At 38.8% G+C, this 57,671-nt stretch carries 47 protein-coding genes and 1 pseudogene (2 of these 48 running past the window's edge); 23 read left to right on the top strand and 25 right to left on the bottom strand.

Annotation, left to right across the window (positions count from 1 at the left end):
• The 4 genes in view from ACS8E3_RS06335 to ACS8E3_RS06320 are tightly spaced (each overlapping or abutting the next) and all read left to right on the top strand, a layout consistent with a single transcriptional unit that may run on beyond the window.
• Nucleotides 1–937 carry the 3' portion of a tyrosine-type recombinase/integrase gene (locus ACS8E3_RS06335; RefSeq protein ID WP_439242354.1) on the top strand. Its footprint begins 299 nt before the window's first position, so 937 of the gene's 1,236 nt are visible here — the last part of the coding sequence; its start codon lies off the left edge, out of view; its stop codon occupies nt 935–937.
• Nucleotides 934–3,801: a site-specific integrase gene (locus ACS8E3_RS06330; protein WP_439242352.1), complete on the top strand. Its 2,868-nt coding sequence runs from the start codon at nt 934–936 to the stop codon at nt 3,799–3,801. The genes ACS8E3_RS06335 and ACS8E3_RS06330 overlap by 4 nt, the downstream gene beginning before the upstream one ends.
• Nucleotides 3,801–5,909, top strand: a complete 2,109-nt coding sequence (locus ACS8E3_RS06325; RefSeq protein WP_298810269.1) for a site-specific integrase — start codon at nt 3,801–3,803, stop codon at nt 5,907–5,909. Before ACS8E3_RS06330 ends, ACS8E3_RS06325 begins: the two co-directional genes overlap by 1 nt.
• A complete protein-coding gene (locus tag ACS8E3_RS06320) occupies nt 5,906–6,418 on the top strand; it encodes a hypothetical protein (RefSeq protein WP_439242350.1) in 513 nt (170 codons plus the stop codon). Before ACS8E3_RS06325 ends, ACS8E3_RS06320 begins: the two co-directional genes overlap by 4 nt.
• A gap of 157 nt (nt 6,419–6,575) precedes the next feature.
• Here the strand turns inward: ACS8E3_RS06320 and ACS8E3_RS06315 are convergent, their stop codons facing one another.
• Nucleotides 6,576–7,427 (bottom strand): thymidylate synthase, encoded by an 852-nt coding sequence (locus tag ACS8E3_RS06315; protein WP_298810263.1) that lies wholly within the window; start codon nt 7,425–7,427, stop codon nt 6,576–6,578.
• A 272-nt stretch (nt 7,428–7,699) separates the two neighbouring features.
• Here ACS8E3_RS06315 and ACS8E3_RS06310 point away from each other — a divergent pair, with 272 nt between their 5' ends.
• The 4 genes from ACS8E3_RS06310 to ACS8E3_RS06295 all read left to right on the top strand — a co-directional run bounded on the left by ACS8E3_RS06310 (nt 7,700) and on the right by ACS8E3_RS06295 (nt 10,281).
• Nucleotides 7,700–8,320: a recombinase family protein gene (locus ACS8E3_RS06310; protein WP_439242347.1), complete on the top strand. Its 621-nt coding sequence runs from the start codon at nt 7,700–7,702 to the stop codon at nt 8,318–8,320.
• 143 nt (nt 8,321–8,463) lie between these two features.
• On the top strand, nt 8,464–8,967 hold the full coding sequence (locus tag ACS8E3_RS06305; protein WP_439242345.1) for a hypothetical protein: 504 nt from the start codon (nt 8,464–8,466) through the stop codon (nt 8,965–8,967).
• Nucleotides 8,968–9,280: 313 nt separating this feature from the next.
• Nucleotides 9,281–9,880 carry a tetratricopeptide repeat protein gene (locus tag ACS8E3_RS06300; RefSeq protein ID WP_439242343.1) on the top strand — a complete coding sequence of 200 codons (600 nt, stop codon included), beginning with the start codon at nt 9,281–9,283 and terminating at the stop codon, nt 9,878–9,880.
• A gap of 47 nt (nt 9,881–9,927) precedes the next feature.
• Nucleotides 9,928–10,281, top strand: coding sequence for a hypothetical protein (locus ACS8E3_RS06295; RefSeq protein ID WP_439242341.1), 354 nt, complete (start codon nt 9,928–9,930; stop codon nt 10,279–10,281).
• Between the two features lie 209 nt (nt 10,282–10,490).
• On the opposite strand, the gene ACS8E3_RS06290 is transcribed toward ACS8E3_RS06295, so the two are convergent.
• Together ACS8E3_RS06290 and ACS8E3_RS06285 are read right to left on the bottom strand one after the other, a co-directional pair.
• On the bottom strand, nt 10,491–10,757 hold the full coding sequence (locus ACS8E3_RS06290; RefSeq protein WP_439242339.1) for a hypothetical protein: 267 nt from the start codon (nt 10,755–10,757) through the stop codon (nt 10,491–10,493).
• Between the two features lie 68 nt (nt 10,758–10,825).
• Nucleotides 10,826–11,419: a hypothetical protein gene (locus ACS8E3_RS06285; RefSeq protein ID WP_101211414.1), complete on the bottom strand. Its 594-nt coding sequence runs from the start codon at nt 11,417–11,419 to the stop codon at nt 10,826–10,828.
• 407 nt (nt 11,420–11,826) lie between these two features.
• On the opposite strand from ACS8E3_RS06285, the gene ACS8E3_RS06280 reads away from it, so the two are divergent.
• The 5 genes and pseudogenes from ACS8E3_RS06280 to ACS8E3_RS06260 all read left to right on the top strand — a co-directional run.
• A complete protein-coding gene (locus tag ACS8E3_RS06280; protein WP_101211415.1) occupies nt 11,827–12,249 on the top strand; it encodes a hypothetical protein in 423 nt (140 codons plus the stop codon).
• 32 nt (nt 12,250–12,281) lie between these two features.
• Entirely contained in the window at nt 12,282–13,265 is a 984-nt protein-coding gene (locus ACS8E3_RS06275) for a WG repeat-containing protein (protein ID WP_198551974.1), read from the top strand.
• A gap of 21 nt (nt 13,266–13,286) precedes the next feature.
• On the top strand, nt 13,287–14,654 hold the full coding sequence (locus ACS8E3_RS06270; RefSeq protein ID WP_101211417.1) for an AAA family ATPase: 1,368 nt from the start codon (nt 13,287–13,289) through the stop codon (nt 14,652–14,654).
• 1 nt (nt 14,655) lies between these two features.
• Nucleotides 14,656–15,786: a 5-methylcytosine-specific restriction endonuclease system specificity protein McrC gene (gene mcrC / locus ACS8E3_RS06265; RefSeq protein WP_101211418.1), complete on the top strand. Its 1,131-nt coding sequence runs from the start codon at nt 14,656–14,658 to the stop codon at nt 15,784–15,786.
• Nucleotides 15,787–15,857: 71 nt separating this feature from the next.
• Nucleotides 15,858–16,429 (top strand): annotated as a pseudogene (locus ACS8E3_RS06260) (IS256 family transposase); the annotation flags it as partial.
• 123 nt (nt 16,430–16,552) lie between these two features.
• On the opposite strand, the gene ACS8E3_RS06255 reads toward ACS8E3_RS06260, so the two are convergent.
• On the bottom strand, nt 16,553–17,839 hold the full coding sequence (locus tag ACS8E3_RS06255; RefSeq protein ID WP_101211421.1) for a hypothetical protein: 1,287 nt from the start codon (nt 17,837–17,839) through the stop codon (nt 16,553–16,555).
• Nucleotides 17,840–17,923: 84 nt separating this feature from the next.
• Between ACS8E3_RS06255 and ACS8E3_RS06250 the strand changes: the two genes are divergently transcribed.
• The 4 genes from ACS8E3_RS06250 to ACS8E3_RS06235 all read left to right on the top strand — a co-directional run bounded on the left by ACS8E3_RS06250 (nt 17,924) and on the right by ACS8E3_RS06235 (nt 21,259).
• Entirely contained in the window at nt 17,924–18,133 is a 210-nt protein-coding gene (locus ACS8E3_RS06250) for a helix-turn-helix domain-containing protein (RefSeq protein WP_101211422.1), read from the top strand.
• A 329-nt stretch (nt 18,134–18,462) separates the two neighbouring features.
• Entirely contained in the window at nt 18,463–18,936 is a 474-nt protein-coding gene (locus ACS8E3_RS06245; RefSeq protein ID WP_101211423.1) for a DUF6932 family protein, read from the top strand.
• Between the two features lie 3 nt (nt 18,937–18,939).
• Nucleotides 18,940–20,193: an ImmA/IrrE family metallo-endopeptidase gene (locus ACS8E3_RS06240; RefSeq protein WP_101211424.1), complete on the top strand. Its 1,254-nt coding sequence runs from the start codon at nt 18,940–18,942 to the stop codon at nt 20,191–20,193.
• On the top strand, nt 20,180–21,259 hold the full coding sequence (locus ACS8E3_RS06235; RefSeq protein ID WP_101211425.1) for a beta family protein: 1,080 nt from the start codon (nt 20,180–20,182) through the stop codon (nt 21,257–21,259). The genes ACS8E3_RS06240 and ACS8E3_RS06235 overlap by 14 nt, the downstream gene beginning before the upstream one ends.
• Here ACS8E3_RS06235 and ACS8E3_RS06230 read toward each other — a convergent pair.
• A complete protein-coding gene (locus ACS8E3_RS06230) occupies nt 21,198–21,800 on the bottom strand; it encodes a sce7726 family protein (RefSeq protein ID WP_157824044.1) in 603 nt (200 codons plus the stop codon). The two genes, ACS8E3_RS06235 and ACS8E3_RS06230, sit on opposite strands and share 62 nt — an antisense overlap.
• Before the next feature lie 436 nt (nt 21,801–22,236).
• On the opposite strand from ACS8E3_RS06230, the gene hsdR reads away from it, so the two are divergent.
• The 5 genes from hsdR (at nt 22,237) to ACS8E3_RS06205 (ending at nt 29,084) form a co-directional block, all read left to right on the top strand.
• Entirely contained in the window at nt 22,237–24,669 is a 2,433-nt protein-coding gene (gene hsdR / locus ACS8E3_RS06225) for an EcoAI/FtnUII family type I restriction enzme subunit R (RefSeq protein WP_198551976.1), read from the top strand.
• Nucleotides 24,670–24,776: 107 nt separating this feature from the next.
• Nucleotides 24,777–26,252, top strand: a complete 1,476-nt coding sequence (locus tag ACS8E3_RS06220) for an N-6 DNA methylase (RefSeq protein ID WP_439242334.1) — start codon at nt 24,777–24,779, stop codon at nt 26,250–26,252.
• Between the two features lie 26 nt (nt 26,253–26,278).
• Nucleotides 26,279–27,934: a restriction endonuclease subunit S gene (locus tag ACS8E3_RS06215; protein WP_439242332.1), complete on the top strand. Its 1,656-nt coding sequence runs from the start codon at nt 26,279–26,281 to the stop codon at nt 27,932–27,934.
• Between the two features lie 194 nt (nt 27,935–28,128).
• Nucleotides 28,129–28,437: a thymidylate synthase gene (thyA, locus tag ACS8E3_RS06210; protein WP_439242330.1), complete on the top strand. Its 309-nt coding sequence runs from the start codon at nt 28,129–28,131 to the stop codon at nt 28,435–28,437.
• 68 nt (nt 28,438–28,505) lie between these two features.
• Nucleotides 28,506–29,084, top strand: coding sequence for a dihydrofolate reductase (locus ACS8E3_RS06205; RefSeq protein WP_439242328.1), 579 nt, complete (start codon nt 28,506–28,508; stop codon nt 29,082–29,084).
• 99 nt (nt 29,085–29,183) lie between these two features.
• On the opposite strand, the gene uvrC is transcribed toward ACS8E3_RS06205, so the two are convergent.
• The 9 genes from uvrC to mazG form a co-directional block, all read right to left on the bottom strand.
• Nucleotides 29,184–31,115, bottom strand: coding sequence for an excinuclease ABC subunit UvrC (gene uvrC / locus ACS8E3_RS06200; protein ID WP_439242326.1), 1,932 nt, complete (start codon nt 31,113–31,115; stop codon nt 29,184–29,186).
• A gap of 222 nt (nt 31,116–31,337) precedes the next feature.
• The gene (gene yjgA / locus ACS8E3_RS06195) at nt 31,338–31,847 is read right to left on the bottom strand and encodes a ribosome biogenesis factor YjgA (protein ID WP_439242324.1); all 510 of its coding nucleotides are present in this window, start codon (nt 31,845–31,847) and stop codon (nt 31,338–31,340) included.
• 212 nt (nt 31,848–32,059) lie between these two features.
• Nucleotides 32,060–33,007 carry an RNase adapter RapZ gene (gene rapZ, locus ACS8E3_RS06190; protein WP_439242322.1) on the bottom strand — a complete coding sequence of 316 codons (948 nt, stop codon included), beginning with the start codon at nt 33,005–33,007 and terminating at the stop codon, nt 32,060–32,062.
• A 104-nt stretch (nt 33,008–33,111) separates the two neighbouring features.
• Nucleotides 33,112–34,014 carry a pantoate--beta-alanine ligase gene (panC, locus tag ACS8E3_RS06185; RefSeq protein ID WP_439242320.1) on the bottom strand — a complete coding sequence of 301 codons (903 nt, stop codon included), beginning with the start codon at nt 34,012–34,014 and terminating at the stop codon, nt 33,112–33,114.
• Nucleotides 34,015–34,117: 103 nt separating this feature from the next.
• The gene (panB, locus tag ACS8E3_RS06180; RefSeq protein WP_439242318.1) at nt 34,118–34,918 is read right to left on the bottom strand and encodes a 3-methyl-2-oxobutanoate hydroxymethyltransferase; all 801 of its coding nucleotides are present in this window, start codon (nt 34,916–34,918) and stop codon (nt 34,118–34,120) included.
• A gap of 76 nt (nt 34,919–34,994) precedes the next feature.
• Nucleotides 34,995–35,501: a 2-amino-4-hydroxy-6-hydroxymethyldihydropteridine diphosphokinase gene (gene folK / locus ACS8E3_RS06175; protein ID WP_439242316.1), complete on the bottom strand. Its 507-nt coding sequence runs from the start codon at nt 35,499–35,501 to the stop codon at nt 34,995–34,997.
• On the bottom strand, nt 35,494–37,707 hold the full coding sequence (pcnB, locus tag ACS8E3_RS06170) for a polynucleotide adenylyltransferase PcnB (protein ID WP_439242314.1): 2,214 nt from the start codon (nt 37,705–37,707) through the stop codon (nt 35,494–35,496). The genes folK and pcnB overlap by 8 nt, the downstream gene beginning before the upstream one ends.
• Nucleotides 37,708–37,893: 186 nt before the next feature.
• Nucleotides 37,894–38,190: a ComEA family DNA-binding protein gene (locus tag ACS8E3_RS06165; protein WP_439242312.1), complete on the bottom strand. Its 297-nt coding sequence runs from the start codon at nt 38,188–38,190 to the stop codon at nt 37,894–37,896.
• A gap of 91 nt (nt 38,191–38,281) precedes the next feature.
• Complete coding sequence (mazG, locus tag ACS8E3_RS06160; protein ID WP_439242416.1) at nt 38,282–39,178, bottom strand: nucleoside triphosphate pyrophosphohydrolase; 897 nt, start codon at nt 39,176–39,178, stop codon at nt 38,282–38,284.
• A gap of 128 nt (nt 39,179–39,306) precedes the next feature.
• Between mazG and ACS8E3_RS06155 the strand changes: the two genes are divergently transcribed.
• Nucleotides 39,307–40,788: a phosphohexomutase domain-containing protein gene (locus ACS8E3_RS06155; protein WP_439242310.1), complete on the top strand. Its 1,482-nt coding sequence runs from the start codon at nt 39,307–39,309 to the stop codon at nt 40,786–40,788.
• A gap of 4 nt (nt 40,789–40,792) precedes the next feature.
• On the opposite strand, the gene ACS8E3_RS06150 is transcribed toward ACS8E3_RS06155, so the two are convergent.
• From ACS8E3_RS06150 to ACS8E3_RS06100, 11 genes are all read right to left on the bottom strand, one after another.
• A complete protein-coding gene (locus tag ACS8E3_RS06150) occupies nt 40,793–42,169 on the bottom strand; it encodes a UDP-glucose/GDP-mannose dehydrogenase family protein (protein ID WP_439242308.1) in 1,377 nt (458 codons plus the stop codon).
• A gap of 64 nt (nt 42,170–42,233) precedes the next feature.
• On the bottom strand, nt 42,234–43,916 hold the full coding sequence (pgi, locus tag ACS8E3_RS06145) for a glucose-6-phosphate isomerase (protein ID WP_439242306.1): 1,683 nt from the start codon (nt 43,914–43,916) through the stop codon (nt 42,234–42,236).
• Nucleotides 43,917–43,919: 3 nt separating this feature from the next.
• A complete protein-coding gene (locus ACS8E3_RS06140; RefSeq protein WP_439242304.1) occupies nt 43,920–44,795 on the bottom strand; it encodes a UTP--glucose-1-phosphate uridylyltransferase in 876 nt (291 codons plus the stop codon).
• Between the two features lie 57 nt (nt 44,796–44,852).
• Nucleotides 44,853–45,848 carry a CgeB family protein gene (locus ACS8E3_RS06135; protein WP_439242302.1) on the bottom strand — a complete coding sequence of 332 codons (996 nt, stop codon included), beginning with the start codon at nt 45,846–45,848 and terminating at the stop codon, nt 44,853–44,855.
• Between the two features lie 44 nt (nt 45,849–45,892).
• Complete coding sequence (locus tag ACS8E3_RS06130) at nt 45,893–47,860, bottom strand: glycosyltransferase (protein WP_439242300.1); 1,968 nt, start codon at nt 47,858–47,860, stop codon at nt 45,893–45,895.
• 57 nt (nt 47,861–47,917) lie between these two features.
• Nucleotides 47,918–49,921 carry a heparinase II/III domain-containing protein gene (locus tag ACS8E3_RS06125; protein ID WP_439242298.1) on the bottom strand — a complete coding sequence of 668 codons (2,004 nt, stop codon included), beginning with the start codon at nt 49,919–49,921 and terminating at the stop codon, nt 47,918–47,920.
• 235 nt (nt 49,922–50,156) lie between these two features.
• On the bottom strand, nt 50,157–53,249 hold the full coding sequence (locus ACS8E3_RS06120; protein WP_439242296.1) for a glycosyltransferase family 4 protein: 3,093 nt from the start codon (nt 53,247–53,249) through the stop codon (nt 50,157–50,159).
• 65 nt (nt 53,250–53,314) lie between these two features.
• Nucleotides 53,315–54,034, bottom strand: a complete 720-nt coding sequence (locus ACS8E3_RS06115) for a DUF6270 domain-containing protein (protein ID WP_439242294.1) — start codon at nt 54,032–54,034, stop codon at nt 53,315–53,317.
• Between the two features lie 31 nt (nt 54,035–54,065).
• Nucleotides 54,066–55,172 carry an alpha/beta fold hydrolase gene (locus ACS8E3_RS06110; protein WP_439242292.1) on the bottom strand — a complete coding sequence of 369 codons (1,107 nt, stop codon included), beginning with the start codon at nt 55,170–55,172 and terminating at the stop codon, nt 54,066–54,068.
• Nucleotides 55,173–55,318: 146 nt separating this feature from the next.
• The gene (locus tag ACS8E3_RS06105) at nt 55,319–56,938 is read right to left on the bottom strand and encodes a hypothetical protein (protein ID WP_439242290.1); all 1,620 of its coding nucleotides are present in this window, start codon (nt 56,936–56,938) and stop codon (nt 55,319–55,321) included.
• Nucleotides 56,939–57,077: 139 nt separating this feature from the next.
• Nucleotides 57,078–57,671, bottom strand: partial view of a glycosyltransferase family protein gene (locus tag ACS8E3_RS06100; protein ID WP_439242288.1) — the 3' end only. 3,180 nt of this gene lie beyond the right edge of the window; 594 of the gene's 3,774 nt are visible here — the last part of the coding sequence; its start codon lies beyond the right edge, outside the window; its stop codon occupies nt 57,078–57,080.

The following is a 57,671-nucleotide window of genomic DNA, read 5'->3' as shown; positions in this document are numbered from 1 at the left end:
AGGATATGTAATTCAGGAATACTTTACTTTCTTAAGTAGTGAAGAGCGTAGAAGTTCAGCTACTGTTAGAAATCGTGACGGAGCAATATACGCTTTCATTAACTTCCTCTGCAGTCGTACGGAAGACCGTCAACCACTTAGAGAAGATAATCCGTATAATAATGGATATCTTTCAAAAGTACCGAAACGTACACCAATTATTTCATGCACTCTTGACGATCTCGTCATATTGATTAAATCTACTCAATCAGAACGAGAAAGAGTACTACTTCAGTTTTTATATGATTCTGGTGTGCGACGTTCAGAGCTGATCAGGGTTACTCTCAAAGACTTTAAAGATACTATCACCTTTAACTCTGAAAAGTTTATTTCAGCAGATTCCGACCAACCTATTCATGCAGACTATGTACCTTTAGCCATTAAAGGTAGCAAAGGACGTGGAAATCAAATCAAACCGCGATGGACGTTAGTTAGTTCAGCAACTATTAAACGCATACAGAAATATCATGCGTCTCCGTTGTATAAAAAACATGCTCGCAAATATGAAAGTCCAGATAAAACCCCAGCATTTTTTAATGCTAAAGGTACTCCTTATACACGTAGCGCGATCAACAAATTACTTGAGCGCCTCAGCAAGCGGGCGATAAAGAAAGGTCACCTCAATAGAATAATCTCTCCTCACAAGCTTCGACATGGTAATGCCTACGCAATATTACAATCCAATGATCTAGGATCCGACTACCTAGATCGGCTCGTTATCGTACAAAAAAACTTAGGTCATAACCACCTCAGTACCACCCAAATGTATACCAGTATTCCTCAGGAAATTTACAATAGTATATGTGATAAAAATGGCGACTTACTAACTAGAGCGGAAAAAATGAGACGCTTGAGTAAAAGTACACAATTGAAAATTGGCATTAAGGATATCAAATGAAAAAGGACGGAATAGCCACTGATCAATTGGTAAGTACATGGGTAGAGGGCTTATTAAAGAGTCCAAACCAACTCTTATCCTTACCACTTAGCAGCCATTTCAAGGATCCTTGGGGCGTCAATATCACATCTAAATTTTTAGCGAAAGAGACATCTATCACGGTCAATGAAGCTGATAGACGAAAGCACCTCACCGTTCCATTGATAGAGAAAATGGCTGAGATGAAGGTTGTCGTAAAAGGAGCTTCTAGTAGAGAGAATATAACTCGACAGAGAATATTATATTGGTATAGCAATTTAAGTTTTAGTGATAAGAAAAACCTTCCTCGTTTGACTAAATCTATAAACAACGTTTGCTTCAAATCAATAGGACACGAGCAGGACTACTGGAATGTTTTAGCAACTCAATATGAATTGGTAGCAAAAACAATCGATGAGATTCATGAAGATCTCTGTAGACTGGGAATTATAAGTGCCGGTTTTAATAAAGTCGAGTCAAGAAAGCGTCCTATTAGAGACGAAGCATCTGCTATCTTAGAGTGGGTATCAAGAACAGTCACAGATGTAGAAACACTGTGGGAAATACCCATTAGCAAGGCTAAAAACCTTTTAGGTTTTAGTGTCTCCGTAAAATATATACAAAATGCAGTAGGAATTTCATACCCTATGGCACATAAATACAGAGAGCTTACGAACCCTTTGATCGAAAAGATGATCAAAGAAGGGATTCTAGTAATACCAGATGGGAGCTATGAAGCTGCTGGCATCGAAAGCAGAAGGAAGCTACTGAATTGGTACAGACAGTTATCTAAAAAAGAAAAGCATACATTACCTATTTTTGGTAATAAGATTTCAGTTGGGAAAATGCCATTGGGACAATTTCCTATAAAAATATCTTCCTTATACTTTAATGCTGTTAAAGATGCTTGGGACTTCATTCACAAAGATCTTGAAAAACTTGAAATTATTGATCCAAATTATAAAAGCGTTGCTGAAAGAACAAGCGAAGCGAACATAAATAGAAAAAATCATAGTGAAAGTCAGATAGAACGTTTTCATAGACTGGCAGCAAGAGAGTTAAGCACTGCTGATGACTTTTTCGTTCCTTCAAAACTAGAACCGTTTATTCAGGTTGAGCAACTGTTTGCTTCACAGTGCAAGTCGATTCCTTCAGAATCAGGCAGGAAAAATTATAGAGTCGCGAGTAATTTATTTATTAGTTTTCTATCTGAGCTGCATGGAACTGCCCCTCTAAAAATAGTGGCAGTTTTTGATGAACATACTCTATCTAGATATCGAAAATATTTAGAGAAAAAAATAATAAGCAAAGACATATCAAGTCATCATGCAAATACAGTTCTGAGTTCAGTACGCAAAACACTGTATAGACTGACCCAAGTACGTGATATGGAGTATACTTTTTTCGATATAGATGGCTTTGCCACAAGTAGAGAAACAGATGCAAAAAAGCCATTTACAACGAACGAGCGAGTCCAAGTATTAGATGCTATCGAAAAAGGACTATGTGAATCTAGAGCAGCTCTCATACCTTATGAAAAAACAGGTATAGGTAAAAATCCTCTGGACGAAAAAAATTCGGTCATAAGAGGTCTCTCGACATTAGAGAATGCGCGTTGGCTCTTTGAAAACCTCTTAATGTGTAAGCCAGTTCATAACAATACAGCTAAGTCACCTATTGAGAAGTCTTTTTTAAGAATAATTAAGGATTCAGATAAGGGTTTGATAGAGACATACAACGAATGGGGGGTTATTCCAATGGTAAACGTGGATACACTAACGCCTTACATTTTAAGACTTGCTCAAATTACTGGTTTAAATACAGATTCTTTACTTTCTCTTAACATGAATGATTACATAGACTCCCACCCAGCAACATCACGGCCTTGTCTTAGATATTGGAAAGAACGGTCTGATGGTCATAAAGAATACCACCTTGACCTTTTTAATGCAGAACTAACATGGCTTACATCATCTCAAGCTAAGTCAGTAAAAAATATTTTTGAAGAATTAGTCCGATTGACGAGTAGTTTTCGACAGGACATTGAAGATGAGGTTTTTAAAGATAGGTTGTTCATCTATCAGTCAGATAGTACAAAAAAGCACGGCAGGGTATCTCCAATATTAGGAAATGAAAACAGAAATGCAAAAGCATTGGGAGATAGTTTGTCTAGGTTTGCTGAGAAATATGATTTAAAAAATGACGTAGGAGAGCCGCTAACTATTACAATAAGTCGGTTTAGACCAACCTTTGTTAGTGAGATGCTTGAAAATGGCGTAACTCTACGTGAAATTCAGCTCATGTTGGGACACTCGTCAATTCAAACAACTATTGGTTATCTGGATTCTTTTGATTTGAACTCGATAAGTAGAATAAAGATAAATGATAAATTAAAAGAAATACATCAATCGACTCTTAATAAACAGAATGAGGAGCTGTCAGAAGTTATAGAAACTAAAATTAATGATGAATTAATAGTAACCTTTCATACCCCATTGGCTGAATGCAGAAATATTTTCGACCCGCCAGACTTTGTAAAGAACCTAGCGTCCTATACTCCAGGCACTCCATGTTCACAATATAATAAATGTTTAGGTTGTGATAATGTCATTATTACAGCAAAACACCTTCCTGAAATTTTTGCAATGAAGCGCGACTACACACTCTTAATAGAGCACACACGTGTCATGGATACACCCTATGGACATGTCATTTCAGAGAATATGGAACTAATAAAAGGCATTACAGATCCAGAGCTATCTGACTTTTCCTCAGAGGATTTAGAGAATGGGCAACGTTTAGCAGAGTACGTTGAAACAACAACATTGGTTGATGGAGTTATTTAATGGATTATGAAACAAGACTAAATGTGTTAACAGGTTTTGTAGAACATCGTCTCTATATCTTAAATGCCTTAAGTCCTGTTATAGATCAGAAAAATGAGAGTCTTCGGCATAAGCATACAGATGATGTAGAGTATATGACGTCTCTTATGGACAAACCCGTATCAAAATTATCGAAATTTTCTGACTGCGTTTGGAACTTTAATAAAGACTACCCTAATGCTGCAAGGAATGTTCAGGGTGCAAAGCTACGCATTAATTTTTCAAAATATACAGCGATTCCAGTATTTGTCTTAACAGAAATAAAAATTATATTTGAGTTAGCCTTGCTCAACAATTCAATTTTCAAAGTTCAGAAAAAAGAAGGTAAAGGTCGATCAAAAAAAACATTGAAAGCTAACTCCTTAATTACATCTTTTGAAAGGGGTTTAACATTTATTAATGAAATATTTAAACAAGCTTCTCATGAGCTAGGTTATGAGTTTGTTCAAGAAAAAATCCAGACATTCTCCGACATAACACCCGAACTGTATTCCAGAGCTGCTGAAAACTATGATCGTGTAAAAGATGTAGCGCTAGATAAGTTTTTCACATACCTGCGCAGTCCAGCTTCTGTTAAGTATGTATTTGAAAAGCCTATTGCCTATGTAGAGTTGAATAGCCTGAAATGGAAGAAAAGAGCTAATATTGATAAAGAAAAGAAAGATCAAGTGTTACCAGACTTGGTCTTTGAGTCTTTATCGAAAATGGCTTCCTTTATCATAGTTGACTTTTTAAGTGCTATAGGGGCTTCAGCAAAAATATCTGACTCTAACTCCTTAGAAAGATTTGATACAAGCAACCATCTATCATGGGCAAACCAAGAAAGAGTAACCCACGAAATCTTAAATGCTTATATTGCTATTAGACTAGGAACTAAAGGTTATTCTGCGAGTTTCGTTACAAATATGGTGGAATCCTATAATTGGATGCTCAACAAAGATTCTAATGTTATGGGTGGACTGACTTTACGTAAAGCATTGAAAAAACGTGGTTATAAGTTAGATAATCTTAGAGAATACTTCAACCTCGTAACGTACGCATGCACATATTTAGTAGGTCAGTATACAGGTATGAGACCATCTGAATTATCAGAAGTAAGAGTTCAGAATTGTTCGTGCTTGGTTCAAAGTGATGGCGTTTGGCTTATTGAAAGTACTGTCAAAAAACATAAAGATGAAGTTAGTACGGGTTTATTCGACGATAAGTGGGTAGCTATACCAATTGTTAAAGATGCAATATTAGCAGCTTCGTATATTTCAAAAATTAAAGTTTCACCTTATTTAGTTTCTAATGTAGATACTGTTAAACCTGGTAGCTCCCCACAGTCAATGGATAGTAAGGGTATTGCACATCAAATGAATAATTTTATTAGCCAACTATTAGGCAAAAACGTTGCTAATGAAATAAAATTTAATCCATATATGTTAAGACACACCCTAACATATCAACTATTCAGAGCTGAAGTTGGTCTACCTCTGATATCGTTTCAATTAAAACATTTTGTGGACAGTGTCTATAATTACACCTCTACTGGCTCTACCTCATTAGTAACACTGGGGTATGGTGATATAGGTGATATGCTTTCAAAAGATGGGAATCGAAAAGGTGATAAGAAATCACTGCGCCGAGCAGCTGAATTAGAGGCTATTAAGACTGCACATAATCCAAACGGTATATATTATGGTGGAAAGGCGAAGGAGCATAAAAAAGGTCTAACCAAGACATTTAATGGCTATATGGCTGAAGGTTATACGGAAGATGAAGTGTATGAAGCAATGGTAGATCAAGGGGTCGCCGTTGTCTACATGGGACAGGGGCTTTGCTATGGTAATAGACAGGAAGAGTATGATTCAAGTTTGCCATGTATTGGTTCACTACGCTGTAACCCAGCTCGGTGTAAACAAGCCGTTGTAACTATTAAACATGCTCCTAAATGGCGTGAAGTTTACACATTAAATAAGGCTAATTTAAATAAACCAGAATACTCGCAAAATCGTGATCAAATTTTAGCGGCAATGAACGAGGCTAAAATGGTACTGGAAAGTCTTGGTGAGGAAGTCGAACTATGAGTAATGAAGCTTATGACCAGAAAAATAGAGACGACTATGACGCAAATACATTACTATTGGAAAAAGCATTATCGGACATTAAATGCAATAAGAGGTTGAAAGTCACTGTAGCACAACTTTCAGAAATGACTGGTATTCATCGGAACACCATCTCAAACCGAGTTTGGCCTGGCCAAAAGCTAAAACAGATTAGAGAAGCCCGAAAAACTAAAGAGAAATCGCTTGAAGAACAAGTACGTTTAAGCATTAAAGATGTAAAAAATGCGCTAGAAGCAAAGCTAAGTCGAGCACAAAGTGAGGTTATCTACTGGTTTAATGAATATCAAGATACAAAAAAGATCGCTGAGCACTCAGATAAACGGTTACAAAAAATGAGAGAGTCACGAGATTACTATAAAGCACTATCTGACACAGATAAGAGGTCCCTATCAGAAGCCAGACAAGAAATTGAGAAATTGAGAAAAATGTTAGTTTTAGAAGATACAAAATCGAAACAGCTTATGCATTAGTCTGTCAAAAATCATCTATTCTATAGAGAGCATAATTTTAATTTCCTCTTGCTTAAAAGCTAGCGAGAGCTTAGCTAATAAGCATAAATCACACATATTAATACTTTGTGCCTAATAGAAATTTATCACTTTTCTCAGCTTTCACTTTATGCTGATATCAAACTGAGAATGGATAGGCAATAGACTCATGATACTGGTATCCTTCAACTTTAAAGTCATCCAATGTTACCCATGTTTCAATATCTTCGAGAGACTTAATCTCAGGGTTAATATGAAGCTTAGGTGCCGGATAAGGTTCGCGTTTTAATTGCACGTTACGCATTAATTCTAATTGATCTTCATAAATATGTGCATTTACGATCTTATGATAAGCTTTTCCAGCCTCGTGGCCCGTAATTTGAGCCATGAGAGCTAGTAAGGTAAACACTTGAATCTGATTAAAATTTTGACCTAATGGTACATCACATGAACGTTGTGATGAAGTCAAATACAGCTTTCCTCCTAACGATGAAAACGTATGGGTATGCATACAAGGACGTAAACATCCCATATGAAACTCACCTGGATTGTAGAAGGTTAGAATTTCACCTCGATCATCAATACCGTTTCGCAAGTTATTATAAATCTTACGAAGTTGGTCAAACTCCTCTCCTACTGAATTACGCCATCTTCGTCCCTGTACACCATAAACTCGGCCCATATCATCCTTACCTTTACGATAAGGATTAGCTAGCCAAGCTGCATTTTCATTGGCATTGGCGTTCCATGTATTACATCCAATAGCTCGAAACTGATCTGCGCTATCATAACCACGTAGATATCCCAACAACTCTGCGATAGCTGCTTTCCAATAACTCTTTCGAGTAGTTACTAAGGGAAACTCATTAGCTCCTACGTTGTAGTCTAAATCAGCATTAATAACGGTTAAGCAACGTTTTCCAGTTCGTTCATTCTCTACCCATACACCCTCATCAACTATACGTTGACATAAATCTAGATACTGTTTCATTCAATAACCTTAATTGGAATACACACTTATCTCAAAAGGTGATTTTTGTTGAACTGCGTGCACAAGACATTTTACCTTTTGATTTCATTGAGCATTATAAAGTTTCAAGGCTCAATTGTACAAACCTGTTCGTAACAACTAATTGTCTTAATAACTTATCAAAAGACTATACCCCAAGGGAACCAACTAAACAGACCTCTAAAACGATAAATAGACCACTTAAAATAGACTGCTATAATGGAACCACTTATAATAGACTATTTTAGGTGTTTATGTTTATCAGAGCCTACCTCCGCGCTTCTACCAAAGAACAAGACGCCAAACGTGCTAAAAGCGAACTCATAGCATTTGCCAACGATCATGACCACAAAATTGCCGCTTTCTATATTGAGAACGAATCAGGGGCAACGCTAGAGCGCCCAAAGCTGATGCAGTTGATTGATGATGCTCATGAAGGCGATGTGATCTTGGTCGAGCAGATAGACCGCTTAGCGCGGCTCAACCCAACCGACTGGGACACCCTCAAGCAAAAGCTGTCAGCTAAACGCCTCTCTGTAGTATCAAAAGAGTTGCCAACGTCTTATATGGCTCTGCAGCAAGCGAATAGCTCTGAGTTTATGGATAGCGTATTACGTGCCATTAACGATATGCTACTTGATATGCTTGCTGCCATTGCTCGTAAAGACTACGAGGATCGCCGCAATCGTCAGATGCAAGGTATTGCACATGCAAAATCTGAAGGCAAGTATAAAGGACGAAGGAAGGATATTAAGAAACGCAAAATCATCGCAAGCTTATTGAAAGCTGGTCATAGCTATTCTGAGATACAGGTGATGGCTAAGTGCTCACGTCAGCTGATTGCTGAGGTCGTTAAAGAGTCAAAATCAACATGATTTAAGGCAAGCCATAATAAGTGAACAGTAAGTATCTCTAATATTATAATTAAATATATGCTATAAAAACGAACATTAATCTATCTTTATAGTACAATAAATGTCCGGAGATTTTGGTCTAAAATTTAACTATAGGACTTTTTATGAAGAACTCAGTGGTTGGTCTCGCTGTTTTGGGGTTTGGTCTAATCAGTAGTCAGGTTGGGGCTACAGCTATATTGTATGAAAACAAATATCCTGATGAAGTACCTTATATTGACGTCTACTCTTACACTGAGTTTGGTAAAGCAGAGAAACCCGATGCTAGGATGACACAAATTTGGGAGAGTTCGGCTGAGATCAAAAACGAAACGTACTATACAAGTCCACACACGATTATTAAAGAAAATGGCAAAGTAAAGTATGCATTAGCTCGCGTTAGAGGCGCTGGTTATGCCTTTCCTAGTGAAGAATTTGACGACTGGGTTTTACTTAACTGTCAAAACCCTCGTAACTCATACATCGAAAGGGGTGACAACGAGCGTATCAGTTTAAAAGATTCCATGGCAATTGGTGGTAAGTATGGACCTGGACTTGGCGATGAGGGTTGGACTGATCATATTCCTCGTAAGGCAGTAGGTGTGCTGTTCAATACTTACTGTAAATAAGAGAGTATTGCTTTAACAAGTATTTCACACCTCAATAGGATGCTTACCAAATTGGTGGCATCCTTTTTTATTGGATTGATCCTTTTGAACCTAGGTTACATGGTAAATAGGACTAAATAAGCTGTCTAGTTACCCTCCTCTCAGCATAAAATATTTTTTGTGGATTTAGTTTATCTAACCTTACACAAGCTAACTTATCTACTTTGCGACATTAATTGTCGCCTTCCTCCTGAAGCTAGTTTCATATTTAAAATAATTGCTGTAAGTTAAGAGATGAAAATTTGTCCGGATTTACAACCTTAAGGAATGACTTATGAATGAACCTATAGTTACAGAAGAAACAAAGATACGGTGGGAGCCAACCGAAGCTAGCGTAAATGCTTGTATAGGTGCAATTCTTAAAAATGGTACAGAAGGAATTTCAGACAGCGATATATCTGTAGTTAAATACGACTATAAAAAGATATTTGAGTTATTTACGAAAGCAGCTGAACAAGGTCATGCTGATGCTCAAAACAATCTAGGATTAATGTACAAAGAGGGTTTAGCTATTCCGCAGAGTGATTACGAAGCATTTAAATGGTTCACAGAAGCAGCTGAACAAGGTCATGCTGATGCTCAAAATAATCTAGGGTTAATCTATCGTGATGGTAAAGAGACTCCCGAAGCTGTATATACGATACTGCATGATCATGAAATAAATGAAACAGAATTATCACCTAAGGATTATGAAGAACTATTTAAAGATTTCGGACTTGATAACCCTAAAAGCTTTGATTATCTAGACGTAGCGAAAGCACTTTCTGAAATAAAAGAAATAGACCATGATAAGGCTATTGAATGGTTCACCAAAGCAGCTGTTAATGGTAGCGATGCAGCAAAAGTTAATTTGAAAAATATGTCCGATACTTAAGGCGATGATAAGTAGGTTAATACTTTTTAGAAAAATTGAGGTAAAAAATGTTAAAAAGATTAAAATTATTCGCGTTATCTGCTCTTATTTTACCAGTCATTGCATGTTCATCTAGTGGAGCTCCAAGTGACTCTGAAATAAAAGAACTTGTGGTATCTAAAGTCACACGCAATATGTCTGATCAATCTTTAAAAGATCAGGTAGAACTCGATTACACTGAATGTAAAGCCACAGAAACTGAGGGTAAATATTTTTGTGTGGTATCAGTAGGTATTGACTATGAAGGAGAGAGACAAGTAGATACAAGAGGCTGGAGCTTTACCAAAGCTAACGATGATTGGTTTATAAAAGGACCTTTTGCTATTTCAGGTGAGGATAGAGCTAAAGCAGAGGGTAAATGATGAGTTCTCGCGGCTGCTTTTGAAAGTCCTTGATACCATCAAAACTATTTATATTGCTAGTCTTCTGAAATCAGGTCATAGCTATTCTGATATTCAAAAGATGACTAAGTGCTCACGGCATCTGATTGCTGATGTAGCTAAAGAAACACCTAAACTGCTCACTACTCATTAATCCACTATAAGTAGATTAATGAGCCTTTTTAACTAGTTCAGCTGGGACATACTGTTTTAAACTGGCTAATAAATTCTTTTAAGGTAAATCCCTCACTTAATGGACTATTATTATTGACTTGCTCAGGTGTTAAGTTATCAATAAAAGGTTGCTCATTTTTTGAAGCACCTCTACGAACAACCTCAAACCTCATAGGAGTTTCACCTGATTTATTAGCACGCCTAAGTGTCAGATTTTTAGACTTAGCTAAACTGAGTAGTTCAATATAATTATCCCCACGAGTAGTCGTTTTCTTAGTTAACATATTTATCTATAACCTAATTTTATGAGTTTTTAATGAAAGCCACTGTGTGAAATCTCTATAATTGTCAATCACCACAAGAGCCATTTAAACTCTTTATCTTTTGCATCCCATTCAAAGTTACTACCAAAATACTCTCTTCCATCGTACTTTATATGTTTGATTATGTCCGTATCTATATACTCATGATAATAAATTTCTAACTTTGTTGGGTCAAAATCACTACTAGATATAATCTGATTTTCCTCGAACTGTAGCCCTTCAGTGGTTTCCTTAGCCATAAATATAGCAGTATCTGAAGGTAAATCCATTATCACCCTAGTAGATGAACTAATACATTTTGTCTTAATTCCGAGTTTTTCTAAGGTACCTAAATCAAGGGAACATTCCCAATCATCATCTCCATTCTCTAAATCTACACTCAAAATACAGTCACTAGTTAATTCTGCGCCTGATATACACCACAAATTATCCATATCATACAGACAACCACCATCAACAAAATCGTGCTCTTTAGGTATTTTTAAATTACTTGATTCAGGATCGTCTAAATATTCAGCATATTCCTGTAAGTCAATGTCTTCATCTTCGAAATACTCATAAGTATTCTTTGCTACTGTACCAGCGTAAATAAATGTACCGTAACCTCTTAGTGCAATAATCATTACTATCTCCTCAATTAAATAGTGTACACATACGTTTGTTTTTTACCTTTTATTGAGATTACCAAAATAATTTTATATTGCATAGTATGTAGATCTTCTTTACGACATTATACGTCGTGTCCGACATAATTTGACTATTTAAGAGGTTTTGATAGGTTGTACAGCTCGCTACATTTTTTCCATATTCACTCATGTTTATACCTATCTGTGCAAAAGACTGAGCTATCCCAGCTGAAAATCTCCTATTATCTGCTCTTTGAAGTTATATTTTATTTGTCAATTTAAGAATTTTTTAGTCAAATTCTACAGATGCGTCATTTAATGTCGCACAGGACTCTCGAGTCATTGCAATAGAAATAGATTTAGACGATAGTAATACCAAACAACTATTCATCAAGGGGTGTTATATGAAAAAAATATGTCTGACATTAATTTTGGCAATCAGCAGTACTTATAGTTTCGCAGGACTGCCTGAGATGATGAATACTTATAATAATCCAAAAACTGCACCGAATGTATCCGAATGTAAAGGTGATATCTATTGCAATGGGTTTATCGCCTTATCTAAACAATGGAGAGATATTCCTGACTCTTATCGTTATGAGGGTGCCCATGACATTAAGTACTACGCCAAAAGAGGCTGGACTTATGATGATCAAGGACGAAATAGAGGGCTTTCTATGGGTTTTGGTTGGTCTGCAGATAGATCAAATCGCTTTATAGAAGGTGCAGAGTACTATACTGATAATAGAGGGTATATTCCTGACCACTATGAAGGGGGGTTAGCAGTATTGCTATATATAGAAGATAAAAATGGATGGACAAAATAATAGCCTTAACAATAAAAAACGTAGGAATATCAATGAATAAAAGTTTTTTAAAAACAGTGAGTGCTAGTCTATTAATTTTAATGTACTGCTCAGTTGCAAATGCAGATTTGCAGCGCTTTTATGAAGAGTCAACAGACAGCTGGGATTGTGGCTACAAAAATAGTTTGGGTGAAGTGGTGGTTCCTACTGGTCTGTTTGAGGCTTGTGGAGATTTTTCTGATGGTTTAGCTTATGTTGGAAAAATAAAAAAGGGCTACGATGAAGAAGGTAATCTAAGCTATAAAAACCTTCAGGGCTTTATTGATAACAAGGGTAGATTGGTTATTCCTGTTGAGCATGAAGCTAATGATACAGGTGTGGATACTGACTATAAGAGCTTTAGTGAAGGGCTAGTGGCTGTTTATCGTAATGGTAAGTATGGATATATGAATAAGCAACGAGAACTTATCATTCCCTATCAGTATCAGTCAGCAGAAGCATTTCAAGACGGGTTGGCAGTCGTAAGCTTGAAAGAGAAATATGGAGCTATTGATCAATCAGGAAAAACTATTGTTCCTTTTAAATTTAACTTTCTTCACTCTTATTCAGATGGACTGGCTCAGTATACTGAAAGTAATCATTGGAATAATGGCAGTCAATATGGTTTTGTTGATACCAATGGCAATATCTCAATTAAAGCAAAATGGGATCGTGCTTGTGATTTTTCAGAGGGTTTAGCAGCCGTTCGAGTGGGTGACTATGAGACTGGTAAATGGGGTGTTATCGATAAATCTGGTAATTTTATCGTGGAACCTAAGTACGATGCGCCCAATATTCAAACTTGGAGCGACGCATACTACGATGATTGCTACTACAAAGAAGGTAAAATAAATATGTATCAATACACTGATGCTAGTAAACCACACGAAAGTAGTATTACAAGATATACGCTTGACAATCAAGGTAATGTCATTAGTGAAACGTTCTATGCTAATTGGGATGCTGTTATCAAAAAATATGAATCCCAAAGTTGGTAAAAGTATATTAAGGAATACGCTATGAATAATTATGTTCAATCAGTCGCTATGCAGCCCTCTTGGATGACTCGTACTACACTAAACGATATAGGTCATTTGATTCAAAAAAGCACTTGGCAGTTTGAAGAGGATATTAATCTTGCTGATAAGATGAATCTTAGCGACGTACAAGAAACATCCGTTACCCGTATAAAATGCACTGAAAAATACAATACTTGGCAAGAGATGATAGCTTGTCAAGTTTATCAGCTATGCTGCGATAAAAGCTCATCTGAGTTTACAAAACAAGAGTTTTTAGACAGATTTGAGAACGATCTCGACAAAAGATGGCCTGGTAGGAAAGATATAGAGGGAACTGTTGTACATTGTTTAGGGGTGATGAGGAAAAACAATCAACTAGAGCAGTTAAGTAGAGATTCATATCGCTTATTGGATGAAAGCTCAGTACAAGGACTTGATGTTCAGACATCTCATGATGTTTTGACTACTGAAAAGAATAGAGATTCTTATAATGTAGACAGTATTATCAAAGACGGATGTTTTTTACCTAAGGCTAAAATCGAAAAAACACTCGAACGCCTAGAAGCTAAAAAAAATATAATCTTACAAGGACCTCCTGGGACTGGCAAAACGTGGCTAGCTAAGAGATTAGCCTTTGCCTTAATCGGTCAGCGTAATGACAATCAAATAAAAGCGGTACAGTTTCATCCAAATCTCTCTTATGAAGACTTCATACGTGGTTGGCGGCCCTCAGGGGAAGGTCGATTATCATTAGTAGATGGACCTTTTATGGAGATGATAAAAAAATCGATAGAAAATCCTGAAAAAGAGTATGTCATCGTCATTGAAGAGATTAATCGTGGCAACCCAGCCCAAGTATTTGGTGAGATGCTCACACTACTGGAAACGGACAAGAGAAACCCAGATGAAGCGTTAGAGCTATCTTATAAAAAGTCTGATGGTGAACGTGTATTCATACCTGAAAACTTATACGTTGTGGGAACTATGAACGTTGCCGACAGATCACTTGCACTAGTTGATCTCGCCTTGCGTCGCCGCTTTGCTTTTATTGACTTAGAACCTACACTTGGAAAAGCTTGGCAACGCTGGGTACACTCTCAAAATGGTATCGATATCGATTTCTTAAGACAGATTGATAGTCGTATGACTGACTTAAACAATGAGATCTCAGCAGACAAAAATCTTGGTGCGCAATTTCAGGTAGGACATAGTTATGTGACACCAGCTGGTAATATGAAAATCAATAATCAAAAAGCATGGTTTAGTGACGTTGTCGCAACAGAAATAGCGCCTTTACTGGATGAATACTGGTTCGATGATCTCGAAAAATCTCAAAAAGCTCAAAAGCATTTAGTTGAAGGCTTATAGTATGTCTATCAAGCTTGATGAAAAGAACGGGTATATTGGCAAAATACCCGTTCGTAATCTATGGTTACTCATGCTGTATGCTTCAGATATCTATAAAGAGCTTAATATAGCCAATGTCGCTGTTGAAGAAAACCCTGATGATATTCCAGAACTGGTTGCAGAAATACTGTGCCGCCGCGTTGAACGTCGCATTCAGCTAAACCTAAGTTATGCGTATCATCATCGTGAAGCAGTAGTTAGCCGAGTTCGTGGAAAAATAGACCTGCTTGACACTGAAAGAGGCAGGTTACTTGAGCGAGGTAAGATCTCCTGCAGCTTTGATGAGTTAACCATTGATACACCGCGTAATAAATATGTTAGGGCAGCTCTTGAGGTTATTTCTAAAGTCGTTAAACGAAAAGATTTGGCTCATCGGTGTCGATCGCTAGATATACGTCTAAGACGAATGGGGGTTAGTCAAATACGCCCTAGTCGTAGTGAAATATCATTGGATAGATTTGGAAGGCACGATGCTAAAGATAAGCCTATGGTGACGGCCGCACATCTTGCCTTTAATCTAGCACTGCCTACTGAGTCTAAGGGTTGCACTACTTTACCTTTACCTGATAGAGATGATCTGCCGTGGCTTCGCAAGCTTTTTGAAAAAGGCGTCGCTGGGTTTTATGATACAGTTCTGTCAAATCAATGTTATCGCGTCAGTGCAGGGAAAGTACTTAAATGGCAAATAGATGATAAAAGTTCAGGAATGGATAAGATTTTTCCTAATATGAAGACGGACATCATCATTGATAATACGGACTTGGCGTATCGCATTGTTATAGATACTAAGTTTAATGCTGTAGTTACAAGTGGATGGTATCGAGATGAAACGTTAAGAAGTGGGTATCTGTATCAGATGTATGCTTACTTGAGGTCTCAAGAGGACAGTAACGATCCTCTTAACAAGAATGCTTGTGGTCTATTTATTCATCCTTCGATAGGTGAGAATATCAATGAGTATGTCATTATTCAAAACCATAAAATAAGCTTTACTACTGTAGATCTAAACACTACAGCAAATGAGGTCCGAGAACAGTTATTGAAAATTGTGCAATGTAGCTTTAATGTCGAGCCTTTCCTAAAAACTGTGTAACTGCTTATAATCCACTAACCGGAGAATAAGCAACGACGAACCAATCTGACCTTAAAAAACTGGCCGAGCAAATGGCTGGTAGCATGAACAGCTTTGAGGATACCAAAGACTTTCAAAAGCAGCTCATGCAATCCTTTATCGACACTGCTCTTGAAGCTGAGATGGAAGACCATCTCGGCTACCCCAAGCATGAAAAAGCAGACAAGCCTAATAAGCGCAGTGGACACACTAAAAAGACCGTCCGCAGTGACACAGGCGATATTGAGATATCCACTCCTAGAGACCGTGATAGCAGCTTTGAGCCTGTGCTGGTCAGTAAGCATTAAACTCATATCTCAGGTCTTGACGATAAAATCATTTTTTTTACGTCAAAGGTCAAACTACCACTGAGATTGTCGAAACGGTTAAAGAGTTCTATGACGTCGATATCTCAAGCAGCTTAGCTTCAAGAGTCACTGACAACATCTTGGAAGACATCACCGCTTGGCAGAACCGGCCATTAAACTTTGTTTATCCTATCGTCTATTTGGACTATATTGTCGTTAATGTACGTTAAGACAAGCAGGTCAACAACAAAGCCATTTACTTAGCCTTAGGCATCAACTCTAGCGGTAAGAAAAAGCTGCTTGGCATATGGCTATCTACTTCTTATTAGTAATAATAAATTTGCTCAGCAAGTCATATAGTCTTTTATCTGGATAATCTTTCTCTTACTGATATGGCTTACTCAGCTGATTTAATTTTATTAAAGATTTAGAAATCGGTATTAGTTGATATTAGAAGCTATTCTGATTGAATAACTAGTACTTATAGTATTTCCTAGAGTTGCATAACTTACTTGCTCTAGAGCTTTCTGAGACCTATATGGACTGAACAGCTCATCAAGAGTGTAATAAAAACCACCATCATTTACTCCGAACATATAATCAAAAAATATTTTTGCCATCGCAGATTGAGGGTGGCTAAAGTTACGACAAGCTATATTGGGAGTCCAACTACCGCTATATAGCTTATCGAAAATTCTCTCGATATTGTCAGAAATAGAGTTTGATGCACGCTTTCTAGTAATATTTGGTTTTTGCACATATGCAGCTGCACTTTCAACCGCTTCATAAATTATATAATGTATGGTCGATACAGAGTATTCAGCTAAACATGCTCTGAGAATGCTAATTAGCTTGTCGCCAATAGGCGGTGCTAGATCGTTCAGTCTTGACCTAGTGATTAGGTAGTTTAAACACTCTCCTAGCTGTACCTTTTCACACCAGCTCTTAAATTGACTATCCGCTACTAGAGCACTGGTATTTTTTCTAGATTTAGCGTTTATCGAGATTTTAGTAAGATTCTCAATACTATAAGAAAACTCAAAAATCGCTTGATAGAAATCTACTTCTAACTCTTGTTCTTCGTCGATGGTTACGTATTTGTAGCTATTTTCAGGAGCGAGTATAAGCAGATTTCGCTTAAAGAGATGATGTAGTATCTCTTCATCTAATTTAGAGAACGGTGATAGAGGTAATAATAAATTATCGCGTAGAGAAACTGTAGTTCTAAGATTCTCTACCCCTAAGCTCTCTACTGTCGCAGCAAGTAAAAACCTATCCACATCGTTAAGTGCAGTTAATACAGGGATGTTGGTTAATTGAATATCTCTGTAGTAGTTAATGTATGCTAGAACGTCCTGTTTATACTCTTCTGCTAAACGATCTTGCTTAAGATTATATTCTAAATACTCTTGATTCCTTCTCTCTTGAAACGTATCCCAACAATCATCACACCGCCAACTATCAGGTTTTAATTGAGTAAGCTGTGAACGAGTATGGCAAATCTTAGTTGTACCGCAGTCTATGCATTGACAGTCCAGTACGACAAGATGAGCATTTATTTTAACGATACTAGGTATATCCTGATGCTTAACATCAAACTCTTGACCTATCTCTTTACAGGTATATATAAAACCACTTCGTTTGTCGGCTTCTCTTAGCCAGTACCTCTCACAGATCAGCTTATTAGTTTCTGTTATATCTGACTGATACTCTAGTTTAGTTTTCACGCTCACCTCTCAATACCGACTATATCCCGTGGATATTGTAGCTTACCACTGTGAGTATTGCTATCTTTAGCAGTGGTTAATGAGATGACAACAGATGAGCGTATGATTGCCTTTGGAAAGCGTGTCCGTGAGATGCGAAAAAGCAAAGGAATATCCCAAGAAAGATTGGCGGAGATGGCAGGTATTGATCGTAGCTATATGGGAAACATTGAGCGTGGAGAGAAAAACATTACTCTGAAGAAAGCGTATGAAATATGCGATGCGTTAGATATTGAGATACGAAATTTAGTCTAAAGCACCTATTATTGTTTTAAATCATTCGCCTGATCTTGCCATTAACGGCAGATTAAAAAAGCGTTCACCTACTACAGCTAAAGACCTAGCTTTATATAAGGTGTACCCTATCGAATACAGACAGAAAATGTTACTTGTATTTATATCAAAAACGATTTTTATAGTCTGGGTACAAGCTGAATTTCTACGACAAGGATAGATGGAGAAAAATCTACCTAAACTGCTCCATGATATGGGATGTACTAATTTTATTTTGGATTTACTATAAAAGAAAACAATATTCTAATATTTGCTATAATCAATTTATCAATAATTAAATACTGAAAATTATGTTGCCTATTTTTCAAACACTGAATGGAGCACCATGGCGCATTTTGCCTCCAGGTGAGCATCCTGCTACCTTACAAGAAGTCAAAGAGCTTTTAGCGTTTAACAGTCATAGGCTTAACTTATTTAATGGTCTTGTATCTGCAGCTAGTTTACTCGCTCAATCAGGGTGCCAATATTTATATCTTGATGGAAGTTATGTAACAGAAAAGGATATACCTAGTGATTTTGATGCTTGTTGGAGTATTGAGGAAGTTGACTTAGATTCACTTGACCCTATTATTTGGAATATTGAAAACGGTACTATTGCCCAAAAAGAACGGTTTGGAGGAGAGCTTTATCCTAACTGTACAGAAGGAGCTTCTGGAAAATTATTTAAGGAGTTTTTTAAGAATGAAAAACATACAAATCAGGAAAAAGGGATTATCGTCATAGACCTTCAAACTGAATTTTATGTTTTTTCTCAAGGAGTATAGAAAATGATCTTAAACTCTTTTGAATTTCATTTAACGGAACAGAAAATCGAGAAAATAAGAGCAACTGTTTCCGAAGTGGACAAAAAAAAATTTGACACTTCTATAAGCCCTATTTTACTAAAAATAGAGCTTAATTCATTAAACGCGCTCTTAAATAATTTAGTCGAGCAAAGAGATTATTATCTGGAAATTAGTAGAAATTTTAAGAACAAAAATCCCATCAGAGAAGATGTAATAAAATCTCCAGAAAATCTAGTCTATATAAGAATAGCAAATGATATTTCTCAAGAAGAAATAGCTGCTATTTTAAGGACTAATGTTGAAGAAGTAAAAAGGCAAGAGGCATATCTAAATAAAAATTTAGATGTTATTTCCTTGTTAAAGATAAATGACTATTTGAAAGAAAAAATATCTAGTAATTTAGATGCTAATAGCTCTCAGGTTTCTTGGGATAAATTTCCAATTAGAGAAATGCTAAGACGCGGATGGTTGCCGTCGGGAGATGCTGATCCAATAAGTTATATTAAAGGACTAGTTACAGATATTTTTGGAAATGGTAAGTATGAAGTAGCATTACATAGGAAGTTTAGCTTTAATGGAAATTTTCCTAGTGAGTATTCACTATTTGCATGGCAAATTCAGGTTCTCAAAAAAGCAAAAGAAATATCAGAGCAAAGCAAAGTCCCCAAGTTTAATAAAGACTTGTCTTGGTTAAATCAGTTAGTTAGAATTTCTACAGACTCAAAGGGACCTCTCAAGGCTCAGGAGTTTCTTTTATCAAAAGGAATAATATTGATTGTAGAGCCACATTTACCATCTACGTATCTTGATGGTGCTGCAATGCTTCTACCTAACACATCCACTCCTGTAATAGCCCTTACATTACGATATGATCGCTTAGATAATTTTTGGTTTGTTCTTTTACATGAATTGGGGCATGTTTTTCTTCATTTGAATGATGAGCGAATCGCTATATTTGATGAAGATGTTGGCATGACTACTGATCAGATAGAAAGTGAAGCTGACAATTTTGCTCTGAACAACCTAATTCCAGCAGAACAATGGGATGTATGTATGTGTAGATTTTATTTAAATGAAGAGACATTAAAAGAAGATGCCGAAAATTTCAATATTCATCCAAGCATAATTGCTGGAAGAATAAGAAAAGAAAACAATAACTATCAAATATTTAATGAGCAAATAGGATCAAAACAAGTACGGAAACTTTTTTGGGATAACAACTATGATTTTGAGTAAGTATTATGTTCCTTTTTTAAAGTGGCGACAAAGTGAATACCAGGCATTATATAAGCTCAAAGAAGAAATTAAGGATTTTATTGTACCTTATATAATCTTACCTCCCCTTGAATATGATTTTGAAGCAAAGTGTTTAAAGAAAACTATTCAAGAGCACATTGAACCTATGCCAGATAGAATTGAAAAGAAATGGGGTACTAGACCAGCTCTTTTAGATTTTCATAATAGTATAGAAGAAGAGATCATGGATAATGGGGAGAGTGTTGTAAAATACGTATATACCAAAGCTCTTGCTATGGGATGTAAGCTAATTCCAGTTATATCACTCCAAAAATCCAATACTTATTTAGTAGAAATCAAATCAGTTGTTATCACTCAAAAATGTGGCATTGTGTTGAGGCTTTTTTTAGAAGACTTGGATAAATTAACTATAAATAATGAAATTGACAAATTATTAAGTTTTTTTGATTTTGGCATAGGTGATATCGACCTGATTATTGATTTAAGAACACCTGACAAGTTTGAGCCATACCCTTTATTTTCCAATCTAATTTATACGAAAATTTCTTATATAAACAATCTTAAAGATTATCGCTCTTTTGTTATAGCAGCAAATTCATTAGATTTAGGAGAAATCAAGCAGCCAGGAGGAGTTTTTACTCGTCATGAGTGGATGCTATACCCTTATCTTGTAAATAAATTCAAAGAAAAAACACCAACTTTTAGTGATTACACAACTGACAATATAAAATTTCTTCCTCAAATAGATATGAGGAAGATTAATCCGTCAGCAAAATTAATTTATACACTACCTCATGAGTGGCATGTATTAAAGGCTAAAGCATTTAGAGGAAATACAAAGCAGATGCTTAACCTTTGCTCAAATGTTATTAACCTACCAGAGTACAAAGGTATCGCCTTTTGTGACGGCGATAAGCGAATTTATGATACCGCTAATGGAACAGCAAACTTTGGCAACTTAGGAACATGGAAGCAAGCTGCTATTAACCATCATATGACAAAGGTTGTGCATCAACTCTCCAGTTACCACGCTTCAATAATTTAGTTTTAATTTCCAAAGCTAACTGTTGAATAGTCATAAATACATTCAATTGCTCATACAATTCTTTTCTAGATTTATGCTCAAGCCTTTCTGTAACACCAGATCGATAGAGTAAATCGATAACCTCTGCCTTCCATAGGATGTGAGCTAAACTTAAAAATTCTACGTGTGGATTAATTTTTGCTCGCCTAATTGAGCAAAAGCTTACGCCACCTCTAGGACCTTTAGTTGCTAAAATAAGCCCGCACCATTCGGGAGTTGAGTTCATTACATCTTTATAATGGTTTTCAGCTACAACAAAAGTAACTTTTTGCAGGCTTTTTGAATACTGTAATAACTGATTTGGCAGTCTGAGTAAATTATCTTTAGAACTTTTAATTTCATACCCATGGATGTAGTTAGCAAACAAGGCTATATCTATTCGATTACGACCATGTTCTAAAGATAGTTCATCAACTACTAAATGTTCACTCTTAGCGTAGTATTGTCTTTGCAATCGATTGTGCAAAGCATGACGGATATCTTGCTCATTTGTTGCATTCATTTTTTTGAAGTATCCAAACCTGACCTATAGTGCAAATATTTATTATAAAACGATAAGCATCAGTATGCTCTTTTACATAGCCCCGTAAAGCGCCATTGAGTAGTGCGATGGAGATTATATTCTAACTGTTTTAGGTTTTAAATTCTGTTTCCAGATGTGTATATCATTGGTAGTACCAAGCTGGCAGAAAACAGGAGCTTCCCTTATGATCATATCATTGGTAATGCCAAGTATGAACTGTTTAACAAAGTCTACTCAATCGGTCATACTTTATTTATCTAAGATCTGTGCAGTTTAGTTTGCACATCACAATTATATCAAATACGCTAGATTACTGTATGGTTGAGAGCATATCGGGCTATAAATAATAAACATATGTTAAAGTATCAATTATCCCTAACGCTAGCTAGATAGGAAGCCTACTGCCATGGCTGGTATCAACAAATTAGAGTTATCTGAAACAGATATTATCAGCAAGTTCATTCTACCTGCCATTAAAAGCTCAGGCTGGGATGACATGACCCAAATTCGCGAGGAAGTGAAGCTTCGTGATGGTAAAGTTATCGTACGTGGTCAGATGGCAGTGCGTAAAACAGTCAAGTCTGCTGATATTGTTCTGTATCACAAGCCTAATCTGCCGCTTGCTGTTATTGAGGCCAAAGCGAACAAACACTCTATTGGTAAAGGAATGCAGCAAGCACTTGATTATGCTGGGCTACTCGAAGTGCCGTTTATATTTTCATCTAATGGTGATGGCTTTATTTTTCATGATAAAACCAATACCACTACCCTTGAAACAGAAGTTTCACTAGCAGACTTCCCGACGCCAGCTGAGCTATGGGATAAGTACTGTCAGTGGAAAGGTTATATGCAAGCTCAACTGCCTATTATCACTCAAGACTATCACGATGATGGCAGTGGTAAGTCACCACGCTACTATCAGTTACAAGCCATCAATAAGACCATAGAAGCAGTCTCTCGTGGACAGGATCGCATCCTGCTCGTAATGGCAACAGGGACGGGTAAAACTTACACTGCATTTCAAATCATCTGGCGTCTGTGGAAGGCTAGAGAAAAGAAACGTATCTTGTTTTTAGCAGATCGTAATATTTTGGTCGATCAAACTCGGGTTAATGACTTTCAGCCTTTTGGCACTGCGATGACCAAAATAGAAGGCCGTACGGTTGATCCAGCCTTCGAGATTCATCTTGGCTTATATCAGGCGTTAACAGGTCCAGAAGAGCATCAGAAAGCCTTTAAACAGGTTGCACCAGACTTCTTTGACCTGATTGTCATTGACGAGTGCCACCGAGGTAGCGCTGCTGAAGACAGTGCTTGGCGTGAGATATTGGAATACTTTCATAGCGCGACACAAGTAGGCTTAACAGCGACCCCTAAAGAGACTAAAGAAGTCTCTAACTCTTATTATTTTGGGGATCCTCTTTATACTTATACCTTAAAACAAGGCATTGAAGATGGATTTTTAGCGCCCTATAAAGTAATTCGAATTGATATCGATGTCGATCTACATGGTTGGCGTCCAACCAAAGGACAGACAGATAAGCGTAATGAGTTGATTGAAGATCGTATCTATAACCAAAAAGATTTTGATCGCACTTTAGTGATTGATGAGCGTACTGAATTGGTGGCTCAGACCATCACTAGCTACCTTCAGCGTACTGACCCAATGGCCAAGACCATTGTATTCTGTAATGACATTGATCATGCAGAGCGCATGCGCCGTGCTTTGATTAACTGCAATCCAGAGCAGGTCAAAAAGAACGAAAAGTATGTCATGAAAATCACGGGTGATGATGAGTTAGGCAAAGCGCAGCTTGATAACTTCATCAATCCAAAGAAACCTTATCCAGTGATAGCGACAACGTCGGAGCTGATGACGACTGGTGTCGATGCCCAAACTTGTAAGCTAATCGTCTTAGATCAAAACATCAAATCGATGACCAAGTTTAAGCAAATTATTGGCCGTGGGACTCGTATCAATGATAAATATGGCAAACTATGGTTTACGATTCTCGACTTCAAAAAAGCAACTGAGCTATTTGCCGATGAGCGCTTCGATGGTACTCCTGAGCGTGTTATGAAAATGACACCATCACAGGTCAATGGAGGCAGTGATGAGCTAGATGAGATGGTAGATGGTGAATCAGGGGCCGAATTAGAGGAGACTTATGATACTAAAACGTCTCACAACAACGAAGGTGACAATGACTCCCATATGGGCGGCAGTGACGTTGATACAGGTGACGACCTTGGCGGCAGTGAGCCAGCGAAAAAATACTATGTGAAAGGTGTAGCTGTAAAAGTAACGGCACAGCGTATCCAGTATTATGATACTGATGGTAAGCTAGTCACCGAGTCTTTTCAGGACTATACTCGCAAAACTTTCACTAAGCAGTTCGCTAGTTTGGACGAGTTTACCAAGCGTTGGAACGATACTGAGCGCAAACAAACCATCATTGATGAGCTGGCAAATGCTGGTATTATTTGGGAAGCACTACAGGAAGAGGTCGGTTCAGACATGGACCCCTTCGACCTAATTTGCCATGTGGTATATGACCAGCCACCCTTGACGCGTCGTGAACGTGCGAATGAAGTTAAGAAGCGCAATTACTTTACCAAGTATTCAGACACTGCTCAAAAAGTACTAAATGCCTTGCTCGATAAGTATGCTGATGCGGGTGTAGAAGAGATCGAAAGCCTAAACGTGCTTAAAGTAAAACCACTTGATCAATTAGGTAGTCCGATGGAAATTGTCAGAGAAGGCTTCGGTAGTAAACAAGATTATCAGCAAGCCATTAGTGATCTTGAAAGTGAAATCTATTGGGCACCGCCACCCAAACAAGCTTAAGCAACTAGAAAAAATTAGCTACAATCCATATATCTAAGCCTCTTATTGAGGCTTGTTTTATTCGTACTATTTATGAAAATCTATCGTTTATTGAAAAGAGAAACAACATGTCAATCAGTTCAGTTATTAAGTCTATTCAAGATATCATGCGTCAAGATGCTGGTGTCGATGGCGATGCTCAGCGTCTAAGCCAGTTGTCATGGTTATTGTTTCTCAAGATATTTGATGCGCAAGAAGAAGCGCTTGAGTTCGAACAAGAAAACTATAAGACCCCCATCCCTGAGAAATACCTTTGGCGTAACTGGGCAGCTGATTCCGAAGGCATCACTGGTGATGAGCTACTAGAGTTTATAAACGACGAGCTATTTGCTGATTTAAAGAACCTAACGGCACCAGTAGATACCAACCCACGTGGCTTTGTCGTGCGTCAAGGTTTGAGCGATGCCTACAACTACATGAAAAACGGCACACTACTACGCCAAGTGATTAATAAACTCAACGAAGTGGACTTCAATCGTTCGGACGAACGTCATCTATTTGGTGATATTTATGAGCAACTGCTACGTGATTTACAAAGTGCGGGCAATGCAGGTGAGTTTTATACCCCTCGTGCCGTGACACGCTTCATCGTTGACCGTGTAGATCCAAAGCTCGGTGAGCGCGTCATGGATCCAGCTTGTGGTACAGGTGGGTTTTTGGCCTGCTCATTTGATCATATCAAAAACAATTATGTCGAAACTGCTGAAGATCATCAGATACTACAAAAACAAATTTTAGGGTTTGAAAAGAAACAACTGCCGCATTTGCTCTGTACGACCAATATGATGCTGCATGGTATCGAAGTTCCCGTACAGATACGCCACGATAATACCCTAAATAAGCCGCTGTCTAGCTGGGATAGTGATATTGATGTCATCGTAACCAACCCGCCTTTTGGTGGCACTGAAGAGCACGGTATCGAAAAGAACTTCCCTGCTGAGTTCCAAACACGTGAAACGGCAGATTTGTTTTTGCAGTTAATCATTGAGGTCTTGAAAGATAAAGGTCGCGCTGCTGTCGTATTGCCTGATGGAACCTTGTTTGGTGAAGGGGTAAAAACCAAGCTAAAGAAGATGCTGACAGAAGAATGTAATCTGCATACCATCGTACGCTTACCAAACGGTGTGTTTAACCCTTATACGGGCATTAAAACCAATATTCTCTTTTTTACCAAAGGCCAGCCAACCAAAGATATTTGGTTTTATGAGCATCCTTACCCTGAAGGCGTCAAAAACTACAGCAAAACCAAACCAATGAAGTTTGAAGAGTTTCAAACCGAGATTGATTGGTGGGGTGATGAGTCTGACGGCTTTGCCAGTCGTGTCGAAAACGATCACGCTTGGAAGGTCAGTATTGAAGAGGTCATCGAGCGTAACTATAACCTCGATATCTCCAACCCCTACCAAGGTGAAGTCATTGATTATGATCCTAATAAGCTACTGGCTGACTATGCCGAACAGCAACAAAGCATCGATACGTTACGCAGCCAATTAAAAGATGTGCTGAGCGCTGCACTGTCTGCTAACACGACAGAGAGCAACTAGCTATGAATCTAAAAACGAGCTTAGAGATGAATGAAGACATAAGCAAGCCAGAGCAGTTAATCACTGAGCATATCGATATCTGGACCAGTGCTATACTAGCTAAGTCGACTAGTGGACGTGGCAGCAGTAAAAAGTATGAGCTGTATGGTATTACTAAATTACGTGAGCTGATCTTGGAGTTAGCGGTACGTGGCAAACTAGTTCCACAAGATGCTGATGATGAGCCTGCATCTGCTTTGTTAGATAAAATAGCAGTTGAAAAGGCTCAGTTGATTAAAGAAAAGGTAATCAAGAAGACTAAGCCATCACCCCTTATTAGTAATAATGAGAAAGCCTTCGAACTGCCCCAAGGCTGGCAGTGGGTGAGATTAAACGAGGTTCTAAATATTTTCAATGGCAATAGCATCAATGCCAGACTTAAAGAAAGTAAGTATAGCAATGTAACTAATGGATTGCCTTATATTGGTACAAAAGATGTGGGCTATGGCTTTGAGATTTTAAATTATGACAATGGAATAAGTATTCCTTATGAAGAACCCAAGTTCAAAGTAGCCAAGGCAGGTTCAGTTTTAATATGTGCTGAGGGTGGAAGTGCAGGTAAAAAATGTGGAATAACAAATAGAGATATATGTTTTGGCAATAAGCTTTATGCTAATCAAGTATTTCATAAAGACCTAAAATCAGAATTTATACTAATGAGCTTTCTGTCTCCAACTTTTTTTAGCCAGTTTTCGGATTCGATGACAGGAATAATTGGTGGTATTTCAATGGCAAAATTCTCACATCTTGTAATTGCCATTCCTCCCAAAGAAGAACAACAGCGTATTGTTGCCAAAGTCAATGAACTGATGCTTCTATGCGATCAGCTAGAGCAGCAAACTGAAGACAGTGTCGATACTCATGCCACCCTTATAGAAGTACTGTTAGCCACATTAACAGAAAGTATTAATTCTGATGAATTGAAGAAAAATTGGAAGAGAATTGCAGAATGTTTCGAGATTTTATTTACTACTGAGCAAAGCATCGAAGAGCTTGCTAAAGCAATTCTTGATATGGCAATTAAAGGGTTGCTTACAGACACTTTGGATATCAAAGTTGTACCACTTAAAAAAGTATTATCATTTGGACCGAAAAATGGGTATTCACCAAGAGAGGTTGATTATCCTAGCGAAGCAAAAGTTTTATCTTTAGGGGCTACATCAACAGGAAGTTTATTACTCGAAAAAAGCAAAAGCTTTGATAAAGAAATAGCTGCTGATTCCCATTTATGGTTAACTAAAGATGATATTTTAATACAGCGTGGAAATTCAGCTGAATACGTTGGCAGTAATTTACTGATACATGAAGATATTCCTGGTTTCATCTATCCAGATTTGATGATGAAAATTCAAGCAGATAGCTGTATAAACCCAAAATACTTATCTATAGCTCTATCGTCACCTACTTCGAGGAGGTTTATGTGGGAGCGAATGGTAGGGACTTCTGGTACTATGCCAAAAATAAATCAGAAAACTGTCGAATCCGTTCCAGTTCCTTTACCAACCTTAGAAGAGCAAAGCCAAATCGTTGCCAAAGTCGATGAATTAATGACTATTTGCGATCAGCTAAAAGAGAGGCTACAGCAGTCTCAAGAGACGCAAATTCAGCTTACTGATGCGTTGGTTGATCAAGCTTTAGGGTGAGTTTTAGTATTGGGCTAAGTGTTTTATATGTCTTGATAAGATATAATATCTCTTATCAAGACACTCTACTCGGTAAATCGAATAATGTTGATGTTGCTGGTAAGGACAACTGACCGTTTACACAGACCGTATTGTGCAGAATTAAAAATGCACAGTCAGAATGTGACGCTCTACATTAGTAAATAAAACGGCTTGTGCATAAATTAGGGGTTGTAAAATTCCTAGGCGTGCCTTTTAATATTGCCAGTTACGCCCTATTAACGCATATGATCGCGCAAGTTTGCGAGCTGGAAGTGGGAGAATTTATCTGGACCGGCGGTGATTGTCATATTTACCAAAATCATAGAGAGCAAGTAGAGTTACAGCTCACTCGCGAGCTTTATCAGCTGCCGACACTGGCATTAAATAAAGAAGTGAAAAATATTTTTGCTTTTACTTTCGAGGACATCAGCGTTGACGGTTATGAATCGCATCCGGCTATTAAAGCGAAAGTGGCGGTTTAAGCGACTGAACTGTGGAATTAAGAAAACTGTAAAACTAGAAAATTAATGAATAATAAAAGGGATAAGTTATGAGTTATGCGCATACCGAAGTTGCCCAAATCGCCGCGATTAGTAGCAATCGCTGCATCGGTAAAGACAATGAATTGCCGTGGCATATCTCGGCTGATCTACAGCATTTTAAGGCTATGACCACTAAGCAAAACGATGGGGATACAGATAGTATTCAAGGCATCGTTGTTATGGGACGCAAAACGTTTGAGTCGATGGGCAGTAAGCCGCTCCCAAAACGTGTCAGCTTTATCATCAGCACTCAGCTTGATTACGCTGAGCAAAAAAACCTAACCGACCGTGATGATGCTTATGTCGTGCATAATTTAGACGATGCCTTGACGCAAGCGGCAAGCCTCGCTCATGGCGCGCATTTAGATACAATCTGGGTTATCGGCGGCGAAAAGGTGTTTAAAGATGCCATGATGTACACCGATCGTATCGAGCTGACCCATGTCGATACAAAGATCAATGACGGCGATGCGTTTTTTCCGGAGCTTCCAAGCGACTTTGTCGCGGCAGAAAAGTCTGACTCTCAGCATGATGAAAAAAGTGGTTTAGACTTTCAGTTTGTGAGTTATAGAAGAAAAGAAAGTTAATCTCTAGCTTATAAAAAAGCCAGGCTTTGAATAGCCTAGCTTGAATCAACGACATTTGAACTTTTACATGAGTATAAAAATAACTAGTGGTCGAAAACTTTACTCATGTAAAACCTTATAAATCGTCTTGGCAAGCACGGGTCCGATACCTGTGACGCCAGCCAACTCCTGCTGCGATGCACCTAGCAATTGCTGCAAGCCGCCAAAATGATTGAGCAAATCACGGCGACGCTTTTCACCCAATCCCGGAATCACTTCTAGCACCGAGGACGAGCGGCGCTTATCGCGTTTTTTACGGTGCGCGGTAATCGCAAAACGGTGCGCTTCATCTCGAATATGCATCAATAAATGTAGCGCCTTACTATCCATCGGTAAATCAAGCGGCTCATGATCGATAAAGTGTAATACCTCAAGCCCAGCTTTGCGCCCCTCGCCTTTTGCCACACTAATCAGCAGCGTATCATTAAGGATACCCAACTCTGTTAGCACTTCTTTGGCGATACCAAGCTGCCCTTTACCACCGTCAATCAGTAATAAATCCGGCAAAGGCTGTTTTTTATAACGTCGTGTCAGCACTTGCTTCATCGCGGCATAGTCATCACCACCTTGAATATCATGAATGGCATACTGACGATAGTCGCGTCGGCGCGAACCGCCCTGATCAAAAACTACGCAGCTCCCGATGGTCGCCTCACCCATAGTATGCGAGATATCGAAACACTCAATCCGGTCGATGGCTCTATCAGTGACGTCAGCAAGCACATCTTTTAAGGCATTAAAGCGCGCGTGCAGCTCAAGATAATCGCCAAGCTTAGTCTTTAGCGCATTACTAGCGTTGAGACTGGCTAAATCTAACCATTCAGCTCGGTGTTCACGTACGTTAGTCTTGATAGTGACTTTACTGCCAAAGTGAGTCGCTAGCGCCTCGCTGATGGCTTGCTGATCTGGTAGCTTATGACTTAAGATAATCTCGCTTGGCAAGTCATCGGTCACCTGAAAATAAAACGAGGTAATAAAGGCGGATAAGTTATCAGCGATAGGCTCGCTGCTATCGACATCGGGGAAATAGTTCTTACCACCAAGCACGCGGCCGCCGCGCACGGTCAGCACATTCACTGTCGTCATGCCAGCTTGGCTAGAGATGGCGATAACATCAGCCTCGCCTTGTACGGTATAGACCGCTTGTCGCGCTTGTACTTCGCGCAGCATCGATAGCTGGTCACGATAAAACACCGCTTTTTCGAAATCTAGCGCTTCGGCGGCGCCTTCCATTTTTTCGATCAAAGCACTATGAATATCACTAGAGTCGCCTTTTAAGAAGCGAATCGTATTATTGACATCTTCAGCATACTCTTCTGGCGACACGAGCCCCACGCAGGGCGCACGGCAGCGCTTGATCTGATACTCCAAGCAAGGGCGTTTGCGTTGTTTAAAAAATGTATTAGTGCATTGGCGCATCTGAAACATTTTTTGCATCAGCACTAGCGTCTCTTTGGCGGCATGCGCTGAGGGAAAGGGTCCAAAGAAGCGGCCTTTTTGATGGTTGCCTTTACCGCGGCCATAAGCCAAACGCGGATAAGGTTTATCAGCGGAGATAAATACATAAAGATAGGACTTATCGTCACGCAGTAGCACGTTATAAGGCGGCCGGTATTCTTTGATTAGGTTTTGTTCGAGCAGCAGCGCTTCGGTCTCACTACGCGTAATAATGGTTTCTATATTATGAATACGCGCGACTAAAGCCCGAGTTTTTGGGTGATCGATGGTCTTGGCAAAGTAGCTATTGACGCGGCTTTTTAGCGATTTGGCTTTACCAACGTAGAGAATATCGCCATTTTTACCTAGCATTTTGTAAACGCCTGGCAAATTAGGCAGACGCTTAATCAGGTGCTTAAGACGAGCTTTTCTGTCGTCTTTACTCTCGATTTCAACAGCATCTTTATTATCGTCTGCACTAGCATTTCTGCTAGAGCCATTGTTGACATCATTACTTATGTTGTCGTCAGCATTCGATTCTGAAACTTTAACCATAACCGCTAAAACTCTCAAAGGTTTTGAATTACTATTATTTATGGGGAGCTGCCTACTAGATTACAAGATGGAAAACAACAACCTTATCAAGCTATTAGCAGCTTTACTGCCCATCTTTAACATTCGTCCTATCTAAAAATTATTTAGCAAAATGCAAATGCAAAAAAGCCAGCATTAAGCTGACCTTTTTATCGCTACCAACGATTTCTTACCTTAGCAAGACTATTTGAGCTGCGATAAGATAGCAACTTCACGGATGTAGCTCGCTAAATCCTGTTCGGACTCCATCATGAGCTCATCGTCTTGGGTGTGTTTGGCATATTCAATCCATAACAGTAATTGATACAAGCTATTACGCTCGGAAGCAGTATACTGCTTGATGAATTGCTTAAGCGTGCTTTCATCATTGATATTAAGCCTACCGCGCCAGCTTTCTATCTTGGCAACTTGCTCATTAGGGAAAAACGCCTCAAAGAGCGCTTTGATGAGCTCGTGACGATTCTCTTCACTGATCAACTTGCCGACACGCTTAGTCTGCCGATTACGCGCATTAGCGCTAGTAATATCGGCTAAAGCCATCAATTCTGCCATAAAATAATCACTGGCAGGCAAGGTTTTTAACTGCTTTTTCGATAAGTTAGCCAAAGGTATCGACAACGCTTGCAGCCGCTCATGGGATTTTTTGAGTTCGGTACGCGAAACGCGCATGTCTTGTTCTGACCAATCAATCATAAAAGCTCTCTAAGAATAATGGAAATAAAGGATAAAAAATAACGACTGCAAGTAAAGTCACTCTAGTCAGTTGAAATTAAACCTGTGATATGTTTAAGCGCGCTACTGGGATGAATTTAACGCAGCCTCTGTGAATACAGCACACAAGTAAAATTTATACCAGTAGCGCTATACCATTTTTAAAGTGTATCGACTATATAAAAAACCAACGACTACCAGCGATTTTTTTCGCGGTGCTTAGCGACTATAGTTAACGCCTTTGGTAGATGCTGAGTCAAATGGCGTTGTAGCTTTTCAGTAATAAAAACCGAACGATGCTTGCCGCCAGTGCAGCCGATAGCTACGGTTACCGTATGGCGGTTATTATGCAAAAAATTGGGCAGCCAGCGCGTGAGAAAGGTAGCAATATCATCGCTCATCTCGCTGACCTCAGGATAATCAGCAAAGAACGCTGCAACTTCGCTATCTAGGCCAGTCGCACTGCGTAGAGCAGTGTTCCAATGCGGGTTAGGCAAAATCCTAACATCAAAGACAAAATCAGCATCGATAGGCGTCCCATATTTGAAACCGAACGATAGCAGATTAACGATAATCTTGTTATCCGCCCCGACTTGATCGCGCAGACGCTCTTTGAGCTGATGAATATTCAGTTTACTAGTATCGATAGTAATATCGGCGCAGCTGGCGATGGGCTGCAATAATTCGACTTCTCTTTTTATCGCAGCTGGCAGATTGTATTTGGTGTTTTCAACACCGTCAGCATCTTGCGCCATTAGCGGGTGCACACGGCGAGTCGCATTGAAGCGCGCAACTAAGATATCCTCTTGCGCAGTGACATAGATCACTTGTACTTTTAACTCGCCATAGCGCTGATGTAGCTGCTTTTGAATCGCTGCAAAGTTAGACAAGTCAGCACGCGGTGAGCGAATATCAACGCCTAAAGCCACACGCTTGATATTACTCTCATTAACGAGTTTATGCGCCGCTTCAGGAACTAGCGATAACGGCAAATTATCAATAGAATAATAGCCCAAATCTTCTAAAGTATTGAGCACTGAGGTCTTACCTGAGCCTGAGCGCCCAGAGACAATAAGTACGCTTAACTTATCATCGCTAAGTGATGGCGTTTGAGTATTTGCGCCGAGCTTGTCCACTTCCATGCTATTACCCTAATCCATAAGCTGATTAATAAATACGCTTACTGCGTTCTAAACGACCGAACGAACTGTCTCTATCCTACGCTATTTATTTAGCGCTAATAAGATTATTTAACCCATGGGTTGTCTAGTCGTACCAATTGATTATCCAGCAGTCTTGCCTGCCCTAGTTTTGCGGCGACTAGAATAATCAAATCTTGCTGATTTTCTTTAAGATAGGACGCTTCAAAAGTAATAGGCTGCAAATCGGTAGTTTTTACTTCTAGATAGTCTATAGCAAAACCCGCTGCAGTAATACGCTGAGCCGCTCGTGTTAATAACGATTGCAATACTGAGTTATCAAAGCTATCTTCTGCTATTTTTTGCGCTAATTGATCAGCGAAATTTACTAATACTTGATGTAAAACGGGTGCGGTTTTGCGCTCAGTATCGGTTAAATACTGGTTGCGAGAAGATAAAGCTAAGCCGTCCTCCGCTCGCACAATAGGCGCACCAATAATCTCTACCTGATAACTTAAATCCCTGACTAATTGCTTGATAATCGCTAATTGCTGATAGTCTTTTTGCCCAAAAAAGGCCACATCAGGCTGCACAATATTAAACAGTTTAGCGACGACGATACCGACGCCATCAAAATGCGTCGGGCGCGATTGACCACATAATTGCATAGCTATCGCGCCAGCCATAACCTTAGTAGGCGGTGGCAACAGCGGATACATCTCATCAATACTAGGCGCAAACACGTAATCGGTATCGACGCTTGCTAGCTTAGCAACATCGGCCTCAAGAGTGCGTGGATAACTCTCAAAATCCTCACCAATACCAAACTGGGTTGGATTAACAAAGATACTGACTACCACAATATCAGCCTGCTGTTTAGCCATTTTGACCAGCTGTAGGTGTCCAGCATGCAAGTTACCCATCGTTGGTACTAAAGCAATACGCTGCTGACTACGCAGAGGTTTTAAGGTGTCTTGCAAACTAGCGATATGATGATGAATGATAGGCATCAAAAAGTCTTCTTATCTTGGTATCGGATGAGATGTGATTGATATATCTGTTTAATGGTGCGTGAAACGCACCCTGCTAACTACTAACCCAAAATATTTCTAGCTAATCAAACTGATGCTGCGCCTGTGGAAAGCTACCCTCGCGTACCGACTGCTGGTACAGCGCAAACGCGCCTTCGATGCTACGCTCCCTATTACGCTCATCGGTCAAGAAATCATGAATAAATCTTGGCGCCCGGCCATGAACCATGCCTAGCATGTCATGCATGACTAACACTTGACCGTCGGTATCTGCTCCGGCACCGATGCCAATGACCGGTACCGCGACCGCTTCAGTCACCGTCTTAGCTAAATCTGCAGGGACGCATTCTAAGACTAACAGCGCCGCGCCCGCTTCTACCACTGCTTTGGCATCAGCTAATAATTTATCCGCCGCTTCATCGCTACGGCCCTGAATCCTATAGCCACCAAAGACATTGACCGACTGCGGCGTTAAGCCTAAATGCACACAAGTTGGCGTACCCGCTTGCGCTAAAGTGGCGACCAAACGACTAAGTTCACGCCCGCCTTCTATCTTGATGACATGAGCGCCTGCTTGCATCAGCTGCCGACTATTAGCAATGGCTTCAGCTTCAAGTGCATAACTCATAAAAGGCAAATCCGCCAAGATCAGAGCCTGCTTATTACTACGCGCGATATTCGCCGTATGGTATGCCATATCAGTGACAGTTACCGGTAAAGTCGAGTCATAACCTTGCACCACCATACCTAAGCTATCGCCGATCAAGATGGTATCGATTTGCGCCTTTTCCATCATCCGTGCAAACATCGCATCATAGCAGGTGAGACAAGTGAATTTGGTGCCGTCTTTTTTAAACTTTTTGAGCGTAGATAAAGTCGTCATATGACCCTCAATGACTTGATAAAAGTATTTTTAAGTGGCTAATGATAAAGAAAAACTTCAGTAGTTAGCTTAGCAATCACTTGATAAGCTTAAGCCCGCTCCAGTCTGCGCTCAGTGGATAGGCTGAGACAGGCTGATCCTTAATCATCAGCTCAGGCGCTAGCTCTCGTAGCGGTACCAACATAAAGTTGCGCTCATGAAGTCCAGCATGCGGCACTATCAGCGTCGGCTCATCGATTTGCTGCTGACCATAAAGCAAAATATCAACGTCGAGACTACGCTCGCCCCAGCGCCGTAAACGTTCACGCTGTGCTTGCGCCTCTAATTGCTGACAAAAAGCTAGCAGCTCTAAGGGCGTTAAAGTTGTTTCTACTTCCACCACCGCATTGATAAAATCGGGCTGATCTTGCGGGCCCATCGGCGCTGACGCATAGTTAGAAGACACTCGTAGCTGACGCACAGCAGTGTGCTGCTCTAAGCTGACAAGCGCTTGCTGCAAATGCTCAATGGGCGAGCCTAGCTCATTGCTTAAGTTACTGCCTAAGCCTAAATAACAAGTGACCCAATTATTACTATCAAGCATTATCAGTACTAGGCTGACGGCGGCGGCGTTTGGCAGGTATCGCGCCTTTATTGGCAGCTGTTTTTGCTTCAGTAGCGTTAGCCTTGCCAACGGATTTAGCAGTCGAAGTTTTCTTTTCAGCTTTAGCTGACGAGGACTTGGCAGCTTTATCATCTTTGGAAGCATTATCTTTTTTAGAAGAATTGCCGCCTTTAGAAACATTACCATCTTGCAAAGCTTGGTTATCTTGCTTGCTAGCTGCTAACTCTTTATCTGCGCTCTTATTGACTGCAGGTTCAGATAAATTTAATGGCTTACGGCGACGCTTGCTAGGGATGGGTTCGCTACTTTTAGTACTCGCCACTGATTTGGGTGTTTGCGGTACTGCCATGGTTACTGAAGCTTCTGAGTACTTAGCTTTTAATGGCTGAGCTTGTGCCTTAGCAGCTGCCGATGATTTAGCTGATTTGGCCTCCGCTTTACTCTCCACTAGCAAGCTAGCGTTTTCTTGGTTTGCAACAGCGGCTTTATTTTTAGCAGAGACTTTGCGGCCGCTAGACTTAGTCATTTTGCTAGGGCTAGCTTTATCATTGCCATTAACACTGTTGCTATTATTCTCGCCATCCACCTGTATTTTGAGCGGTGGCACTACTCTTTCGTGTTCAATCACAAACAATGGCTTTGGCGCGGCAGGTTTTTTGTGCGATTGCTTCGTTGCTGCTAGTGACAACTGCTGCAATTGCTCAAGCTCTTGGCTATCTTGTTTCAGTTGCTCAGGGCTAGCAGCTTGCAGATTACTGTTCTGAGTAGCTACTTTGTCACTGTTGCGGCGGCGGCGACGCGAGGGTACATTCGCAGTGTCATTTGCGGCTTGATGAGTATGGCTCTGATTGACTTTAACTTGGTCAGGATTGCTGTGTGCATTAGCTTGAGCAGTGTCGTTTTGTTTTTGACGATTACGCCCGCGTCCACGTTGTCCCTTTTTATAAGCGCCACGGCGAATACTTTCATCAAAGTCAGCTATCGCTTGCTGCTTGTCTTTTTCAGAGAGCGTTTGATAAGTCTGCCACCACTCACCCATGCCATTAGTAGATTCAGATAACGGATGATCGGCATCACCGCATTGTTCACGCAGCAGTAAAAAGTCAAAACCGGCGCGAAAGCGCGGATGCTCAGCCAATTGTTCGATTTGTTTATTACGCGGCGCGGCAAGCTTGGGCTGCAAAATCCAGATATCGCGGATAAACTGCTCGGCAAACTTCGGAATAGCAGTCTTGATGCGTTGACGGTCAATCACTTTACCCGCGGCATGCATTTGCGCTTCAGCAAAAGGCATATTGCGATTTTTGGCCTTTTCTAGCTGATGTAGATAGTTCTCCCACAGTAGCGCCGCGTAGAAGAAAGCCGGGTTGATACTCTTACCGGCCGCGATGCGCTTATCGGTATTGATAGCGACTTGCTGCACTAATGGACTTGGCTCAGAGGGCGGATAGATAATGAGACTATCGATAGCGCCATATTCAAATAAAAGCGGCAATAAAGGCACCAGATAGCCGCCGGTAAACATCTTTTGCGTCTCATCATAGAGGCGATGCGGCGAAATCTGCTCAAGCAGAGCCCAATTGCTATCGTGAAACTGCTCGGATAGCTCCTTATCAAACTCAAAGCCTAGCTTGGCCTTAAAACGTAGCGCACGTAGCAAGCGTACTGGATCTTCTTCGATACGTACCGGCGCATGACCTAACAAGCGAATGACTTGATTATCAATATCCTCAAGCGCCCCGCAAAAATCATGCACCACGCCTTTGAGCGGCTGATAATATAGCGCATTAATAGAGAAGTCGCGACGGGCAAAGTCTTGTTTGATATCGCCCCAGACATTGTCACGCAAAATCATACCGTCTTGATTGGTACTCGCATTATTATTAGGCGGCCCACGAAAAGTCGCCACTTCAATGAGCTCGCGGCCTGAGTAGACATGCGCCAACTGAAAGCGGCGCCCGATAATGCGGCAACGCTTGCCAAACACGTCTTTTATCTCATGTGGCTTGGCATCGGTGACCGCATCGAAATCTTTGGGCTGCAGTCCCAATAAGGTGTCGCGCACGCCGCCACCGACGATATAGGCATCAAACCCAGCTCGGGACAACGTAGCAATCACTTCAGTAATGGAATTGGGTAATTCAGATTTATTTAGTTCTAACTGCTTGGCGGCACGCTCGGCCATGCATCTACTCCTCGCCGGTATTCTGTCGTTCCTAATAAACACAGCGCTTATCAGGCAAACATATCGGCTAGTTTAACAAATTTTAGGCTTGATTGCTGCATTATGACATTTACTTACAGCCAATTTGCTAGAGATGGATAATAAAAGTTAAATAAATAGTCACTCTATATTTTAGAGAACGAAAAACTAATTCTGCACGCGCATTCGTGCTCGATTGTTCTCAATAGTTTTGGCCCCGATGCCTTTTACTTTTTCTAGCTCATCAACGCTTTTAAACGCGCCAAACATTTCACGGTAGAGAATAATCTCTTGCGCTTTGCTACTGCCGATACCGTCAAGCGTTACTAGCTCGCCCTCGCTAGCACTATTTATATTGACGACTGACTGATCGCGCGCTTGGGTCTCATACTTCTCTTGCGCTAACAGATACTCATAAGCTTGCTTTGGATCCGCATAACAAACAGCCGCTTGTACCTTTGTCATCATAAAACATAGGGTTAAAAGGCATGATAACGTTCTCAATAAAAGGTCTGAGCGCTTGACATACTTTAGCAACTCTAGATTATTGACAAGGCTATAAAGCGCGTTCATGCTGTTTGGCAGACTCCCAAAGCGCGTCCATCTCGTCGATATCGCTATCCTCCAAGCTTTTGCCTAACTGCGCTAACTGATCTTCGATATAACCAAAACGCGACTTAAACTTATGCACGCAAGTCAACGTTGCCGCTTCTGCATCTAGATTGAGCTTACGCGCGACATTGACTAAGGCAAACACACAATCGCCAAGCTCTTTTTCGATATCGCTAATACTCGCTTTTATCTCAGCCTTAGACTTATCGCTAATTTCCGCCTTTAACTCCTCAATCTCTTCTTCTAATTTCTCAAAAGCACCTGTCACTCCTTCCCAATCAAAGCCTAACTTTGACGCTTGGCTTTGTACCGATTGTGCTTGCATCAGCGCACTGCCCGCCTTAGTCGCATCCAAACGACGACGCGGTTTGCCGCGAGCCTCATCGGCTTGACGCTCCTCAAGCTTGATCTCATCCCAACGCGCTTTGACCGCCGCCTCATCTTTGAGGCTCTCTGTCTCAAACACATGCGGATGCCGGCGAATCAGTTTTTGTTGCAAAGTGGTTATCACATCGCTCAGATCAAAACGTCCTTGCTCAGCGTAGAGCTGACAATGAAAAATCACTTGCAATAACACATCGCCAAGCTCGCCTTTAATATCCTCATCGTCATCGGTCTGCACTGCTTCCGCTAGCTCATACGCCTCCTCAATAGCATAAGGAATTAGGCTATGATTGCTCTGTTTTTTATCCCAAGGGCAATCCACTCGCAGTCGCGCCATTAACGCTAACAAATCACTTATCTCGCCAGTGGCTTTAGGTGTGCCTACGACTGGCTGCGGAGGTAGGGTTTTAGTTTGGTCTGCATTTACAACAGTTGCATTATTATCTTTAGTAGTCATTAACACAATCACTCTTATTTCTATCGTTTGACGCTAATAGTTTATAGCGGTTTATAAGTTAGTGTATCATTGAATACTAATTAAAAAATAACAACGTTTTTAACTTTAAGCTTAGGAATATCTATTTTATGTCTACTGCCAATACTGCAAGCTATCAGCCTACGTCTACCTTTATGCCTATCACTATAAACTCCTTTAAAGCCTACGATATACGCGGTGAGCTTGGCGTGACTCTCGATGAAGACATAGCTTACCGAATTGGTCGCGCCTTTGCTGAGATTCTTTATAAGAGATACCACGCCGCTGCTGACTGTAGCGATTTGACCGATCTCAAGCCTGCTATTGCTATCGGCAGTGATATCCGCCATTCAAGCGAGCAGCTCAAACAAGCGGCTATCGCTGGTATTATCGATGCTGGCGTTGATGTTATCGATTTGGGCATGACTGGTACCGAAGAGGTGTATTTTGCCACTAGCCATTATCAGACTTTGGGCGGTATCGAGGTCACCGCTAGCCATAATCCGATCAACTATAATGGTCTAAAGCTAGTCAAAGAGCACTCAAAGCCTATCAGTAGCGACGATGGCTTAGCTGAGATTCAAGCGCTCGCGGAATCAGGAGAGTTTGCTAATCCTAAACAAAAAGGCGCTCTTAAAGTACTAGCTGATAAGAGCGCTTATATCGAACATATCATCGATTTTATCGATACAAAAAAGCTAACTCCGCTAAAAATCGTTATTAACTCCGGCAATGGTAGCGCCGGTCCGGTGGTGGATTTACTAATCGATAAACTAGCGCAAGCGGATGCTCCTATTGAGGTCATCAAACTGCATCACCAACCTGATGGTAGCTTTCCTAATGGTATTCCTAATCCGATGATACTAGCGAATAGAGCATCAACACGGCAGGCGGTGCTCGACAATCAAGCCAATCTCGGCATTGCCTTTGATGGCGATTTTGATCGCTGTTTTTTATTCGATGAGACTGGCGAGTTTGTCGATGGCAGTTACGTGGTGGGTATGCTCGCGCAAGCGTTTCTTAATAAATATCCAAACGAATCGATTGTTTATGATCCGCGCGTCATTTATAACACCGAAGCGGTGATTAAACAGCACGGTGGCAAAGCGGTCATTAGTAAATCAGGACACTCTTTTATCAAGCAAGTGATGCGTGAGTCAGAGGCGGTGTATGGCGGCGAGATGTCCGCCCATCATTATTTCCGCGATTTCTTTTATTGCGATAGCGGTATGATACCGTGGTTACTCACCATTGAATTATTATCGATCACTGGCAAGAGCTTATCAGAACTCGTCAATGGTTATATCAGCGCTTATCCAAGCTCAGGCGAGCTGAATTTTCGCTTAACGACTCATGATGCGCAGGCGATCATTAATGATATAGAAAGTAAATTTGCTGACGAACAACCGAGCAAATCCACCCTTGATGGGCTTAGTCTCGACTTCGGTCAGTGGCGCTTTAATCTGCGGGCTTCAAATACTGAACCGTTAATTCGACTCAATATAGAGAGTCGCGGTGATGAAGCGTTATTGGAGAGTAAAACCGCAGAGATTAAAGACTGGCTTGCTAGCCAAGGCGCGGTGCCGGCTTAAAGACTCACTTAGCGCGCCCAATACCCACATAAGCGCCGACTAACTTATCAATTTGAGCGCGTGATAAAGCGTTTTGCGCATCAAATATCGGCATAGCTAATTGGTTGAGCTGCGCTATGTCTAGTTGGTGCTGCGGCGAGAGGCTGATAATAAAGATCGCCTGTGCTGCCTCTAGCTGCTGATAAGGACTATCAAGCAGTTGCAGTAGGGGCTGCTGTCCGTAGTGCTTAGCAAGCGAGCTTTTGGCTTTATCACTATAGACTAAGGTCTTAATATTATAAGACCATAGCAGTGCAAGTAGCGGATGAATGGCTGAGCCTGTAGTGCGCCCTGAGCCGGACTTATAGCTGCCGCCCCAAATCATCACCGTTTTATTATCGATAAAGCCATCAAAATGCTGCCAAAACTTACGAAAGATCAGCTCTTTTTGATCATCATTGATATGCAGCACTGACTGCAATAACGGCATAGTGACACTGTTTTCTTGTGCCGATTGCTGTAGCTTGTCAAGCTCAGTGGGTAGCGTGTGACCGCCAAAGCCCCAACCGGCCTGCAGATAGCTACTGCCTACCCGCGCGTCAAGCCCCATAATAGCGCTGACTTGTCCGATATCGACTTGCTGACTGTCTGCCAAGCGTGATAGCTCATTCATAAAGCTGACCCTTGTCGCGAGCATCGCCATAATACTACTACGCGCAAACTCGATAGTGGCGATATCGGCGTGATGATAGGCGCGGGCATGTTGTAATAGCGGCTGCAGCACGGTTAGCTGATGACTACTGTCAGGCGTTTTTTCGCCCAATAGCCACAATGACGGCGTTAGCATTGAGCTATAAGCCTCGCCATCTTGCAAAAACACAAACGGCACGTAATAGACCCAAGCGCGCTGCAAGCGCTCCGCTACCTTAGCGATATGACCGAGCTTTTCGATGCCACTCGTAATAATGGGAATGGTCTGTTGATGACTATGATTAAAGGCCATTACCCAATTATTATCTGTCCAAACGCTTTTGATACTCTCCAAAAATAACCAATAGCAGTTCACTTGCAGAGGCTTTGTTTGCTCTTGACTCTGACTATCCGCGCTTTCATAACTTCGAATAAGTTCATCCGCGCTAGTTGGTAATGCACATTTAACGATTTGCTGCTGCTGTCCATATAACTGCCACAATGCTTGCAAATGGCGCTCAAAGCCATACAGCTCTACTTGCTGCTCTAAGACTCTCAGATCTGCATAGAGGTGCACCGTATGATCAAGACTCGCTAACACCACCGCGCTAGTGATGGCCTCAATACTATGACCGATGATCACGCAGACCGCAGATGATTCGGTTTTCAACGCATTGTTATTAGTCGCGTCAACAGCAGATTTAGGACTCATAACACTCTCTTCATTATCATTATCTCAACAGCAAAGCTAGTGAGCTGTTCTTTGCTTGCTCTCATTATGTAAATAACTGCTTGATATGCTTAAGTAGCTGATTGGTGGAGCTATCAAAAGCGGCAGCGCTATCTTGCTGCATAGCCTGATAGACGGTTTCGGCCATCTGCTTACCCATCTCCACCCCCCATTGATCAAAAGGATTAACATCCCATATGCTCGCCATAACGTAGACTTTATGCTCATATAAGGCGATCAGCTCGCCTAAGCTATGCGGGGTCAGCTCATCGAGTAGTAAGGTGGTAGAAGGCTGATTGCCCCGATAGTGCTTATATTTATCCGTCGCACTAATGTCAGCTGCAGAGCTATCGGCGTCGACCTTTGCAATAGCGGCATTACCGAACGCTAGTACTCGGCTCTGTGCCAAACAATTAGATAAGGACAGCTCATGCTGATGCTGCAGCGAGGTGTTTTGTGCCTTATCGCTATAGTGACGCACGCAGGCGATAAAGTCGCAAGAAACGTGCTGAGTGCCTTGATGCAGTAATTGATAAAAAGCGTGCTGAGCATTGGAGCCAATCTCGCCCCAAAGAATGGGACAAGTATCATAATCAATATGGCGACCTTGATGCGTCACTGACTTACCATTACTCTCCATCTCTAGCTGAGTCAAATAGCTTGGCAAATACTCAAGTCGTCCATCATAAGGCAACACTGTATGCGCATGTATCTGCAAAAAGGTACTATTCCAAACCGCTAGCAAGCCTAGCAGTACTGGCAAATTATCCTTAAAGTCAGCGCTAGCAAAGTGCTGATCCATGCTATGCGCGCCGGCGAGCAGTGCGCGAAACTGCGGCATACCGATACGAATAGCGATAGCTAGGCCAATCGCCGACCATAAGGAGAAGCGCCCACCCACCCACTCCCAAAGCTGCAACTGATGCTCGGGATGAATGCCCCATGCCGTCATCCTCGCCTCATTGGCCGAGATGCCGATGAAGTGGCGACGCAGCACACTATCTGGCGAGCCTGAATTGAGCATCGCCGTCGCTAGTAACCAAGACAGCGCGGTCTGAGCATTAGATAAGGTATCGACGGTGCCAAAAGATTTGGAGGAGATGATAAATAGCGTAGTCTCAGCATCCAAGCGCTTAAGTAGGTTATCGAGCTGCGAGCCATCCATGTTGGAGACGAAATGCACGATAATATCGGTATCGGCCCACTCATCGAGCGCGGCAGTAGCCATCAAAGGCCCAAGATCTGAACCGCCAACGCCGATATTGACCACATCGGTAATGGCTTTGCCAGAGAACCCGCGCCAAGTACCATTACGGATGCGCGCCGATAACCGCTCAACTTGCTGCAAGCTATGATGCACATCACGGACAACGTCCTGCTCATCGACGACTAACTCAGCGCTCTTAGGCAATCGTAGCGCCGTATGCAGCGCCGCCCGCTGCTCGCTAGTATTGACCATAGCGCCTTGCAGCAAATCGGTGATACGCGTGGATAGCTCACAGCTCTCAGCCAAACTCAGTAAGCGCTCTAGTACCGACTCATCGATACACTGCTTGCTGTAGTCCATATACAGGCTACCTGCCTGCGCCTGAAAACGTTGGGCTCGGCTGTCATCCTGTGCAAACAGCTCAGCTATCGACCAGCTCTGCTCGGCGAGCTGCTGCAACTGCGACCAATACTCTGAGTCGCGAGCACTGCTATAAGTTTTATGATCGTTGATAGCGTTCATCGACTACTCTTCATCCGCGAGCTGCTGCTCAGCAAAATAAATAAACGCCTGCATATATGAGCGCATATCACCAGCATCATAGCTCTCACCGCACATGGTAGTGACATTGACGCCAGACTCACTAATTAGCGCATCGATAGCATCGGTCAGCTGAATCTCACCACCGACCGAGGCGGTAGTCTGCGCTAAATAGTCAAAGATTTGGTTGCTAAATACATAACGCCCGACGACCGCTAAGCGAGAAGGCGCATCTGCTAAGTTGGGCTTTTCCACAAACCCTGCTACGCCAAAGCTAGCATTGACATCTGTATTACCGCCAATGTCAGTCGCGCTATCGATAAGCTTCGCTATGCCATATTTATGCACTTCGCTATCAGCGACTTGCTCAACCAGTATCTGCGAGTGACCATCATCAGCAAAAGCATTGAGCATAAAGGCTAAGTTATCACGCTGCATATCGGTAGTAAAAGGATCTAATACGACATCGGGTAGCAATACGGCAAAATCATGCTCGCCGATGATAGGACGCGCTGCCAATACCGCATGACCTAAGCCCAAAGCTTTGCCTTGGCGGATCACTGAGACGCTGACGTCATCGGGTAGCCAATTGAGACTATCGGCAAGCTCATCTTTGCCTTTACTGCGTAATTGCGTATCCAGCTCGGCATTGATATCGAAGTAGTTTTCAATCGCGCTCTTTTGGGCATGGCCAACGAGGACGATATGCTTGATACCGGCGGCGATGGCTTCTGCGACCACGTAATGAATGGCGGGACGATTGCCTAATGGCAAAAGCTCTTTGGGTACGGACTTGGAGAGTGGCAGCATACGAGTGCCGAAGCCTGCGACGGGGATGACGGCGTGGGTTATTTTTTTCATAAAGGTTTGGTTATATTAATAAGAAGAAAATAGAAATTATAAAATGCTATTAGAGAACTATAAATCAATAAACTCAATAATGCGTTGTAACCATTTATCATAATTGTAATTTTGTAGTACATGATCACTGGCATAGCGCATCATCTCAACTTGCTGTTTAGTATAGCCTTTGGATAATTGTGCAAATAATTCATCCGCTTGCTCTTTATTATCAATAACTTCACACATCCCTTCAAAGCGAGTACTAACCGCTAGGCTGGGATTGGTGACGGCTAAACGCCCACAAGCCATAATCTCAATCAGACGACGGGAGAACATGCTAGTAGAGTCAGTGACGGTATTGACGTTAAGACAGTGCGAATACTGCCTAAACAGCTCACCTGTCTGATCGTAAGGCACGGCAGGCTTAATGGTCATGTTAGGCAAATCAGGATAGCGATAAACGTCAGATTTACGATCAGAGTTGCGGTCGACGATGGTCAAGCCATAAGGAGAGGCGGCGGTAAATGCCATGTCCTGCCATTGCTGGCGTACACTATGAATATGATGGCTATAGCTACCGACAAATAGGCTTTCATTATAACGAGGTGGTAAATCGGTGGGATGATGAAACTTAGGCTGTACGGCAAAGGGTAGCACCCCTACTTTTACGCTCTTGCCTAATATAGAGCGATATCGCTGAACACAGTTTTCATCAACGGTAAGAATATATTTAAACAAGCTAGCAGAGTCAATAAAACGGTTAAAATGCGCGCCGTCTTCTTTATTCCAGAATACGGCTGGAATGTTATGCTTATCAGCAAGCTCTAAGAGCTTACGTAGCTCGACATTACTACGTTCAGGATAACCAGGGTAATTGGCTATCTTATAGCGCCACTTGTCTTTGTGACCGCGCCATGCTGACTCTACTAGGATAAAGTCAGGCTTATTTACTTTGAAAAGCCATAGCCAATTCTTATTAGTTACCTTAAAAATCTTAGAGGAGGCTTCATTTAAGGATGTTGCAGTCAGTTCGTCGCTAATTAAAGCAATATCAAATTTTTTAGTACCCATTAGCACCTTATACATAAAAGTAAGTAAACTATATAATATCAAATCTAGTTTTTTACGACATCATATCTTCGAGAATATCTTTCATTTCCATAATTATGAAATATTGAAACAGATACATCATGTCCATACCAGATATGATTAAAAAAATCAGTTTTATTCAGTGCATTTAGATTAGCTACTAACCCTGACATTTTTTTACCAACTATCAAATGTATATCTAGATTTAATTCGTCACTAACATCCTCTAAGTTTAATAAAATTTTATTCATATAAAATACAAACTTTATTCTATAGTCCTTTTTATCAATTTTATTTTTGAAAACTACAGTTCTCTCCATAACAATAGCATTCATATCTTTTTTAGATAGAATATATTTATTAATAATACTTACAAAATCTGCTCTACTTGGCGCAGAATGGCCAGAACCAAAATCACTAATTATAAGATGAAAATTATCTTTATTATAATAGCCTGATTTTGACAAATAATTTATATTAGAAAAGTCATTCTCTAAAAAAGGATTTAAGTGGTTTTCGACATGAAAACTATCATTTATATTTTGTATATAATATATTTTAGCAAACTCAGTCTTTATATCTGATAGATTTATCTCATAAATACTACCAATACTCGTCAAGTATTCTTTTCTTTTTTCTGTAGAGGATGATATATTATCACTTTCTGCTAAATTAAAATAACGATCTACAGCATCTTTTTTATAATTTAAAATATTAGTTTGAGGGTTGCATATCAATATGTCATGATGAATACCTATAGAGCTTAAATAAACTGACTGAACTAATGCTGCAAACCCACCACCTGAACACCCAAATAGTAACGGTCTTTTATTAGTTTTTAAGCAAGCTAACTTTATTATATCTTTTATAGCAAAATTTAGCCCTTGGTATTTAGAGTCACCTAGATACCAAGCTAAATTCAAATTACTATTGTCATCTACTAGAGGATCCGAGAATGCCAAAATTGCGACTCCAAGATCATTAGAAATCCCTTTACCTGAAAAAAAGGGAGGTTCTTTAGAGTTTCGATTAGCAATAGCTGCATTAAAAGTTATTAAAATACTATCGCTATCTCGAGAATTAAAACCATTAGCAAAATAACTGAACCTATTTTGGTTGTCGATATAATCTATATTTATACCTTCAATAAATTCTTTATTATCATATAAACTTTTTTCTAAGAAAGGAAAGTTATTGTATATTTTTCTATTTTCTATTAATTGCTTGCTTCTCAATAATTTTTCACGTTTCAAATTATTAGCAGAGTCTGATGTATCATACATAGTTCTTATAAACATATTTTTACGTGAGTCTATAATTGTAGGTGACTTTAAATCTACTTGTGTATGTCTATAGGTATTATATACAGTTTTTATTTTACTAATTACAAAACTATTCTTTTTTGCAGAGTAAATATTGAAGTAACTTAAGCCTAAAGCTAATTTTGGATAATAGTATTCTACCAATTTTTCATAATTATCAGATTTGAAGTCATAAAATCCAGCATAACCACTTCCAAAACTTAAACAAAACCCTACATTTTCTTTTTTAAAATATAAATCCATTTCTTCAAAGAAGTTATTTGAGAGTGCATCATCATCATCTAGTCTAATCGTAGATACTAAAATATTTTCTTTACTGTCTTTTAAATCATCATAAACAAACTGTACTAGAGACCTCCCCTTTTCTGGAATATAATCTATATAAAGCCAATCATACTCCTCTACCAACTTTTCAAGCTGCTCTTTACACCATACTGGCAAACTTTCAGAGGTTATAATTACAACTTTTAGCCACTCAGAATCAAGGGATTTAGTTTGATTTAATAAGCTGGGAATAGTAATTTTTTTAAATAAATTTAAATGTTGTTCAAGTCTTATTGGGTTAAACAATTTTTTCTTATAAGTCTCTATATTTTTATCAGCTATATTCCAAGAGCCTGTACCCTCAATTAATACACTAAATCTAATTAATACATAAGTTAATTTTTTCACATTCAACCCTTAGTAGTTTTTATTACATCTGAATATTTGACTAAACTTTGAATAAATTTAAAGATATCCACTATTTAAATATTTGTAAAGATCTTCGTCAATAGTATTAATAATGTCTCCCTGGAGAGATATAGTGTTTTCAGCAGCTACTGTATTATTAATTTCAAACTTAGTCAAAATAGTCAAGGTGTTATTTAGAACTGAAGATAACCTTAAAGTAGAAGTAGGTTCATATTGAAGATAACTTTTAGAAACCCAACCAATAAGTGACTTTCCTGAATCGTAACCTCTAAATGAAGTAAATTTAACAGGGCCACCCCCAGATGTCTCTGAGGTAATGATTATATTCATATCATTATTTATCTTTAGTGTAGCTTTTTTATCTTCAACACTGAGTTTTGAACAACTATCAAAATGCCACCACTGATTTATATCTCTTTTTGTACTATTATCATTATTAATTATTTTATCAATGACATACACTTCTTTACCTGGCTTATACAAAATAACTCGTTCGTGACTGTATTTATTTATAGATTGGTTTACTTTACCTCTCAATATCCAGAAACCTTTTAAATACTTTGGCACATGTACAACTGCGCTTCCATATGCATTTTTATTTACTCTACTAGTATTTGTATTATCTACTTCAATTGTATTGTGAGCACGTGTGCTTAGAAAATACTGGCGATACTTACCTGGCTTATATCCATACTTACCAGAGTCTATTAATATATCGACTCCATTTTCTTGTAAAATAAAAGATAAATCATCACGATGTTTATGCACTTGGCTATAAAAGGATGCTTGAAAAAATAGAAATGATGAACTTTCATTCGGTATAGACGTATTAGATCTTACAACCGAATATCCGTCAACTTGAGATCCTATATAATTTTCATGTTTAATATGGGGCCATTCGTTTAGGCTCCTTAGGTTTTTAAACTCTTTTCCAGTTTCTGAATCGCCAATTGGAACACATTTATTATTTGGAAATACTAACCAAGGCTTTACGCGCTCACCTAACTCTAAAATATCTAGTGTATCTTTAGAAATATCTGACCACCATGGAGAATTTATTATATTTAAAATTTTCTTATGTGTAAAAAAATGGTAAGCTGGTGAATTTTCAGTGTGCACTCCATAACTACCAAGTTGTGAAGTAATAAGTTTGTTCATTTTTTCTACTGAGTAACTATTTAATGTTTTCAAATTAAAGCTCTCAGAATCGTAATTCTGAAGTATATATATTAAGCTTTTAAGTCCATTCAGTTGAAACAAGCCATGATTACCATGATTAAGTTCATTAACATCGCTTAAATATTCTAAATGTTTATTAATAAGGTAGTCAATGTCTTCAATCTTATGATCAATATTTTTCTCGAAGCATATTTTTATATAGTAACTTATCTTCAAAGCCCTTAGACCTGTTGACATGTCATACCATAACCATTTATCTTCAAGTTTATTATTAGTTTTTTCAAAGTTTACCCAATCATTAATTATTTCAGCAACTTGATTGAAATCGTTAATTTTTCCTCTGATTAAATAACAATCTAACATTCTCCACGCATGAAGTTGAAACATCCAATTACTATCTTTATAAGGGTTTTCTAGCCATTTTATTGGGATACTTAGTTTGTATGGAATAACATCTTTTCTAGGCCTAAAACCTGACTCTTCATAATTTTCTACAGTTTGCAGTTTATTGCCTAAAATCTCATAGTTGTTAAAATCAATCTTACTTAAAATTTTATTAGAAAAGCTATAATTTAGTTTGTTTTTATTAGAAACACTAAATACTTTCGATTTCTTGACTAAAGGCTGATCAATATATCTAAAGAAAATCTTAACTTTGAGATTTGTAGCGTTATCTTTATTAAAGAAATATATATGTTTGCCCTTTTTGTATCCACTTTTATGAACAACAGTACCTGATGAATAAAAATAGCAAGCACACTCGATGATTGAGAAGTTAGACTTTACTTCTACACATATTCTAAAACCATCATAGTTTGATATTACTTCGGCTGAATCAATAATCGAATCTATATTCTTCATATATACATACTTCCATATCATTCACTTTCTAGTTCAGTAGTATTCTTCATAAAGGGTCTAAAAGATAAAGAATCTAAAAGATTTTATATTTCTTAGGATAAGATAAACATGAACTCTACAGGATGACTATAACGTTCTATCTGTAAAATTAGACAACCAAGCACTAATTAATTGATTGAAACTTTCTAGTCATAATATTAAATATAGTTTTATTTTTATTTACTTTAGCAAAAAATTAAGACACTATTCTACTAGTAACTTCTAAAAGTTTGCTGACTGTTTTTTCCCAAGTTCTATCAGTTTCAACCCACTTTCTAGCATTTTCACCTAACTTCAATCTAAGGTTATCATCAATTATTAACTGATATAATTTTTCGGATAAACTTTCTATATTACCTTTTTCAAATACTAAACCATTAACGCTATCAGTAATCATATCAGTCAATGCTCGAACACTGGAAACTACGATAGCTTTTTTCATTGCAGCTGCTTCCAATGGTTTCATTGGAGATACCATTTCAGTAACTGGTTGAGGCTTACGAGGAAATGGGGCAATATCAACCAATGAATAATATGACTCTACCTCTTCATGTGGAATACGTCCAGGCATAATAAGCCAATCCTCAAAGTCATACTCAACGGCTATATTCGTAATTGCCTGAGTAATTGGACCTTTATCGTCTCCCGCTGTATTTTCATTACCCACTATTAATAACCTAAACTCTACTCCACGTTTTTTCAGTCTACCGCAAGCCTCAGCTAAATGATCTAGACCTTCATATTGTACAAATGTACCAATATAACCAATAACCGGTACGGAATTTGGTATATTTAATTTTTTTGCTAGTGCCGGATCTCTTTTAACGGGTTCAAAGCGCTCTGGATCACATGAGTTAGGTAGTATAGTTATTTGATCTTTAGAAACTCCACGTCTTACTAATTCTTCAGCCATTGGCGTAGTAAGAGTAAATACATAATCAGCCTGCATTGCTGCTAGGGCCTCCAAATCACATAAGACTTTATAAAACTCAGTTGATTCGAATTCAGGTTCACGTGAAATACGGGTAACTTCCCAAAAGCCTCTTACTTCGTATATAAAAGGAATACCTAGCTTACGTGCTGCAATAAGGGCTGGCAAAGCTGTTAAATGGTTAGAAGCTGCTATTATCAAAGAAGGTTTTATTTTTAAGAGTTTTTTTACTAGCTCTTCTGATGATTGCACTATGTACTCAAGCGTAGCCGTTCCATCTCTTCTTGGAGCTAAAATAAATTCATACTTAACTTCTTCGATAATCTGGCTTTGTTCTACATCTTCTGATGTTAATTCTTTTCTAATATCTAAAGGAAAACCAGGTCTTCCAACTACTTCGATTTTTGTTCCTGTACTTTGAATAGCATTAGCTAAACCATGGCCTCTAGTTGCATAACCACCAGAAGCATAAGGCAAGGTGTTGTGCAAGACATAAGCAATATTATTTGAGATTGGACTAAAATTTTCTATAGGATTTTCTATAGCATTGTTTATAAGCTCTAATAAACTAGCCTTCTCAATGAATAAATATAAATTCTTTTTTGAATTAACAAAGTCTAGCTGTTTTTTGTCATTATTATTTTTCGCATAATCTTCAAGCCAATTAAGACAATCTCTACTTTTCGTAATAGATCCTTGTCTATAATAAGCCCAGAAACCGGCCCTAACACTTGTTGTGCTTTTATTAATATCAATAGCACTCTCAACCAACTTAATTTCAGAGTTTCTACTGCCAAATTCACCAAATTTCTTACCTGTCTTAATCATTATTAGGACGATTGCATTATTAGAAAATTTGTACTTAGTCTTTAGCTTTATATTTATGAATTTGATTACATCTTCTACATTTCTTCCTTTAAAATCATCAAATAGCATATTAGCTATAGCATCATAATTTCTATTCTCATAAAGTTTTTGGTATTCATTTTTTTGAGCTACATTAGTATTATTAACTTCTATACTACTTTCAGTAAACATACTATTACTAAAATACTCGAAAGCTTTCTGAATACTGTTATCTGATAATCTTGAGCATAAAGCTTTTTCTAAACTATTAACTTGTTCTTCGTTACCTAACTTATTTTTTTGTAAGTAATCTAAAATACTTATAACCTTATAATAGTTTTTACTATGTATACAAGCCCAAGCATATCCTATAAGAGTATAAGCATCTTGATTCAAATTAGCTGCTACAGCTGCTATTATGAGCCTAGGCTCTGAATCTACAGCTTTACTTAACATTATTAGCTTATAAGCTTTATCATTATCACTTAAAAAAGAGTTGTTTTTATCAAACTCTACTAACATTGAATAAACATTCTTAGAATCAAGAATTTCTAAATAATACTCTTTATCAATAAGTTGGTTATTTATTGATAAAGAATCCATATCAATGTTTTGATTACCGATATCGATATTTAGATCATTTAGTACTACCTGCTCATTCTCTGAACATAAGAATCTATTAAACCCAAAATGAATAGTCGTTATTCCTTCAGGTACAATGAACCTATATAGCTCCTCTACCGCTCCTTGTGTAGAAGCAAGATACTTAAACTGTGCCTCAAAGGTATCTGATCTAAACATCTTCTCCAAAGGCACATTAACTTCTTCTCCAGTCTCATCGTAAGCTCGGATTAGCAAGACGGCTTTACGGTCAATTGCAGGAGCAATGTTTAGATATTCGACCATCGCCTTAATGCTGATACTTTGACCCGACTTTACAGCCATTGGATACCAGACTGGCTCTTCTAACGGTAGTGCTATTTTTTCTACGAAATGGTTATCTGGTGTTTGCAGCTTCTTGGTTGAGTCAATGATTTCATCCTCTAACTCAGGAAATATCGTGAGATCACTTAATACTACTCGCTCATCCTCAGAACATAAAAACTTACTGAAACCAAAGTGTATAATAGATATGCCTTTCGGCACTATAAACGTATATAGCTCTTCTACTACATCATTAGTAGGAGCGATATACTTAAAGTTTGCATCAAAAGCGTCTGATCCAAACATACTATCTAAAGACACATCGACTTCATTACCAGTTTCGTCATAAGCCCTGATTAATAATACAGCTTTACGATTATTAGCAGAGCTGATGTTCAGATACTCTACTATCGCTTTAATGCTTACTCTCTGACCCGGTTTGACGGCAGTTGGGTACCAGATTGGATCCTCTAAGGGCAACTCTAACTTTTCGATAAGTTGAAATTTTAGCGTTTTAAGCCTCTTATCTACTTGATTTTGGGTTTTCTTTTTAAGAAGAGGGTTTGCTGATATCTTTTCTAATTTCATTTAAGATTTCTCGACAGTATAAGAGTGTTTAAAAAGCGGCTTTTATAATGATTAGTAAATAGCTATCAAGCGTTGATGATCTCTAGCATTCTTTTATAGTAATCGTCTGTATAGTGAAAGGGCGATAAGCCCCATTTGTGATTTGAGTCAGCTATAAGTAAATCTTTACTAAATTCAATTATGCTAGACTGTGGCAAAATGCTTTCTACATGCTTGTACATCATATTTAATTTTTCATTGTTTTTTTCAATGTCCCACTTCTCACCCAATTTGATAGTATCTTGAGCATCAGTCGCCTTATCTGTCCAATAAACCTTGTTAATTTTTACAGCCTCTAAACCTACTGTATTACTAACCATAGTAAATAGATTATCTACACCTTTCTTCCATAGCTCAAAATACTGATCTGAAAAGGTGTTTATAACTTTATCAGGTTTAATGCCAGAGCGTAAGAACTCCACTGAACGAGTCACCAACTTGCCGTCTATCTCAGCCAAGTGCAATCTATCAACAAGAAAGTCGATTAACAAAAACTCATAGTCATTCACAGCTACAGACTTTATAACTTCATTATCAAAGTCAGAGACCACCATACGGCGCTGAAACTTGGAGTCTATATTAGAAAGAGCGTCATAGTATTTCTTCGAAATTGTCTTTACTACATTCTTTGATCCAAGTGTCGCTAAAGAGGATCTAGCGTGATAACCAGCTAGCTGCATGGTATCAGTATCATCAAAATTTAAGATATCTCGTGAGACGCAGCCTCCATATACTTTGATTTTCATTAGATATTCCCTAAATTATGATATTAAAAGGTTAAGACTTATGCAGCGCTGCAAATGCAGTACTATTAAATCTCTTAAACTTCTTTCTAGTTACCTCTTTTAATGACTTATCTTCAAGTGCTTTTTCTGACAAAGCCACTGCTTTTTTAAAATTATTCGACAAATAAGCTTGTCGTGCTTGTCCCATATAGATATAACTACTATCCATTTCTTTAATAACAGGTGTGTGACCTTCAGTTATTGATTTTATTATACGACTCAATTGTTTCGTATGATTTAGATGGTATAGGACTTCATGTCCCGCAAAATCACAACGGATCAAATGTAGCTTATCAAAAGTATCTTTGATTAAACTTTCTATAAAAAAGCTATCTTCTTTGACATAAGGATCATAGAAAATAAAAATATCTTTATCTGTTTTTTTATTATCATCAAACTTCACATGTTTGAAATTCTTTCCATCAAACTTAGACTCTTTTTCTGAGGAATCCACTAAAATGGGATGAGCTGAGTTCCTAGGCGCAGAAGCTATTACGGTACCATTTACTGCTCCAGCATAGTAGATTGCACAATAACCACCTAGTGAGCTACCATATAAGAACACTTCATGATCACGGACGATGGGATACACATATTTCTCAACATCTTCAAACGATAACTTCTGATATTGATTGTCGTTTTGCAGACAAGCTACTACGTTAAAACCATTTTTGTTCAGATAATTCAAAGCGAACGGCGTTTCAGTCTTTAAAGTTCCAGCTCCATTGAAAACAATAAAGGTTTTCGAAGCACCTACATCATAAAAATCTATTTTATATCCATTCTTTTCAATAATATTACTAACTACTAACTCTGATAAATCAACAATCCCATTTTTATCAATATTAAAATATAGTTTATGGGCTATCTTTTTTCCATTGTATTTGTAGTAAAATATAGCTTTAAAGCTACCTTCTTCAAAAGGTGTATCAAAGCGAACTTTAGGTTCACTAGTATACATTTTCTTTTCAGTACCTTTAGAATGGGTCAAATAAAACGCATACTCTAAATCTTCTTCAAATTCTGTTTCTAAGCTTATAAACCCCTTACTATTGACAACTTTCCTTCTAAAACCCTTAGTATTATCCAAATCAAACATTTTAAAATCACTCTGTAAATAAATGTTATTAGCGCTTCACGTGAATTATAACATCGCTAAAACTTAAAAATACACTTCTATATATTGTATAAGTAAGAGTGTAGGAAATAACTTTAGACAGCAAGCAAATTAAAGAATCAGTATTTTTAGAAAAGACCAGCTGAAATTATTGCTGTAATACGACTGCCATCAGAAGCATGATTGAACTTTCCTTGTTTGATAGCTTTATCTATATCTTGAGAGGCTTTGTTTATAAAACTACTATTCCATAGGCTTTTAACCAACTTAGAATTACAGGCTTTATCGAAATCTTTTTTTAAATATTCAAGGGTTTTCTTTATAGGCTCTGGTGAAGTAACTTGCTCATTTATCGTGTATTCAATATATATATTTCCTGTACTAATTGACAAACCTTCATTCAGTTTAGTTAGTTGGCGCAAAATAGTATCAGAAGGCGCTTTTGCTATATTATCATAAGGGAGATGAATTAAATCATCGGTAAGATTTATAAGATCGTAAAGAACTTGTGAGCTTTTTACTTTTTCAAAGTTATTTTTAGTGGCTATATTAGCTAAATATCGCGAACTTAAAGGTGTGAAAGAAATCTGATATTGAGGGAATAGTCCAGTATGAAATCTATTCCTAAAATGCCTATAATGTAGAAGTAAAGGATCAATATTATCTCCACAATTATCCACTTTTTGCATAGTTAACAAAGTCTCATATAGATTAATAGCTAAATCAACCATTTGCTCAGGATTATCAAGCTTGCTACATAAATATTTAATTGAATCATTATAGGTAGTGGTTTTAGTATTATTCCCATAAAATGGTCTGTGATTTTCACCACCACCACCACCTATCGATATTTTTCTATAATCAACTTTCGTGCTTGGGAAATATATAGGTTGATAAATTCCTAAACACATATTTTTCCACGTCAAATACTTTTCTTCAGCGTCTAAATGATAAATAGCATTTGTAAACCTACTTCTAGTATTTAGTTCATATCCAAAATGCTGAGTTATTTTCTCAGCTACCTTTATATCTTTATCAGATCCTTTAATCAAATGACAGGCTAAGCGATATTCAGCAATATTTTTTGTGCCATTACAATAGGCAAGATTTGATAATGAAAAAACAGCACGAGAGTCTAAACCCCCTGTTAAACCTTGACGAATAAAGAGTTCTTTATTGGATAGTAATGTAGAGAATCGTGAAGCCCAAATATTAATAAAATTTAGTAAAATATCTTCATAATTTGTAATATTGTCTTCAACATTAGAGATTTTTTCTATATTCAGAGTGCTAGTTCCGATAGTGAGCAAAGTATTGATAGGTAATATTTTTATTTCATTGGCAATAGTATCGAAGGTAATAGGTTGTTGGGTAAAAGACAAACGTTGTGCTGACAGGAGTAGCAACGGTATATTAGGTGTGATAATAATTGAGTGTTCTTTTAGATGTTCAATTAATAAATTAAGTGAGTTTGAAACAGCCCAAGCACCAGAAGCATCATCTCGAAAGTACAATACTTTCTTAAACCCTGAAAAATCCGACCCTATTAAGAACCCTTTTTCAACTCTTTTTGCTAATACATAACACCCATCCTCTCCATAAGAGACCTCTTTTCCAGTTTGCTCACGATACTTCTCAGCGCCCTCTTGACCAAAAATAAAATCTTCTTTATCAAAACAGTAACCTTGAAACAATCTTTCGGGATTGCTCTTAAAGCTAGACAGTAAATATGTAGATTCATTATTCATACTGAACTCTATTCTTACAAAATTTATTATAAATATAAAAAACTTCTGAACTTAGAACTATAAGTAAAATTTTATAACTAAATCATAGTTTTATTTATGCATGATTCGTAGCTTATAAATTTATCTACAGTATTATCAATTAAATTTTGGCTTTTTCTTCTATTAAATGAATTTCTTGTTCAATAGTATTCTCAAAACTACATTGTGAACTAGCACGTTCTGTTGCATATTCTGACTTGTTCAAAAATAAAGAAGAATCTTGAACGATCTCTATAATTTTCTCCACCATTTCTTGTACATTTTCAGCTTCAAATAAGGCTCCTTCTTCGTCAGAAATAAACTCTGGCACTGCGGCAACTTTATTGGTTACCACTACTAACCCTGAGGACATGGCTTCGTCTCTAGAGACACCTTGAGAGTCCCATCTCGTAGGGTTTAAGAAAACACCATGTTCCTTATGAGCTGCTGCTATCTCGTGATGATTTAAAAACCGTTTATGCAGATGAATATTTTCAAACTGACGTAATGGTTCGTTAATTTCATCAAACTCTAAGCCATCACCGTATATATTAACTTCTAAATCTTTGAAGAAATCATACTTAGACAATTCCAGTAGAGCCGTTACTGTCATATCATTACCATACTTAGGACCAGAATAAGGCCTTATGGACAACAGCTTCAATCTATCTTCAGGCTGTTTCTCACTATAATTGAATATTTCATTATCTACATA

Source organism: Psychrobacter sp. 2Y5 (genome assembly GCF_051847375.1).
GTDB lineage: Bacteria > Pseudomonadota > Gammaproteobacteria > Pseudomonadales > Moraxellaceae > Psychrobacter.
The sequence above is the reverse complement of the archived record's forward strand: the minus strand, read 5'-3'. Positions and strand labels throughout refer to the sequence as shown.

Excerpts from the sequence above, each read along its gene's own strand:
- ACS8E3_RS06330 (WP_439242352.1), top strand. The coding sequence starts at position 934 with ATGAAAAAGGACGGAATAGCCACTGATCAATTGGTAAGTACATGGGTA.
- ACS8E3_RS06325 (WP_298810269.1), top strand. The coding sequence starts at position 3,801 with ATGGATTATGAAACAAGACTAAATGTGTTAACAGGTTTTGTAGAACAT.
- ACS8E3_RS06320 (WP_439242350.1), top strand. The coding sequence starts at position 5,906 with ATGAGTAATGAAGCTTATGACCAGAAAAATAGAGACGACTATGACGCA.
- ACS8E3_RS06315 (WP_298810263.1), bottom strand. The coding sequence starts at position 7,427 with ATGAAACAGTATCTAGATTTATGTCAACGTATAGTTGATGAGGGTGTA.
- ACS8E3_RS06310 (WP_439242347.1), top strand. The coding sequence starts at position 7,700 with ATGTTTATCAGAGCCTACCTCCGCGCTTCTACCAAAGAACAAGACGCC.
- ACS8E3_RS06305 (WP_439242345.1), top strand. The coding sequence starts at position 8,464 with ATGAAGAACTCAGTGGTTGGTCTCGCTGTTTTGGGGTTTGGTCTAATC.
- ACS8E3_RS06300 (WP_439242343.1), top strand. The coding sequence starts at position 9,281 with ATGAATGAACCTATAGTTACAGAAGAAACAAAGATACGGTGGGAGCCA.
- ACS8E3_RS06295 (WP_439242341.1), top strand. The coding sequence starts at position 9,928 with ATGTTAAAAAGATTAAAATTATTCGCGTTATCTGCTCTTATTTTACCA.
- ACS8E3_RS06290 (WP_439242339.1), bottom strand. The coding sequence starts at position 10,757 with ATGTTAACTAAGAAAACGACTACTCGTGGGGATAATTATATTGAACTA.
- ACS8E3_RS06285 (WP_101211414.1), bottom strand. The coding sequence starts at position 11,419 with ATGATTATTGCACTAAGAGGTTACGGTACATTTATTTACGCTGGTACA.
- ACS8E3_RS06280 (WP_101211415.1), top strand. The coding sequence starts at position 11,827 with ATGAAAAAAATATGTCTGACATTAATTTTGGCAATCAGCAGTACTTAT.
- ACS8E3_RS06275 (WP_198551974.1), top strand. The coding sequence starts at position 12,282 with ATGAATAAAAGTTTTTTAAAAACAGTGAGTGCTAGTCTATTAATTTTA.
- ACS8E3_RS06270 (WP_101211417.1), top strand. The coding sequence starts at position 13,287 with ATGAATAATTATGTTCAATCAGTCGCTATGCAGCCCTCTTGGATGACT.
- mcrC (WP_101211418.1), top strand. The coding sequence starts at position 14,656 with ATGTCTATCAAGCTTGATGAAAAGAACGGGTATATTGGCAAAATACCC.
- ACS8E3_RS06250 (WP_101211422.1), top strand. The coding sequence starts at position 17,924 with ATGACAACAGATGAGCGTATGATTGCCTTTGGAAAGCGTGTCCGTGAG.
- ACS8E3_RS06245 (WP_101211423.1), top strand. The coding sequence starts at position 18,463 with ATGTTGCCTATTTTTCAAACACTGAATGGAGCACCATGGCGCATTTTG.
- ACS8E3_RS06240 (WP_101211424.1), top strand. The coding sequence starts at position 18,940 with ATGATCTTAAACTCTTTTGAATTTCATTTAACGGAACAGAAAATCGAG.
- ACS8E3_RS06235 (WP_101211425.1), top strand. The coding sequence starts at position 20,180 with ATGATTTTGAGTAAGTATTATGTTCCTTTTTTAAAGTGGCGACAAAGT.
- ACS8E3_RS06230 (WP_157824044.1), bottom strand. The coding sequence starts at position 21,800 with ATGAATGCAACAAATGAGCAAGATATCCGTCATGCTTTGCACAATCGA.
- ACS8E3_RS06220 (WP_439242334.1), top strand. The coding sequence starts at position 24,777 with ATGTCAATCAGTTCAGTTATTAAGTCTATTCAAGATATCATGCGTCAA.
- ACS8E3_RS06215 (WP_439242332.1), top strand. The coding sequence starts at position 26,279 with ATGAATGAAGACATAAGCAAGCCAGAGCAGTTAATCACTGAGCATATC.
- ACS8E3_RS06205 (WP_439242328.1), top strand. The coding sequence starts at position 28,506 with ATGAGTTATGCGCATACCGAAGTTGCCCAAATCGCCGCGATTAGTAGC.
- uvrC (WP_439242326.1), bottom strand. The coding sequence starts at position 31,115 with ATGGTTAAAGTTTCAGAATCGAATGCTGACGACAACATAAGTAATGAT.
- yjgA (WP_439242324.1), bottom strand. The coding sequence starts at position 31,847 with ATGATTGATTGGTCAGAACAAGACATGCGCGTTTCGCGTACCGAACTC.
- rapZ (WP_439242322.1), bottom strand. The coding sequence starts at position 33,007 with ATGGAAGTGGACAAGCTCGGCGCAAATACTCAAACGCCATCACTTAGC.
- panC (WP_439242320.1), bottom strand. The coding sequence starts at position 34,014 with ATGCCTATCATTCATCATCATATCGCTAGTTTGCAAGACACCTTAAAA.
- panB (WP_439242318.1), bottom strand. The coding sequence starts at position 34,918 with ATGACGACTTTATCTACGCTCAAAAAGTTTAAAAAAGACGGCACCAAA.
- folK (WP_439242316.1), bottom strand. The coding sequence starts at position 35,501 with ATGCTTGATAGTAATAATTGGGTCACTTGTTATTTAGGCTTAGGCAGT.
- pcnB (WP_439242314.1), bottom strand. The coding sequence starts at position 37,707 with ATGGCCGAGCGTGCCGCCAAGCAGTTAGAACTAAATAAATCTGAATTA.
- ACS8E3_RS06165 (WP_439242312.1), bottom strand. The coding sequence starts at position 38,190 with ATGACAAAGGTACAAGCGGCTGTTTGTTATGCGGATCCAAAGCAAGCT.
- mazG (WP_439242416.1), bottom strand. The coding sequence starts at position 39,178 with ATGACTACTAAAGATAATAATGCAACTGTTGTAAATGCAGACCAAACT.
- ACS8E3_RS06155 (WP_439242310.1), top strand. The coding sequence starts at position 39,307 with ATGTCTACTGCCAATACTGCAAGCTATCAGCCTACGTCTACCTTTATG.
- ACS8E3_RS06150 (WP_439242308.1), bottom strand. The coding sequence starts at position 42,169 with ATGAGTCCTAAATCTGCTGTTGACGCGACTAATAACAATGCGTTGAAA.
- pgi (WP_439242306.1), bottom strand. The coding sequence starts at position 43,916 with ATGAACGCTATCAACGATCATAAAACTTATAGCAGTGCTCGCGACTCA.
- ACS8E3_RS06140 (WP_439242304.1), bottom strand. The coding sequence starts at position 44,795 with ATGAAAAAAATAACCCACGCCGTCATCCCCGTCGCAGGCTTCGGCACT.
- ACS8E3_RS06135 (WP_439242302.1), bottom strand. The coding sequence starts at position 45,848 with ATGGGTACTAAAAAATTTGATATTGCTTTAATTAGCGACGAACTGACT.
- ACS8E3_RS06125 (WP_439242298.1), bottom strand. The coding sequence starts at position 49,921 with ATGAAGAATATAGATTCGATTATTGATTCAGCCGAAGTAATATCAAAC.
- ACS8E3_RS06120 (WP_439242296.1), bottom strand. The coding sequence starts at position 53,249 with ATGAAATTAGAAAAGATATCAGCAAACCCTCTTCTTAAAAAGAAAACC.
- ACS8E3_RS06115 (WP_439242294.1), bottom strand. The coding sequence starts at position 54,034 with ATGAAAATCAAAGTATATGGAGGCTGCGTCTCACGAGATATCTTAAAT.
- ACS8E3_RS06110 (WP_439242292.1), bottom strand. The coding sequence starts at position 55,172 with ATGTTTGATTTGGATAATACTAAGGGTTTTAGAAGGAAAGTTGTCAAT.
- ACS8E3_RS06105 (WP_439242290.1), bottom strand. The coding sequence starts at position 56,938 with ATGAATAATGAATCTACATATTTACTGTCTAGCTTTAAGAGCAATCCC.